Source organism: Erysipelothrix sp. strain 2 (EsS2-6-Brazil), assembly GCF_016617625.1.
GTDB classification, from domain to species: Bacteria; Bacillota_I; Bacilli_A; order Erysipelotrichales; family Erysipelotrichaceae; genus Erysipelothrix; species Erysipelothrix piscisicarius.
The window spans coordinates 1-57,671 of record NZ_SBAR01000008.1 but is presented as its reverse complement, the minus strand read 5'-3'; the positions used below and the strand labels follow the sequence as shown (position 1 = coordinate 57,671).

Annotated in this window: 56 protein-coding genes, 1 tRNA gene and 1 pseudogene (1 of these 58 running past the window's edge); 18 read left to right on the top strand and 40 right to left on the bottom strand. The window is 36.9% G+C overall.

Annotation, left to right across the window (positions count from 1 at the left end):
• The 4 genes in view from EPJ89_RS06000 to EPJ89_RS05985 are tightly spaced (at most 12 nt apart) and all read left to right on the top strand, a layout consistent with a single transcriptional unit that may run on beyond the window.
• On the top strand, nucleotides 1–931 hold the 3' portion of the coding sequence (locus EPJ89_RS06000; RefSeq protein WP_161637197.1) for a BglG family transcription antiterminator. The gene continues 995 nt to the left of window position 1, outside the view; 931 of the gene's 1,926 nt are visible here — the last part of the coding sequence; the start codon falls outside the window, past its left edge; it ends in the stop codon at nucleotides 929–931.
• 12 nt (nucleotides 932–943) lie between these two features.
• The gene (locus tag EPJ89_RS05995; protein ID WP_161637199.1) at nucleotides 944–1,228 is read left to right on the top strand and encodes a PTS sugar transporter subunit IIB; all 285 of its coding nucleotides are present in this window, start codon (nucleotides 944–946) and stop codon (nucleotides 1,226–1,228) included.
• An 11-nt stretch (nucleotides 1,229–1,239) separates the two neighbouring features.
• Nucleotides 1,240–1,692: a PTS sugar transporter subunit IIA gene (locus EPJ89_RS05990; RefSeq protein WP_202606003.1), complete on the top strand. Its 453-nt coding sequence runs from the start codon at nucleotides 1,240–1,242 to the stop codon at nucleotides 1,690–1,692.
• 2 nt (nucleotides 1,693–1,694) lie between these two features.
• Complete coding sequence (locus EPJ89_RS05985) at nucleotides 1,695–3,041, top strand: PTS galactitol transporter subunit IIC (protein ID WP_161637200.1); 1,347 nt, start codon at nucleotides 1,695–1,697, stop codon at nucleotides 3,039–3,041.
• Between the two features lie 65 nt (nucleotides 3,042–3,106).
• Here EPJ89_RS05985 and EPJ89_RS05980 read toward each other — a convergent pair whose 3' ends face one another.
• Nucleotides 3,107–3,826 (bottom strand): DUF695 domain-containing protein, encoded by a 720-nt coding sequence (locus tag EPJ89_RS05980; protein ID WP_161637202.1) that lies wholly within the window; start codon nucleotides 3,824–3,826, stop codon nucleotides 3,107–3,109.
• Between the two features lie 110 nt (nucleotides 3,827–3,936).
• Entirely contained in the window at nucleotides 3,937–4,839 is a 903-nt protein-coding gene (locus tag EPJ89_RS05975; protein WP_161637204.1) for a nucleotidyltransferase family protein, read from the bottom strand.
• Between the two features lie 183 nt (nucleotides 4,840–5,022).
• Here EPJ89_RS05975 and EPJ89_RS05970 point away from each other — a divergent pair.
• Nucleotides 5,023–5,096 (top strand) — tRNA-Thr (locus EPJ89_RS05970).
• A 61-nt stretch (nucleotides 5,097–5,157) separates the two neighbouring features.
• Here the strand turns inward: EPJ89_RS05970 and EPJ89_RS05965 are convergent.
• Nucleotides 5,158–5,727: a hypothetical protein gene (locus EPJ89_RS05965; protein ID WP_125163777.1), complete on the bottom strand. Its 570-nt coding sequence runs from the start codon at nucleotides 5,725–5,727 to the stop codon at nucleotides 5,158–5,160.
• Nucleotides 5,728–5,974: 247 nt separating this feature from the next.
• Entirely contained in the window at nucleotides 5,975–6,538 is a 564-nt protein-coding gene (locus EPJ89_RS05960) for an Imm64 family immunity protein (RefSeq protein WP_161637205.1), read from the bottom strand.
• Nucleotides 6,539–6,675: 137 nt separating this feature from the next.
• Here EPJ89_RS05960 and EPJ89_RS05955 point away from each other — a divergent pair, with 137 nt between their 5' ends.
• The 6 genes from EPJ89_RS05955 (at nucleotide 6,676) to EPJ89_RS05930 (ending at nucleotide 10,523) form a co-directional block, all read left to right on the top strand.
• Nucleotides 6,676–7,164 (top strand): GNAT family N-acetyltransferase, encoded by a 489-nt coding sequence (locus tag EPJ89_RS05955; RefSeq protein WP_161637207.1) that lies wholly within the window; start codon nucleotides 6,676–6,678, stop codon nucleotides 7,162–7,164.
• Nucleotides 7,165–7,256: 92 nt separating this feature from the next.
• The gene (locus EPJ89_RS05950; RefSeq protein WP_200542491.1) at nucleotides 7,257–7,877 is read left to right on the top strand and encodes a TetR/AcrR family transcriptional regulator; all 621 of its coding nucleotides are present in this window, start codon (nucleotides 7,257–7,259) and stop codon (nucleotides 7,875–7,877) included.
• Nucleotides 7,861–8,619 (top strand): phosphopantothenoylcysteine decarboxylase, encoded by a 759-nt coding sequence (locus tag EPJ89_RS05945; RefSeq protein WP_200549250.1) that lies wholly within the window; start codon nucleotides 7,861–7,863, stop codon nucleotides 8,617–8,619. Before EPJ89_RS05950 ends, EPJ89_RS05945 begins: the two co-directional genes overlap by 17 nt.
• The gene (locus EPJ89_RS05940) at nucleotides 8,616–9,164 is read left to right on the top strand and encodes a phosphopantothenoylcysteine decarboxylase (RefSeq protein WP_200549249.1); all 549 of its coding nucleotides are present in this window, start codon (nucleotides 8,616–8,618) and stop codon (nucleotides 9,162–9,164) included. Before EPJ89_RS05945 ends, EPJ89_RS05940 begins: the two co-directional genes overlap by 4 nt.
• Complete coding sequence (locus EPJ89_RS05935) at nucleotides 9,161–9,916, top strand: type III pantothenate kinase (RefSeq protein WP_200549248.1); 756 nt, start codon at nucleotides 9,161–9,163, stop codon at nucleotides 9,914–9,916. The genes EPJ89_RS05940 and EPJ89_RS05935 overlap by 4 nt, the downstream gene beginning before the upstream one ends.
• The gene (locus EPJ89_RS05930; RefSeq protein ID WP_161637214.1) at nucleotides 9,906–10,523 is read left to right on the top strand and encodes an ECF transporter S component; all 618 of its coding nucleotides are present in this window, start codon (nucleotides 9,906–9,908) and stop codon (nucleotides 10,521–10,523) included. Before EPJ89_RS05935 ends, EPJ89_RS05930 begins: the two co-directional genes overlap by 11 nt.
• Before the next feature lie 29 nt (nucleotides 10,524–10,552).
• Here EPJ89_RS05930 and EPJ89_RS05925 read toward each other — a convergent pair whose 3' ends face one another.
• The 16 genes from EPJ89_RS05925 to EPJ89_RS05850 all read right to left on the bottom strand — a co-directional run bounded on the left by EPJ89_RS05925 (nucleotide 10,553) and on the right by EPJ89_RS05850 (nucleotide 28,160).
• Nucleotides 10,553–11,128, bottom strand: a complete 576-nt coding sequence (locus EPJ89_RS05925) for a GNAT family N-acetyltransferase (protein WP_331836464.1) — start codon at nucleotides 11,126–11,128, stop codon at nucleotides 10,553–10,555.
• 280 nt (nucleotides 11,129–11,408) lie between these two features.
• Entirely contained in the window at nucleotides 11,409–11,972 is a 564-nt protein-coding gene (locus EPJ89_RS05920) for a Maf family protein (protein ID WP_125163786.1), read from the bottom strand.
• Nucleotides 11,973–12,001: 29 nt separating this feature from the next.
• Complete coding sequence (locus EPJ89_RS05915) at nucleotides 12,002–12,727, bottom strand: NYN domain-containing protein (protein WP_125163787.1); 726 nt, start codon at nucleotides 12,725–12,727, stop codon at nucleotides 12,002–12,004.
• Complete coding sequence (locus tag EPJ89_RS05910; RefSeq protein ID WP_200542493.1) at nucleotides 12,728–14,062, bottom strand: sensor histidine kinase; 1,335 nt, start codon at nucleotides 14,060–14,062, stop codon at nucleotides 12,728–12,730.
• On the bottom strand, nucleotides 14,059–14,715 hold the full coding sequence (locus EPJ89_RS05905; protein WP_003775921.1) for a response regulator transcription factor: 657 nt from the start codon (nucleotides 14,713–14,715) through the stop codon (nucleotides 14,059–14,061). Before EPJ89_RS05905 ends, EPJ89_RS05910 begins: the two co-directional genes overlap by 4 nt.
• 10 nt (nucleotides 14,716–14,725) lie before the next feature.
• Nucleotides 14,726–16,048: a phosphoglucosamine mutase gene (gene glmM / locus EPJ89_RS05900; RefSeq protein ID WP_161637222.1), complete on the bottom strand. Its 1,323-nt coding sequence runs from the start codon at nucleotides 16,046–16,048 to the stop codon at nucleotides 14,726–14,728.
• A 13-nt stretch (nucleotides 16,049–16,061) separates the two neighbouring features.
• Nucleotides 16,062–17,453 (bottom strand): CdaR family protein, encoded by a 1,392-nt coding sequence (locus EPJ89_RS05895; protein WP_161637224.1) that lies wholly within the window; start codon nucleotides 17,451–17,453, stop codon nucleotides 16,062–16,064.
• Nucleotides 17,434–18,594, bottom strand: a complete 1,161-nt coding sequence (gene cdaA, locus EPJ89_RS05890) for a diadenylate cyclase CdaA (protein ID WP_125163791.1) — start codon at nucleotides 18,592–18,594, stop codon at nucleotides 17,434–17,436. Before cdaA ends, EPJ89_RS05895 begins: the two co-directional genes overlap by 20 nt.
• Nucleotides 18,595–18,716: 122 nt before the next feature.
• Nucleotides 18,717–20,399 carry an ABC transporter ATP-binding protein gene (locus EPJ89_RS05885; RefSeq protein WP_161637226.1) on the bottom strand — a complete coding sequence of 561 codons (1,683 nt, stop codon included), beginning with the start codon at nucleotides 20,397–20,399 and terminating at the stop codon, nucleotides 18,717–18,719.
• The gene (locus EPJ89_RS05880; protein WP_161637228.1) at nucleotides 20,386–22,080 is read right to left on the bottom strand and encodes an ABC transporter ATP-binding protein; all 1,695 of its coding nucleotides are present in this window, start codon (nucleotides 22,078–22,080) and stop codon (nucleotides 20,386–20,388) included. The genes EPJ89_RS05885 and EPJ89_RS05880 overlap by 14 nt, the downstream gene beginning before the upstream one ends.
• A gap of 87 nt (nucleotides 22,081–22,167) precedes the next feature.
• Nucleotides 22,168–24,111 (bottom strand): DUF2207 domain-containing protein, encoded by a 1,944-nt coding sequence (locus tag EPJ89_RS05875; RefSeq protein ID WP_200549247.1) that lies wholly within the window; start codon nucleotides 24,109–24,111, stop codon nucleotides 22,168–22,170.
• Between the two features lie 42 nt (nucleotides 24,112–24,153).
• A complete protein-coding gene (locus EPJ89_RS05870) occupies nucleotides 24,154–24,708 on the bottom strand; it encodes a LemA family protein (protein WP_161637231.1) in 555 nt (184 codons plus the stop codon).
• Nucleotides 24,709–24,844: 136 nt separating this feature from the next.
• Nucleotides 24,845–25,285 carry an SsrA-binding protein SmpB gene (gene smpB / locus EPJ89_RS05865; protein ID WP_237558307.1) on the bottom strand — a complete coding sequence of 147 codons (441 nt, stop codon included), beginning with the start codon at nucleotides 25,283–25,285 and terminating at the stop codon, nucleotides 24,845–24,847.
• Complete coding sequence (gene rnr / locus EPJ89_RS05860; protein WP_200549243.1) at nucleotides 25,260–27,449, bottom strand: ribonuclease R; 2,190 nt, start codon at nucleotides 27,447–27,449, stop codon at nucleotides 25,260–25,262. Before rnr ends, smpB begins: the two co-directional genes overlap by 26 nt.
• A gap of 30 nt (nucleotides 27,450–27,479) precedes the next feature.
• Nucleotides 27,480–27,707: a preprotein translocase subunit SecG gene (secG, locus tag EPJ89_RS05855; RefSeq protein ID WP_125163795.1), complete on the bottom strand. Its 228-nt coding sequence runs from the start codon at nucleotides 27,705–27,707 to the stop codon at nucleotides 27,480–27,482.
• Between the two features lie 246 nt (nucleotides 27,708–27,953).
• Nucleotides 27,954–28,160: a helix-turn-helix domain-containing protein gene (locus EPJ89_RS05850; RefSeq protein WP_013852454.1), complete on the bottom strand. Its 207-nt coding sequence runs from the start codon at nucleotides 28,158–28,160 to the stop codon at nucleotides 27,954–27,956.
• Between the two features lie 299 nt (nucleotides 28,161–28,459).
• On the opposite strand from EPJ89_RS05850, the gene EPJ89_RS05845 reads away from it, so the two are divergent.
• Nucleotides 28,460–30,811 carry an anaerobic ribonucleoside triphosphate reductase gene (locus EPJ89_RS05845; RefSeq protein WP_161637237.1) on the top strand — a complete coding sequence of 784 codons (2,352 nt, stop codon included), beginning with the start codon at nucleotides 28,460–28,462 and terminating at the stop codon, nucleotides 30,809–30,811.
• The gene (nrdG, locus tag EPJ89_RS05840) at nucleotides 30,801–31,346 is read left to right on the top strand and encodes an anaerobic ribonucleoside-triphosphate reductase activating protein (protein ID WP_161637239.1); all 546 of its coding nucleotides are present in this window, start codon (nucleotides 30,801–30,803) and stop codon (nucleotides 31,344–31,346) included. Before EPJ89_RS05845 ends, nrdG begins: the two co-directional genes overlap by 11 nt.
• 196 nt (nucleotides 31,347–31,542) lie before the next feature.
• On the opposite strand, the gene EPJ89_RS05835 is transcribed toward nrdG, so the two are convergent.
• Nucleotides 31,543–32,274, bottom strand: a complete 732-nt coding sequence (locus tag EPJ89_RS05835) for a tyrosine-protein phosphatase (protein WP_125163798.1) — start codon at nucleotides 32,272–32,274, stop codon at nucleotides 31,543–31,545.
• Nucleotides 32,275–32,519: 245 nt separating this feature from the next.
• On the opposite strand from EPJ89_RS05835, the gene msrA reads away from it, so the two are divergent.
• Complete coding sequence (msrA, locus tag EPJ89_RS05830; RefSeq protein WP_161637241.1) at nucleotides 32,520–33,053, top strand: peptide-methionine (S)-S-oxide reductase MsrA; 534 nt, start codon at nucleotides 32,520–32,522, stop codon at nucleotides 33,051–33,053.
• 383 nt (nucleotides 33,054–33,436) lie between these two features.
• On the opposite strand, the gene EPJ89_RS05825 is transcribed toward msrA, so the two are convergent.
• Together EPJ89_RS05825 and EPJ89_RS08785 are read right to left on the bottom strand one after the other, a co-directional pair.
• A complete protein-coding gene (locus tag EPJ89_RS05825; protein WP_237558329.1) occupies nucleotides 33,437–34,705 on the bottom strand; it encodes a glucose-6-phosphate isomerase in 1,269 nt (422 codons plus the stop codon).
• 24 nt (nucleotides 34,706–34,729) lie between these two features.
• Nucleotides 34,730–35,053, bottom strand: a pseudogene (locus EPJ89_RS08785) (S1 RNA-binding domain-containing protein); the annotation flags it as partial.
• 93 nt (nucleotides 35,054–35,146) lie between these two features.
• Between EPJ89_RS08785 and EPJ89_RS05820 the strand changes: the two are divergent.
• Nucleotides 35,147–35,611 carry a divergent PAP2 family protein gene (locus EPJ89_RS05820; protein ID WP_125163801.1) on the top strand — a complete coding sequence of 155 codons (465 nt, stop codon included), beginning with the start codon at nucleotides 35,147–35,149 and terminating at the stop codon, nucleotides 35,609–35,611.
• Nucleotides 35,608–35,847: a NifU family protein gene (locus tag EPJ89_RS05815; RefSeq protein WP_161637566.1), complete on the top strand. Its 240-nt coding sequence runs from the start codon at nucleotides 35,608–35,610 to the stop codon at nucleotides 35,845–35,847. The genes EPJ89_RS05820 and EPJ89_RS05815 overlap by 4 nt, the downstream gene beginning before the upstream one ends.
• 63 nt (nucleotides 35,848–35,910) lie before the next feature.
• On the opposite strand, the gene EPJ89_RS05810 is transcribed toward EPJ89_RS05815, so the two are convergent.
• The 11 genes from EPJ89_RS05810 to EPJ89_RS05760 form a co-directional block, all read right to left on the bottom strand.
• Nucleotides 35,911–37,716, bottom strand: a complete 1,806-nt coding sequence (locus tag EPJ89_RS05810; protein WP_200549242.1) for an ABC transporter ATP-binding protein — start codon at nucleotides 37,714–37,716, stop codon at nucleotides 35,911–35,913.
• Nucleotides 37,703–39,868, bottom strand: coding sequence for an ABC transporter ATP-binding protein (locus EPJ89_RS05805; protein ID WP_200542498.1), 2,166 nt, complete (start codon nucleotides 39,866–39,868; stop codon nucleotides 37,703–37,705). Before EPJ89_RS05805 ends, EPJ89_RS05810 begins: the two co-directional genes overlap by 14 nt.
• A gap of 249 nt (nucleotides 39,869–40,117) precedes the next feature.
• The gene (locus tag EPJ89_RS05800; protein ID WP_200549240.1) at nucleotides 40,118–42,052 is read right to left on the bottom strand and encodes an N-acetylmuramoyl-L-alanine amidase family protein; all 1,935 of its coding nucleotides are present in this window, start codon (nucleotides 42,050–42,052) and stop codon (nucleotides 40,118–40,120) included.
• A 150-nt stretch (nucleotides 42,053–42,202) separates the two neighbouring features.
• Nucleotides 42,203–43,957 (bottom strand): NAD(+) synthase, encoded by a 1,755-nt coding sequence (gene nadE / locus EPJ89_RS05795; RefSeq protein ID WP_200549238.1) that lies wholly within the window; start codon nucleotides 43,955–43,957, stop codon nucleotides 42,203–42,205.
• Nucleotides 43,954–44,667: a TrmH family RNA methyltransferase gene (locus EPJ89_RS05790; RefSeq protein WP_161637571.1), complete on the bottom strand. Its 714-nt coding sequence runs from the start codon at nucleotides 44,665–44,667 to the stop codon at nucleotides 43,954–43,956. Before EPJ89_RS05790 ends, nadE begins: the two co-directional genes overlap by 4 nt.
• A gap of 143 nt (nucleotides 44,668–44,810) precedes the next feature.
• Entirely contained in the window at nucleotides 44,811–45,149 is a 339-nt protein-coding gene (locus tag EPJ89_RS05785; RefSeq protein ID WP_200542501.1) for a hypothetical protein, read from the bottom strand.
• Nucleotides 45,146–45,694 (bottom strand): hypothetical protein, encoded by a 549-nt coding sequence (locus tag EPJ89_RS05780; protein WP_125163810.1) that lies wholly within the window; start codon nucleotides 45,692–45,694, stop codon nucleotides 45,146–45,148. Before EPJ89_RS05780 ends, EPJ89_RS05785 begins: the two co-directional genes overlap by 4 nt.
• A gap of 9 nt (nucleotides 45,695–45,703) precedes the next feature.
• A complete protein-coding gene (queA, locus tag EPJ89_RS05775; protein ID WP_200542502.1) occupies nucleotides 45,704–46,735 on the bottom strand; it encodes a tRNA preQ1(34) S-adenosylmethionine ribosyltransferase-isomerase QueA in 1,032 nt (343 codons plus the stop codon).
• Between the two features lie 133 nt (nucleotides 46,736–46,868).
• Nucleotides 46,869–48,020 (bottom strand): tRNA guanosine(34) transglycosylase Tgt, encoded by a 1,152-nt coding sequence (gene tgt, locus EPJ89_RS05770; RefSeq protein ID WP_200542503.1) that lies wholly within the window; start codon nucleotides 48,018–48,020, stop codon nucleotides 46,869–46,871.
• 17 nt (nucleotides 48,021–48,037) lie between these two features.
• Nucleotides 48,038–49,849 (bottom strand): translational GTPase TypA, encoded by a 1,812-nt coding sequence (gene typA, locus EPJ89_RS05765; RefSeq protein ID WP_161637575.1) that lies wholly within the window; start codon nucleotides 49,847–49,849, stop codon nucleotides 48,038–48,040.
• Between the two features lie 152 nt (nucleotides 49,850–50,001).
• Nucleotides 50,002–50,943 carry an L-lactate dehydrogenase gene (locus tag EPJ89_RS05760; RefSeq protein WP_161637576.1) on the bottom strand — a complete coding sequence of 314 codons (942 nt, stop codon included), beginning with the start codon at nucleotides 50,941–50,943 and terminating at the stop codon, nucleotides 50,002–50,004.
• Between the two features lie 95 nt (nucleotides 50,944–51,038).
• On the opposite strand from EPJ89_RS05760, the gene EPJ89_RS05755 reads away from it, so the two are divergent.
• Nucleotides 51,039–52,271: a hydroxymethylglutaryl-CoA reductase, degradative gene (locus tag EPJ89_RS05755; RefSeq protein WP_200549236.1), complete on the top strand. Its 1,233-nt coding sequence runs from the start codon at nucleotides 51,039–51,041 to the stop codon at nucleotides 52,269–52,271.
• Nucleotides 52,272–52,299: 28 nt separating this feature from the next.
• Here EPJ89_RS05755 and EPJ89_RS05750 read toward each other — a convergent pair whose 3' ends face one another.
• The 5 genes from EPJ89_RS05750 to EPJ89_RS05730 all read right to left on the bottom strand — a co-directional run bounded on the left by EPJ89_RS05750 (nucleotide 52,300) and on the right by EPJ89_RS05730 (nucleotide 56,252).
• Complete coding sequence (locus tag EPJ89_RS05750) at nucleotides 52,300–52,911, bottom strand: flavin reductase family protein (RefSeq protein ID WP_200549234.1); 612 nt, start codon at nucleotides 52,909–52,911, stop codon at nucleotides 52,300–52,302.
• Nucleotides 52,901–53,494 (bottom strand): alpha/beta hydrolase, encoded by a 594-nt coding sequence (locus EPJ89_RS05745; RefSeq protein ID WP_200549232.1) that lies wholly within the window; start codon nucleotides 53,492–53,494, stop codon nucleotides 52,901–52,903. Before EPJ89_RS05745 ends, EPJ89_RS05750 begins: the two co-directional genes overlap by 11 nt.
• The gene (locus EPJ89_RS05740) at nucleotides 53,484–53,909 is read right to left on the bottom strand and encodes a MarR family winged helix-turn-helix transcriptional regulator (protein WP_200549230.1); all 426 of its coding nucleotides are present in this window, start codon (nucleotides 53,907–53,909) and stop codon (nucleotides 53,484–53,486) included. The genes EPJ89_RS05745 and EPJ89_RS05740 overlap by 11 nt, the downstream gene beginning before the upstream one ends.
• Nucleotides 53,909–54,895 carry a ring-cleaving dioxygenase gene (locus tag EPJ89_RS05735; protein WP_161637581.1) on the bottom strand — a complete coding sequence of 329 codons (987 nt, stop codon included), beginning with the start codon at nucleotides 54,893–54,895 and terminating at the stop codon, nucleotides 53,909–53,911. Before EPJ89_RS05735 ends, EPJ89_RS05740 begins: the two co-directional genes overlap by 1 nt.
• Before the next feature lie 97 nt (nucleotides 54,896–54,992).
• Nucleotides 54,993–56,252: an HdeD family acid-resistance protein gene (locus EPJ89_RS05730; RefSeq protein ID WP_200549228.1), complete on the bottom strand. Its 1,260-nt coding sequence runs from the start codon at nucleotides 56,250–56,252 to the stop codon at nucleotides 54,993–54,995.
• Between the two features lie 254 nt (nucleotides 56,253–56,506).
• On the opposite strand from EPJ89_RS05730, the gene mutY reads away from it, so the two are divergent.
• Complete coding sequence (gene mutY / locus EPJ89_RS05725; protein ID WP_125164895.1) at nucleotides 56,507–57,490, top strand: A/G-specific adenine glycosylase; 984 nt, start codon at nucleotides 56,507–56,509, stop codon at nucleotides 57,488–57,490.
• An 81-nt stretch (nucleotides 57,491–57,571) separates the two neighbouring features.
• On the opposite strand, the gene EPJ89_RS05720 is transcribed toward mutY, so the two are convergent.
• Nucleotides 57,572–57,671 (bottom strand): IS3 family transposase (locus EPJ89_RS05720; protein ID WP_200542536.1); only part of this gene is annotated, 100 nt, incomplete at its 5' end.

Below are 57,671 nucleotides of genomic sequence, written 5' to 3'. Positions count from 1 at the left end.
CCTCGAAAGTGCGCTCAAACGCATTGAACTTGGACTTTCAATCCGTAACGAATTATTGGATGATATCGAGAAGAATTATCCTTTTGAAATTCAAATTGCGAAAGTTCTTGCCTTTCATTTTTTAAAAACAAACGCAGTAGCCTTTAACTTAGATGAAATTGGGTTCCTCGCCCTTCATTTCTGTGGTGCTCGCGAACGCGCCCGGCACGACGAAAAAAGTGAAACAACACGCGCAATTGTTGTATGCACGACAGGAGTCGGGACTGCAATGCTTCTGAAAGCGAAATTAGAGTCTCAATTTAAAGAGGCACTTGAAATTAAAAAAGTAAGTGCTCTTTATCAACTTGATAAACACGATATGGATGATGTGGATTTGCTTATTTCTACGGTCCACATCGATCGTAATTTAGGGGTTCCTACAGTTGTTGTTTCCGCAATTGTTACCGACCAGGATATCGCACATATTAAGCGATATATCAAAGGCGAACCCACAAATACTCATTCTGTCGCAGATTTATTCGACGAGAAACTTTTTTTAGTTAATCCTGATGCGCAATCACCTCAAGAACTTCTTGAAATGATGAGCCAAAAAGCCCTCACCCTTGGCTATATCGATAAAGCGTGTCAAGAATCGATTCTAGAACGCGAAGCGCTTGGTTCTACTGAGGTCGGTAACCTCGTTTGTATCCCTCACAATATCGAAGGTTCTGTATACCGACCCTCCATTGTGGCATGTGTTCTCGATAAACCCATCCCGTGGAAATATGATCACGTTCAACTTATTCTCATGATTCTCATTGATCAAGACCATCGCACCCAATATTCCGACTTATTCGCAGAACTCTATACGGAAATCGACCATCAATACAAAGTGTCAAACATTATTAAAAATAAGAATATTTCTTATTTGAAATCACTCTTTACTGAGTAGGAAAGGTATTTTATGAAAACTATTATTGTAGCATGTGGCTCTGGTATCGCAACAAGTACTGTTGCCACATCAAAACTTAAAGCAGGACTCGAAGCAAAAGGGCTTCTTGACCACGTTAAATTTATTCAAACTTCACTTGCTGAATTGCCATCCATTGCATCGGATCAAGATGTAATCGTAACTACAGCTCAAGGTGGAGAAGGTTATGGAATTCCTGTTGTATCAGGGCTATCCCTTTTAACGGGAATGGGTGCTCAAGCAACCATTGATAACGTTATTGAAATTCTCGGCTTATAGAAAACGTGGTGATGACAGTGTTTAATGAAGATTTAGTATTTTTAGATTTAGACGTATCATCGCAAGATGAATTATTTGATGTGATGAATCAACATCTTCTCGATCTTGGATACGTTAATGAAGCTTATTTAGGTGCACTAAAGGAACGCGAAGCTACCTATCCAACAGGACTTGCAGCCCCTGTATGCAGCGTTGCAATCCCTCATGTCGATTCAACATACATTCATAAACCAGGGATTGCCTTTGTACGTGTATCTGAAGCAATCGCATATAAAGAAATGGTTACGGATAATGATCTCAATGTAAAACTGTTCTTTTTCTTACTTGTGAAAAACAAAGAAGAACAAGTGCAAATTTTAAGTAAACTTATGGGGACATTTTCCGATGACGATTTCTTAAATCAATTATTACAAGGAAAAACGAATCAGGAAATCTTAGATATTTTAACTAAAGGAGTAGCATAGTCATGTCAATTTTAAATTTTATTGTTGACCTTGGTCCTGCTGTAATGATGCCGATCATCTTTACCATCTTTGCGTTAGCGCTCGGGGTTAAGTTTAGTAAAGCATTTAAATCAGGATTAATGGTTGGTATTGGTTTTATTGGATTAAATATCGTTATTGAATTACTTACAAAGAATTTGGAACCTGCTGCAAAACAGATGGTTGCGAATTTTGGTCTAAACTTAACGGTTCTTGATGTTGGTTGGCCTGCAGCAAGTGCTATTGCATTCGGTTCTGCTGTTGGGGTATTAATTATCCCTGTTGGGATTTTGGTTAACATTCTTATGTTATCAACAAAAACAACAAAAACGGTTAACGTTGATATTTGGAACTTCTGGCATTTTGCCTTTACAGGTTCTCTTGTTTTTATGATTACCAATGATTTAATTGTGAGTCTATTAATGGCAGCCTTTAATATGGTGATTATCATGGTTATTGGAGACCGTACCGCACCACTTGTTGAAAAACAACTTGGGTTACCCGGTATTTCAATTCCACATGCATTTACCGCATCTTTTGCACCCATCGCTTATGTTTTAAATGCAATTATTGATAAAATTCCAGGTATTAATAAAATTAAACTTGATGAAAAAGCATTCCAGAAAAAATTTGGTATGTTTGGTGATCCTGCAATCCTTGGTACTGTTGTTGGGATTTTATTAGGTCTTGTTGCCGGTTATGATTTCAAAGGGATTACAAACCTTGCAATCGTGATGGCGGCTGTTTTAGTCTTAACACCAAAAATGTCCGCAATTCTTATGGAAGGTTTAATGCCCATTAGTGAAGCAGTTCAAGCTAAAATCCAAAAGAAATATGGAGAAAACTCAAACCTTCTTATTGGACTTGATTCAGCAGTCGGTGTTGGTAACCCTGTTACCCTTACCATTTCACTTGTAATGGTTCCCATTACAATTATTCTTGCCTTTATCATTCCAGGTAACCAATTCTTGCCGTTCGCAAGTCTTGCTGGTTTACCATTTATGTTTGTTTTAATTGCACCTCTTTGTGGTGGAGACTTCTTCCGTACACTGATCGTTGGAATCTTTACCGTATCGATTGGTCTTTTAATTGGTACAAATATTGCTCCAATCTTTACTGAAGCTGCAAAAGCAGCCAACTTTGCAATCCCAGGTGGTTCTGCATTGATTTCAAGTATTGATTATGGTAGTTCATGGTTACCATTTATGATGGTAAAACTTGTTGAGTATAAATGGATCGGTGTTGCAATTGCCGGTGCTATCTCAGCGGTTCTTATGGTTTGGAACCGTAAGTTAATTCTTAAAGAACAAGCAATTAAAGATCAAGCTTAGTCTCTTTTCGATTAAAAAAATAAAAAGGATTGAATTCGGTAATGGTGCCGATTTCAATCCTTTTTTTATTTGTGAACGTTGCAATACCAACCTTCGTATGATCCGTTATATTGATTCGTGAGGGATACGATGTGTTGTGAAATACCATTCATAGTGGGTAATGTTGGAACAATTGAAGCAATCATTCGGGTTTGAATCAAACCATCTTCCCTTGGCTCGATGGTTTGGGTATGTGCAAATTGTTCAAAGTGTTGACTGAATAGTTGTGCATCTTCTTGTCGTTCAAACACCGTTAACACTTCGACATCCCGTTCTACTTCAAATCGTTCTCCTTCGCGTTCAAGGTTCAAACAAAGATTTTGATTGTAGATCATCGCTAATTGATATTCGTTGGGGAATAGAACACTTTTGTAGATTTCAAAATCATCATGTTCACGAACAATGACACCCATGACTTCTTGGGGGAAGCGTTCTTTAAGGATGGATTCAAGACTTATACACGCTTTTGAAACAAAGAAATAGTCACAAACATCATTTCCAGTTATCGCTCCAATTAACTGAACATCCATAGGGCTTAAGAAATCTGTGACAGCAGTTTCAAATTCATTTAGGGTATCAAAAGCTAACTCCGTAGGAAATCCGTTGTCTCGCCCGTTATACGGCTTTCTAACAACATAGAGATGGGGATAATCCGGTTCAATAACAAGGGCATTAAGATCCACACGAACACTGTGTGGTTTTTCATCCATTGTGATTGGATAAAATTGAAAATTTGATTCATACATAACAATAACCTACCTTTATGTTTCTATAATACGACAGCTTTTCAATTAATGCCACCGTGTATCGATAAAGCCATAAAAAAAAGCTACGATAATTCGTAGCCTTTTGTAAATTATTTATCCCAAAGTTTTTCCGGGTATGTACCATCTTCTTGGAACTTCGCAAACTGCGCAAGAACCATTGGTTTATCTTCTTGATAGGTTACACCGAACCAACGATCGGGTGTATCTAAAATCTTAACCGATAATTTACCATCATGGATTAAAGATCCCACATCATTAGGGAGTAATGCTTCTGATTTCATAGGGTTTTTCGCAACATCTTCTTTTAAGAATGTTTCAAATTTTGTTTCCATTAGATCAAAGATTGCCGGTGTAAAGCCCCAGAAGTTCATTGAAACTTGTGTTCCATCAGGAATCAGGGTTTCATCAGGTCCACCAACAACCCCTTTATCTGTACGCTTAATGCCATCTGTTTCCACAATATCCGTTAAGAAACCTTCTACATTTTTACAGACCCCACGCGTTACTGTTCCATTATCAGTAATCGTATTGTCCACAATGTATCCCATCATTGCAGCTTGTTGATCTGTAACTTCTTCATTTAAGAATCGTGCCATTTCCACAAAAGCAGCTTTTCCGTAGTAGTCATCTGCATTAATAATCATAAAAGGTCCCGATACATGGTTCCGTGCAGCAAGCAGCGCATGTGTTGTTCCCCAAGGTTTTTCACGGCCTTCAACCCCTTCAAACCACTCAGGAACATCACTTGTGCTTTGGAAAGCATATTCCACATTAATAAATGGACGAATTTTCCCAACAAGTTCTGCTTCAAAAATTGCTTCATGCTCTTCACGAATAATTAATACAAGTTTATTAAATCCTGCTTGAATTGCATCATAGATTGAAAAATCAATGATTGCCTCTCCACTTTTTCCGAATTTGTCAATTTGTTTTAATCCACCGTAACGGCTTCCCATTCCAGCAGCTAATATTACTAAAGTTAAATCCTTCATACTTGCCTCCTATTTTTTAACATTGTACCACAGTTATAACGCTTTCATCAGTAAAAGTTACTTCTAAAAATTAGTAAAGCATTACTAAATAACGGGAATTCTTAACTAAAAAATATTTCCTTGAAGTTTATTTGAAATAGTATTTGATTTTTTGAATTACATTGAGTATTATAGTAATGCAATGCCGCCATAGTTCAATGGCAAAATAGAGCAATGGTAATGCTCAGTTCCGAGTTCGATTCTCGGTGGCGGCACCATTTTAATTAAAACAAAGCACTTATTGGCGATTCCGTCTCCAGTAAGTGCTTTTTATTCATTTTATGAGGATGGACGTTCAAGAATTGAGGCTGAATTAAGCTTTAGATACTCTCCATCCTTAACATATATCGTAACTGGATCCGTAAAATTATTATTTTCAAGTATATCATCCACATTGTGATTGGATGTTGTTGTGATTTCATAATAACCACTTAATTCAGTTTGTAGTTTATACGTTCCCGCTTCTAAATGCTCACCAATCTTATACATGCCATCGGCCTGTGGGTTAAGTTTCGGTGATGTGGCATAAGGATATAAACGTGCTTTTGATACTTCAATTGTTTCGTTTTCCTTTAACGTGATAATTGAGTTTCCTTTAAAATTATCATTACTCTTAATTTGAGTCGCATTTTGATTTCTTATTTCAAAATACCCTTCTTGATCTGTCAGAAGCATATATTCTCCTGGCTCGAGATCCGTTCCCACAATGTAGTTTCCACTCTCAAGCGGAAATTCTTGAGGGCTTGCACTCGCTTCAAATGTTACTAAGAAATATAGACATGCGCATGCAACGATTAATACAAAAACACTTAAAAAGATTCTTCTCTTAATTTTTTTAGTTTCTTCCATGGACATCGCCTCCCAAACAGTACTAAGCATACTTCTTTTACACCTTAAATACTGCCCTTTTCTTGTCCATCTTGAGATAAAAACCGTAAAACGGATGTGATTTGTAGCGGCTTAAATAAATTTCTTCCTTAAATGTGCTTGCTTTATTGGTTATTTTAGAAATCGATTTGGTTCAAGCGCATATCGCTTACATGAAAATCTAGTTATTTTATAAAAAAACCAGGTCTAAAGACCTGGTTTTGATTCTTTAATGGGATCCTCTCAATGTAAAACCATCAAGATACCATTGTGCATACACTGTATTGCGATCATTCATTTTGAAGAGCGCATAGGGTTGATGACCCACTTCTAAGAGGCGTTCTTTTGAATAGAGGTATTCCGCTTCATTATCACAGAATAAGTACTCATATTCGACATTGCGATCAATAATCTCAAAAATTTGTGTTATTAATTGTGTCGCAGATTCTAAATGCTCTACACTCTTTTCCGGTAGAATGTGTTCTTCCGCAATATCAAATTTCACGACCAATGCATCTGTTTCATTCGTGATGCTCATGCGCGCTTCCACATCTGTATCGCCAATTCTAAATTCAATATCAGCATAGGATGTTCGATAGGCAAGTTTTTCGATTGTGGAATAGATATTTCCATCCACAGTTTCGGTAATCCAATCGTGATAATCCCCTTCTTTCGGATGTGTTATTTCCATTTTAGTTTTATAACTATCCACAAGATCCATGATATTCTCAATTTGTCCAATTGTTTTATCTGAGGCTTCAAGTACAATACCAAGTCCTATAATTGTATTCATCGTATCCTCCTTTAAAGTAAAACAAATATACAATACCTAATCGTTTATGTAAAGACACACGCGCTTGGGAATTTTCCATAAACATTCACCAAGTTCGAAGGGGACACATGATAAACTGTCTTAAAGGAGGGGTAACTATGAATACAAAGAATCAACCAGCTTTTATACACTTATCAGAATCCTTACATCTTGTGAAATTTGATGTTTTGTCCGATGAAGCACGATCATGGATGGAAAACGAAGATTTGATGTTTGCGCTTCGCGGCGATCGTATGATTTTTTCGGATCAAGAAGTCGAATCGTATTATGCAAATCTTGCTGAGAATGGTGAGCTTTACTATATAGAAATTCTTCATGGGGATACCTTCCATCAATGTGGTAGTATCGCCCTTATTCGAAATCAAATTAAGATTATCATCGATCCAAAATATCAAAACCAACATATTGGAACTGCTGCGGTCGAAGGATTGTTATTTCGAGCAACCGTATTAGGTATCCCCGAAATCTTTGCACAGGTTAGAAACCACAATACGTTTTCTTTACGCTTATTTCAAAACCTTGGATTCAAAATTCTTGATGAAGCCGATCAAGTCATTACATTGTGTTGTGAGACGAAGCCATTTTGATGGCTTTTTTTATTTGCGCTTGACTTAATGACATCAGTGTCATAAAATAAGCTTAGAAAAATGACACTGGTGTCATTAAGTGAGGTGTTTCGATGACTCGTGTTTCAAATGAAGCAATGCGAAAGGCAAAATATGAACTGATTCTCGAGAAAGCACGCCTTGTGTTTTGCCGTAAAGGGTATGCTGGCGTTACGATGAAAGATATTATCGAAGAATGTGAGATTAGTCGTGGAGGAATTTATCTTTATTTTAGCTCTGTCGAAGAAATATTTAAAGATGTTGTCCTATCCCGAGAACGTCGTAAATTCGAAGGGATTCGCGACTCTGTTCATCAAAATGTTGATTTTTTGGAATTGTTGGACGCTTATTTTCTAACGCAGAAGAAACGTCTTCTCAATATGAGCGAGAGTTTATTACGAGCCATGTATGAATACAACTTTACGCATCGATCTGAAGCAGATTTTGCATTTCGTGAGGCTCAAGTGGATAGCATTCGTAACACACTTGAGGAGATGTTGTCTTTAGGGGTTAAACAAAATTATGTTGTAAGTCCCAATATCGACGCGCTCCGCGACCATATGATGTTTATGATTGAAGGGTTAAGTGTGTATTCCCTTTTAGGAGGGCTTACCGAAGCAAATGTTGATGAACAATTTAAACAACTTCGGGCCATGATTTTAGCAAAGGATGTCTCTTATGAAAACGAATTTTAATGTATGTATTACTTCTGGTGGAACTTCTGAACCCATCGATACGGTTCGTCGCATCACCAATACCTCAACGGGTCGTTTAGGAAGCAAAATTGCGGATGCATTCATCGAAGCAGGGGCAAATGTTTATTATGTCTATGCACGAGGCAGTGCCCTTCCTACCCTGTCGTGTCGACAATTTGAAGTGGATACGGTAGCCTCCGTTTCTAGAGTGCTTACACACCTCTTTGATACCGTTTCTTTTGATGTAATGATTCATGCTATGGCTATAAGTGATTATGAAGTGGATGCAATTACGTCTCTTGATCGCATGACATCCAATGTTTTTGAATTCTTGCAACAGAATCCACAACCAACAAAAGAAGATATTAGACAAGTTTTATTGGATTCAAAAGAACCCATGAGTGCGAAGATATCTTCTTCCAATAAAAACCTGGTACTGACCTTGAAACAAACACCGAAGGTCATAAATCAACTTAAACTAAAACAACCCGATGTTTTTTTGGTCGGCTTTAAATTATTATCCAATACAAACTTAGAATCCTTAAAAATCGCAGCCGAATCTCAAATAAACCAGGCTGGAAGCGACCTTGTTGTTGCGAATCGGTTAGAGGATATTCATCACAGCGAACACATAGCGTACTTTATTGATAAAACCGGCTTGATTCACCAAGCGCATACCAAGGAAGCCATTGCGTCTTCACTCGTAAAATTACTCTACACACAGAGTCAGGAGTCAATATGAAAACAATTATATTAGGTGTTAGTGGAAGTATTTCCGCGTATAAATCTGCAGATTTAGCCAACGAGCTGACAAAACGCGGATATACAGTCCACGTTATTATGACCCATTCTGCACAAGCTTTTATTACCCCTTTAACGTTCCAGTCACTCACTAAAAATCTTGTTCATTATGATGTATTAAGTGAGGGTGATCCAAATAAAATCATACATATTGACCTTGTAAAGTCTGCAGATCTTCTTTTAATTGCACCAGCTACCGCAAATATTATTGCGAAAATCGCTCATGGCATTGCCGATGATATGTTATCAACAACAACGCTAGCCGTGCATGGTATTCCGAAACTCATTGCACCCGCTATGAATACCTATATGTATGAAAACGAAGCAACACAAGATAACTTAGAACTTTTGGAAAAACGAGGTTGGGTTGAAATTGAGCCAAGAAGTTCAGTACTTGCATGTGGCGATCAAGGAAAAGGAGCGCTTGCCGAAATTGACACAATTCTCGATCATGTTGATGCTTTATTTCAAGGAGTTTCCGCATGATTTGTGTGATTAATATTGGGAATACTAATACCGCATTTGGATTTGGTGAACATGAATTATCGGATCAATTTACCATTCCGACTCATGCTTACCAAACCCAAAATGATTTCTTAAAGTATTTTGAAATGCAAAATAGACATCAAGAGATTCATGTTTGTATTATCGCATCCGTAAGACCTGATAAAACTCAATTAATTAAAAGTTCTATGGATTCCTATTTCAAACTGAATGCGAAAGTTTTAGAACACAGCGATGATTTTGGAATGGACTTCTCCCTTTATCCCGATGGAAAACTGGGTATGGACCGTATCCTCGCATTGTATGGTGCAAAAGAACTTTATGGCAACGACATTGCTGTTTTTGATTTAGGAACAGCCACGACCGTTAATGTGCTCTCTGAGAATCAATTTAAAGGTGGCGCTATTATGCCTGGGGTACGCCTGGGTTTAAGCGTTCTGGGTGAAAAAACTGGACTTCTTCCGACCATTAATCTTAATGATACACCTCATTACCTTGGTCTCAATACAGAACAGAATATATTATCAGGTGCATTATATGGTACTGCCTCCATATTAAAAAACTACCGTGCGCTTATATCTGAAGATTATCCAAGTACAACCTTTGTCGTGACCGGTGGCAATTCAAAGGCAATCTTACCGTTATGTAATGGATCTTGGCATTTCGAACCCGACTTACTACTACAAGGCCTCCTCTCATGGTGGATACAAAAAGGAAACAATTATGAAAGCTAAAAAGAAAACGCTCAATTATACACTCTTTACGCTTTTTGCCGCGATTATCATCCTACTATCAATGACACCCCTTGGGTTTATTCATCTCGGCTTTATAAAAGCAACAATTGTACATATCCCTGTCATTATCGGTTCAATTATCCTTGGGCCAACGGCGGGTGCAGGATTGGGTTTAATCTTTGGGATAAACTCAATGATCAACAACACCCTTAGTCCATCCATTCTATCATTCGCATTTTCACCACTTGTTCCTGTTATTGGTACAACATCGGGAAGTCCCTTAGCCCTTGTCATTGCACTTTTCCCTCGTATTTTAGTCGGTGTTATTCCTTACTATATTGTGGAAAGTCGTGTCATTAAAAACGATTCAGTACGTTTAGGTCTTGCTGGATTCCTTGGTTCCATGACCAATACAATATTCGTAATGGGGCTCATCTATCTTCTCTTTAAAGATGCCTACGGATCTGCGCGTGGTATTGAAGGTATTGCAGTTACAAAAGCAATCCTTAGTGTTATCATTATTAACGGGATTCCAGAAGCGTTTGTATCCACAATCATTACGATTCCTGTAGCGAAGGCACTCTATAAAATACGAAGAAATAAATAAAAAATCTCGATTTCGTCGAGATTTTTTATTTATTCTACATACAACTTGGTATACTTTTCTAACAATGCCTTGGGTAATGTAAAACCATACATTTCCTTAATTTTGAAGCCAACATCAACCGCATCCACATCTTTCGCAATGGGTAGATAAAGAAGATTATAGATAACACCATAAGCTTCCCATGTATACTCTGTTACGACCGAATCATTTTGTTCATAAAAATCAATACGCTTCGTTCGAATAATACGATCATCCTCTGTTTCCGCTTTATCCGGTCTTTCACTCTCAATGAGTAACCCGTCCACATCAAGTGTCTCCCGTATTTTCTGTAAGAACAACGTACCGATTCCTTGTCCTCGTCTTGCTTGGGTAACAGCATAATAATCTAAAAGTGCAACGCGTTCATCTTCATCCGTAATAAAGTTTGCATAAGCGAGTACACGTTCATCTTCAACCATGACTAAAACGGAGTAACGTCCGTCTTTAAACATCCGTTTAATACTGTGTAACGATCTCAATTCATCATCTGGGAAATCGTTGATCATAAAATTGTTGTAGATGGGAATGAACGCCTCATAATCCAATTCTTTTATTTCGTAATCCACATTAATACCTTCTACTTTCATTCTCTATGTATATCATGACATATTGAGCAAAATATGCAAATGCGTAAAAAAAAATAACGAATGAATCGCTATTTTTATTGTAAATAAAAGATGCCCCACGCACCTTCTATTCCTTCATTTGAAAGGCATGATAGTTTTGCTACCAATAGTTATTACTTCCTAACAATACCTTAGTTTATTGAAATTTAGGTTAAATATGGTATAAAAGTTATAATTTTTGATATAAAATGCATAAAAAAAAACGAATTTCTTCGTTTTTTTACCACTCGTTGTGGATTAACTCTTGATTTACTTGAGATATTGGAAGTCCCATTACCGAGTAGAAATCTCCAATAATTGACTTCACAAATACAGAACCAAACCCTTGTATACTGTAACTGCCAGCTTTATCTAAAGGTTCTTTAGTAGCAACATAAGCATCAATTTCTGCTTCTGTTAGTTCAAAGAATTCAACTTCAGTTTTTACTGAGAATACACGTTTGCATTCTGATGAAACAAGACATACACCTGTAATGACGTCATGTTTTGATCCGGATAATTTCATTAATGTATTTTTTGCGTCTTCTTCATTTTTGGGTTTTCCTAGGACTTCTCCATTGAACACAACTACGGTATCCGATCCTAAAACAACACAATCTTGATAGTTTTCAAACACACTTAATGCTTTCTCTTCAGATATTCTTTCAATTTGCTCCTCAACTGTAAGTGATAAATCAAGGGTCTCATCACTGGTTGGTGAAACAACATTAAAAGCCACCCCAAGTTTCGTTACTAATTCACGTCTTCTTGGTGATTGACTCGCTAAAACTAATTTCTTATGCATACAAATCCTCTTTTCACTTATATTATAAACTATTTGTTTCGGATGTACACATGTTTAACATTACTATTTGGAATCCTTCTTTCGTCGATGTCAAATTGTCCAAGTGCTTTGATGAGCGGGGTTAGTTGGTAATAACCATAATTCCGAGGATCAAAATCCGGTTGCTTTTTCATAATTAAATTCCCTAAATCCCCCATAAAAACAAAACCATTATCATCTGCGAGATCATTTACTGATGAAGCAATCAGTTGATGTAATTTATTTTTCTTATCAACTGAAAGTTTAGTTTTAGAATCAACACGCTCCGTTTCAACCAAGTCAATAATTTCTATATAAATGAATTTATCGCATGAAGCAATAAAAGCGCTTGGTGTCTTCTGTTCGCCAATACCGATAACATACTTGCCCGCTTCTCTTAAACGCACCGCTAAACGCGTAAAATCGCTATCAGAAGAGACAATGCAAAAGGATTCAACATTTCCTTCATACAAAATATCCATCGCGTCAATAATCATCGCGGAATCGGATGAATTTTTACCTGTTGTATAGGAGTATTGTTGGATTGGTGTAATTGCATGTTCCAATAAGTGGCTTTTCCAACCTGAAGCCGTTTGTTTCGTCCAGTCTCCGTATATTCTTTTAACGGTTGGCGTACCATAACGTGCAACTTCTCTTAATACACCGCCAATATTAGCATATGGAACGTTCTCTGCATCAATCAGTACAGCAATACGTGAATCAATTTTTTGTTTCATTTAAATTCCTGCCTTTCTAATTTCAAAAACTACGCCTTCATCGACGTTTGAAGCACTAACGACATAACCATAATTTGTCGCTACTTTATTTACAATAGAGAGCCCCAGTCCAAATTGACCTCCCTCTCCCTTTTCATAAGCATTAAAAATTTGTTCTGTTCGGTTTTCATTAATGGTCGAACCATCATTGTATACGGATAAATAATCATTCTTTAATGTAATCACAATTTTGGTTTCTGCGTAACGTAATGCATTATCAAGAAGATTTTCTACCACAACACGCCATGGTTCTTCCGTTCCAAAAAACACATTCTGTTCTTCTGCATTTAAAATTAAGTCAATTTCTGGTCTTATTTGACTTGAAGAAACGATTACAGATTCCATTGTTTCTCGCAGTTCAACATTACTATCCTGATCAATTTGTTCGTGGGTCATATAATCCATCCGATTCAACATTAATAGATTATAGACTTTTTTCTCTAACCGGTCAGCATGTTGAATAATAACATCCACTGATTTTTCAAGTGTTTCGTAAGGATACACGCCGTCTTTAATCGCTTCACTGTATGATTTAATTGTTGCTATCGGTGTTTTAAGATCGTGAGATATATTTTGAATCATCTCTTCTTTTACACGTTCTTGCCGCTTTAACTCTTCATTCATTTCGACGAGAACATCTGCCAATTCTCCGATTTCATCATGACGCTCAATATTCAATTCCGCATCCTCATTACGTTTGATTTTTTCGATGTACGCACGAATTTGATTTAAAGGATGGATAATATAACTTACCCATACAAGTAACAGTAAAAATACAACACCGATGATAATTAAAATCATATTAATTACGTTATTAAGTAATAACGATTTAAACTCATTTTGGTAATTTCGAGAAATTAGTGTCGCAATGCTAGCTTGTTTATCAGGGATGTTTGTAATTGTATAGAGGCTACTATCCTTAAAACGATAGTTGATGCTCTGTTCCAACTCAACTGCATCCATTTGAATTTTAACTTGTTTGAGTAAATCGACATTAATCAAACTTAAACCATTTGATTTGATACTGCCATCTTTGTTACGAATAACATGGATAATGTTTGGGTCATTAGCTCCATATAAATCGACATCATCTAAGCCCCGTTTATAGTTATAAATAACATTCTGTTGCGTTCGATGAATTAAGTCATACATTTGCTTATCCACAAACTTATCGATATTCAGTGATAACGCTCCAAAAAAGAATACTAAAAAGAAAGCAAACGTAAAAACAACAATTGCAATTAATTGCTGTGTTAACGATAGCTTTCTAATAAACTCACGAATATTTCTCATCATCCAAGACGATATCCAAATCCGTATATTGTTTGTATATTAAGACCAGGCATTTTTTTTCGAAGACGTCTTAAGGTATCATCAACAACTCGATCTGACCCAAAATAATTGGTTTCCCATACATGAACAAGAATTTGTTCACGTGTAAAGGCGACACCTCTATTTTTGACGAAAAGCATCAGGAGATCAAACTCTTTTGTTGTAAGTTCAAGTTCATAGCCATCTTTGCTCGCTTTACGTTGTTTCTCATCAATGACATAACCATCAACTTCGGTTTGAAGATCTTGATTATAAGAACGTTTAATAATGTTATTAACACGCAATACCAATTCCTTGGGCGAAAAAGGTTTTGTAATGTAGTCATCACTTCCCTTTTCCAAACCAATGATTCGATCAAACTCTTTATCTCGCGCAGACATAAAGATTACAGGTGTTGCAGGTGAGTGCATTTTTATCCGTTCAATCAAGTCAAAACCACTCTTATCATCAAGCATAATATCCAAAATCCAAAGATGAACATCATCATCTTGGACATGAGCATTTGCTTCATCATATGTATAATAAGAGCGGACTTCATAACCAGCGTTTTCTAAATAACTTTTGACAAGCTCATTTAAATCTTTTTCATCTTCTACAATACTGATCACATATTTCATATTATCACCCTTACTCAATGTTATTGATTACATTAATCATATCATTGACATAGTGTTCACACAAATCATCTGTTTGTGCTTCAACCATGACGCGGACAAGTGGCTCTGTACCTGAAGGTCTTAGAAGCAAACGACCTTCATCACCAAGTTCATGATGAATTCGTTGCTCTGCTTCTTTAACTGCTTCATGGTTCATAACTGCTTGTTTATCATTAACACGAACATTTTGAAGAAGTTGTGGGAATCGAATACATTCCGAACCGAGCTCTGCTAATGTTTTTCCAGCTTTTGATGCTACTTCCGCAATAACAAGTGCTGTAAGTACACCATCACCTGTTGTCGCATAGTCTTTTAAAATAATATGTCCCGACTGTTCTCCGCCAAGTTTAAAATCATTCTCATTCATCGATGCATAAACATGCTTATCACCAACGTCTGTAGTAATTACATTCAAACCCGATTTTTGACATGATTTTAAAAACCCTAAATTTGCCATAACAGTTGATACAATTGTGTTTTCTTTAAGTTGCTCTCTTGATTTAAAGAAACGACCAAGAATAAATAAGATTTCATCACCATCAACCATTTCACCTTTATGGTTAACTGCTAAACAGCGGTCTGCATCACCATCAAAAGCAAATCCCATATCTGCTCCTAACTCTACGACCTTTGCTTGCAATGATTCGGGATGTGTTGATCCACATTCCGTGTTGATATTAATCCCATCCGGATTATTATTCATCACAGTCACCTGAGCGCCTAAATCTTTAAACAGTCTTTCCGCAGAAGATACAGCCGATCCATTTGCGGTATCAAGAACAATTTTTAATCCATCAAATCGCACATCAATTAAAGATTCGAGATATTGAATGTATGTTTCTAATCCTTCCGGAAATTCCACTACACGTCCAATTTCATTGCTTTGGGCAACATCGATGGAAATTTCACCATCGATGTATGCCTCAATTTTTTCTTCTAATTCTGCCGATATTTTCATACCCGTCGAAGCAAAGCATTTTAAACCGTTATCGTAGTAAGGATTGTGACTCGCAGAAATCATTACACCTCCTGCGAAGCCTTCGTTTTTTACTGCATATGCTAGTGCCGGTGTAGCACAAACACCTAGTAGATATACATCAGCACCCATTGATGTCGCCCCTGCAGCAATTGCACTTGCGAACATTCCTGACGAAAGTCTTGTGTCTTGTCCAACTACAATTCTCTGGCCTTTAAACGAGTAACCCAAGTATTGTCCCACTTTAATTGCAATATCTAAACTCAGAGCATCATTCGCTTTACCGCGAAGTCCGTCTGTTCCGAAATACTTACCCATAAATACTTACCTCTTATTTTCTAAAACTAAATACTGCCGTTTCTTTTGTTGATTTAACTGAGTAGAGTGACGATGTTGGATCGTTATACTCAACATAAAGTTTCACTTCTTGATTATCACCTGGTTCAATGTCACGCATATCAATATATACTTTAACGTTCTCAGGTTTGAATTTCTCAATATTTTCTTTGGTTCCAAATACTTCTAGAGATGTTGTTGTCGCAGTCTTTTGATCACCCGAAGTACCTGGTGAGATTTTTAACTGGTTGACATTATGAACAAATAGAATTGGAATATCATCAAATTTCTTAGTTTCCCCTTCACCGAGTTTGATATCAAAGTTAACTTTTGAAACCGTACCATGACGGACTCCTGAAGGAAGACTAATATTATGAACGAGTTTCGTATCTTTTGTTAAACCGCTCGCTTGAATTGGAACTTTTATTTCTTCAATACTATCAAGTACCGATTGCTGTGCGTAAATTGTCATCGCTTCATTATCCATCGATAGCGATGCAATTGCCTTACCTTCCGGAATATCACCTTGGAAGACGGGTTTAATCGGAACTGTTTTATTCGGTGATGTTACATCTACCTTCGCTTTGACAGTCTTCGGTAGTACGTCAACAGTTGTTAAGCGTTCTCCTTGTTGATTGTATGCAACGATTTCTGCGTCTGTTGTGAACTGTTCAGTTTGTCCACTTACATCAATCAATGCTTTTACAAAAGCAACTTGAGCCATTGTTTCTTTCGAGGCTTTAATTGTAACATCTTGTGTTTCGAGCTCAGGAGTACCTAAGACATATTGGCTTCCGAGTTTATTTTGGTTTACAAATTCTGTACTTAAGGTCATACGTTTTGCCTCTTTGATTCGAATTGTAACATTCGCAGAGGCTGGTGTTATCGTTGTTCGAATTCGTGCAGACGTAATATTTGTTTTGTAATTTACTTGATGTGTACCTTCTGCAAGTCCACTTAAGTCAAGTTCAACCTTAAGATCGTTTTGTGGGTTTACCATTGATATATCACTATAATCCCCAAACACAATCACATCAACCTTTTCATCAAAGTCCACAACTTCATACATTTCAGAGTTATATTTTACAACAACTGGGACATCTGGAATTTGACGTGCTTGGTTCACAGGTGATGGTGTTGAAGCAGAAACATTGAATGCAAAATAAATAAGCAATGCGACTGCAAACGCAACAAGTTTAGCGTGTCGAGGGTTAAAGAGAATACGGTCAAACCATGCACTTAACCAACGTAAAACGCGTAAAAATGCATCGCCGACTGATTCCGTTAGATTCGTAATTTTTTCAGATCGTTCTGCGATAATCTGCGCAAGCTCAAGTTTATCCTCAGAATCAAATTTTTTATTCTTTTTATCTTTCTTCGGACTCATTTGGCTCACCTCCTTCATCGTTTAGTTTATCGGATGAATTCGTATCATCTACGGTCGTTACGGGATCCACATTTTCGGACGTTTTTGATTCATCTTCTTGAGGAGCACTGGTTTCGCTACCTATTACAGCTTTAGCGTCATCTCCAGTTTTATCTTTAGCATCGTTATCTTTAGGTTTCTTTTTGAAAATACCCATTAATTTTGAAAAGTCTCTCTTTTCAGCATTTGATTCTACAGATTCAGTTGATTTAAGGTTTAAATCTGAGCTATCAACTTTTTCAATCTTAATAGGATCAACATTTAATTTTGATAAGTTAAACTTACGCTGTTTACGATGAGCACCTAAGCTTTGACTTACTTCTTTTTCGCTATTTTGGATTAACAAATTGAGATACTCTCGAAGACTTGCTGCATCCATTTCGCGAAGTTTTCCACCCTCAGCAATTGAAATTGTCCCTGTCTCTTCAGAAACAATAATTGTTACGGAATCGGTAACTTCACTTAATCCAATTGCAGCACGATGGCGTGCACCATAGCGCGTTGGTAAATCTTGAGCGGTTGGTGGGAAATATGCAGATGCACATGCAATTCGATCCCCTTGAATAATTACAGCACCATCATGTAAAGGCGTCGACGTAACAAAAATTGAACATAAAAGTTCAGAAGTAACGGATGAATTAATTGGAGTTCCTGTTTTAATATAATCCGCTAATGAATGCCCTTGTTCTAGTGTGATAAGTGCACCTGTTTTGCGTTCCGCTAGCACTGTTGCAGCATCCACAAGTTCATCCACAAGTTTTTCCTTTTCATTACCTGATAAAGAATGGAGCGCAGAAAAAACAGATGTTTTCCCGAGTCGTTCCAACATTGCTCGAATTTCTGGTACAAAAATAATGACTACGACCAAGAATCCATATTGAATCAATAGATCGAGTAGCGCTTTTAATGTAGTGAGACTTAGTTTATGAGCAACAAAACGCATCGCAATGATTAATACGATACCTTTGAAAATTTGAACAGTTCGAGAGTTGTTTCTAACAATTCTCAGAATGTAATAAACCAAAACCCAAATAATTGAAAAGTCTACGATAGCCTTTAAACTATTGATAATTGATTGAAATGTTATTAAGGCGAATGGCATAAGAACCTCCTTATTCTCATTAATTATATCACGCTATCGGTGAATATTCATGACTGTCTATAAGAATATCATATTTTGTGTTTTTATTAAATATATTCATAAGATTGTCACATAACTTCACATCAGTACTGACTCGTGTAGAGTTCATAATAAAAGCCTCTAAGTTCCATCAGTTCCTCGTGTGTCCCTTGTTCGACAAGCCTTCCCGATTTCATAACAAGAATCATATCTGAGTCTGTTACCGTTGAAAGTCTATGTGCTACAAAAAATGTTGTGTGAGATTTCATAATCTGGGTGAAGACATTTTGAATATGTCGTTCCGTTACAACATCAACGCTACTTGTTGCCTCATCGAGTATAATGATTGGAACATCCATTAAAAGAGCACGCGCAATTGTAATAAGTTGCTTTTGACCTAAAGATATATTTTGTGACCCCAGTTTTATAGGGGAATCGTATCCACCATCAAGTGACATAATATAATCATGACATCCCGCTTGTTTTGCCGCACGAATAATTTCTTCCTCCGTCGCTTTTTCATTGCCATAAGAAATATTCTCACGGATTGTACCCTCAAACAGCCACGGATCTTGTAAGACAATTGACATCGTCTGACGAATACTTGATCGAGACACATCATTTACTTCTAATCCATCAATGAGTATTGAGCCGGAATCTGCATCATAGTATCGCATCAATAAATTTAGCAGTGTCGATTTCCCCGCACCGGTAGGACCGACAATCGCAACTTTACTTAAAGGATTTATTTGTAAATTAAGATTTTCTATAATGGTATGTTTTCCATCATATGAAAAATTAACATCTTCAAATGCAACTGTCTTTCCTTCTAATTTTGTTTCTTGAAGACAATCTACTTCGTTTGTTTCGTTAAAAACCTTTTGTTGCCGCTGATAACTTGCTTTCGCTGCAATAATTTGCGAAATAATTGCGCTGAATTCATTAAACGGTTTTGAGAACATCATCGAATAACTCAAAAAGCTTGTCATCAACCCTACTGTAAGGGTGTTATTTAATACGCCGAAAGCGCCCGTTAATCCTAATAAAACATAGGATAAGTTGTTCATTAATCGAGTTGTCGGGTTGGTTAATGCAGACATGAATTGTGCTTTTTCACCAACCTTGTTTAGTTCATTGTTAATATTTGAAAATTCTTGAATGGCTTGGTTCTTGTAATTACTTGTAAGCACAAGATGATAATTGTCTACAAATTCAGAGGTTTTACCGCTAAGTTTCCCGGAAAGCTCTTGTTGTTTTTGGAAGTAGCCAAACGATTTTCGAGAAATTAATTTCGAGGTAAAATAAACGATTGGCACCATCACAAATACCACCAGACTCATTACTAAGTTAATACGAATCATGTAATAAGCTGCAACCAAGACTACGAAGACACCACCTAAAAACTGTGTCAACAAAAGATACATTCCATCAATAATCAGTTCACTATCCATAACAAATAAATTTTGAAGATCTCCATGCGCATGTTGATCAATAAATGAAATTGGTAAGTGCGTAATTTTCTTCATGAGATCACTTCGCAAATTTGATACGAATCGAACTGAAAAACGATTCGCCATACGGTTTGTCGCCCAGCTCAAAATAAAGTGCATAAAATACGCCACCGCGGTGTAGCTTAACATTTTTGTGGCAAATTGGAGATCGACATTTTGATATCCCACCATGCCATCTATGGCTTTTCCTAGGAAATATGGAGTTATAACCAAGGCGAAGCTCGAAATGATGCTCGCTAGGACACATAACAAAAGAAGTTTTTTATTGTTTCTCATCATTTCCCTCCTCTTGCAATGCGTTGATGCGTCTGTATAAATCACAGCTCTCTAGAAGCGTTTGATGGTTTCCTTGTGCGATGATGACGCCGTTATCGATCACAATAATATTTTCAGCGTTCATAACCGAACTCGTCCGCTGACTAATGATGATTTTGGTACTTTCCCCATAATAACGTTCTAAATTTTCACGCAAACGCTTATCTGTGAGGTAGTCCAACGCACTGAATGAATCATCAAAAATTAGGAGGCCTGGATTTTTCGCAAGGGCTCTTGCGATACTTAGACGTTGACGTTGGCCACCGGATAAATTCGTTGCACCTTCCTGAATTTGAAAATCTAAACCTTTATCAATTAATTCTTTCCCTTCAGCATGATGAAGTGCACTCACGACATCTCGCTTCTGTTCCATTTCTATGTTCTCCTCCATTGTCAAACTTAGAAATGAAGCACTTTGAGAAACATAACCAATATGTTCTCGTAATGAATCTATAGAATAAACCTTAATATCTTGATTATTAATTTGAATGCTTCCCTCACTCACATCATATAAACGTGGCAAGAGTTTTACTAAACTGCTTTTACCACTCCCGGTGAGACCAATAATACCTAATGTTTCTTTGGGTCTGATTTTTAGATTGATATCTTTGAGTACATTTCTATTGGTATTCGGATATGCAAACGATACATTTTGAAATTCGATGTCCAAGGGACCAGCATATAGACCTTCTTTCCCTGATATATCCATACTGGACTCTAAGTGTAAAATCTCATCAACGCGCTTCTTAGAGGTATACCCTCTAGCAAAAATCATCACGAGGTTCATAAAAACGATGAGGGTCATAACAAGTTGAGTACAATAGTTAATAACGGCAACCATTTGGCCTTGTGTCATGAATCCTTCATTGATTTGGAGTGCTCCAGAATAAACTAATACCACAAGAACGAGATTCATCATAAACGAGGTAAGCGGGCTTGATAGGGTAGACACAAAACCAACTTTTAGTTGTTTCTGTTCTAAAGACTTATTACGACGTGAAAAATTATTAATTTCTCTCTCAGTCTGAGAAAAAGCACGAACAATTCTTACACCACTAAGATATTCTTTAACTTTTTGACCGACTTGATCAAGTTTAGACTGTGCATCAAGATGATAGACCATCGAAAAACGCATAAACAAACCCACAACGATAAGAAACAGAGGAAGCGTAAACAATAACTGCTTTCCAAGTATTGGGCTAAGATGGTAAAGCGCATAGAGGCTTCCTAACATAATCATGGGTGCTCGAACCGCAAGCCGAATGGTCTTAGCAATCATTTCCTGAATTTGATTCACATCCGTTGTAACACGCGTTGTGAGCATTGAACTGGAAAATAAATCTGTATCACCAAGTGATAATGAATTAATTTTTTCAAACAACGAAAGACGAATACGCCCTCCTACCTGCTGTGATATTTGTGATGCCAAATATTGGCAGACAATTGATGATAAATAACCCAAAATTGTAAACAGCAGCATGAAACCACTTATTTTATAAATATAGTTTAAATCATTGCCCACAATTCCGACATCAATTAACTTGACCATCAAAAGTGGCAAGAGCAGTTCAAAAACTGCCTCAATGAACTTAAAGATGATCGCGATAATTGTTTTAAATTTATAGCCTCTAAAAAAATCCATCATAACCCCCTATATACATTACTAATATTATACCTCATATTTTATTTTCCTGAGTATAAAGAAAAAAGCATCTCTTACGAGATGCTTTTACCAGCTTCCACCACCGGTACCGCCAAATCCTCCTCCGGAGAATCCGCCACCGCCGCCAGAGCCAAATGACCCGCCACCACCTGAAGAGGCAGTTGGTGCAGGTATTGAAACCATAGAAGCCTGTAATGTATTCATCGATCGACTCAAAGAATGCCACATATAGTATGTAGAGAAATTCGGTTGAGATGAAATATACCAGTCCGGTTGTTGGATTGCAATGGATTCAAATTTCTTAGACCAAACATCCGTTACACCCAGAACATAAGCATATGGAAGGATATCATAGAAGATTTCAGGAGTTTCTTCAGCCAATGCTTCAAGACGACTTTGCTCCGCAACCTCAATAAAGCGCTTGAGCCCTAGAATCTGTCCATACCATTCTGAACCGATTTTTGTTCTTCGGCCCATATTCGCAACACTTACAACACTTATTAAGAAAAAAACATACGCCAAGATCATTGGAAGCGGATTTTTAAAACCCCATCCGGTTGCGATGGTCAATGCGACGGTCGCAATTGCGCTTATGATAAAAAACAATAGGGACATACTCTTAGGTTTTCGAGTTCCCGCAACACCATCAAATGACGTAGCGTAATAACCAAAAATTCCGAGTACCATAAACAAACTATATCCCATTATCCCAAAGATATACGCATCATCCTCAATACCCATACGTGCATAACCTACTGATGCTAAAACGATTGCAATACCAATGGGTGCCACAAACATACCGATTGTTTTTAAAACAGTTGAAGATTTCGAAAAAATACGTTCTTCTTTATTCTGTCTGAATCTCAGTGACAAGGATGCCGTAGCATTACTAATTACGTTCCCAAATTTTGTATTGAGTTCTTTCGTTGTCACTTCTTCTCGATTTTTAAAGAGTGCATTAAATACACGCAATTCTTCACGATTGCGGACATCCGATAACTCAGCAATTTTTGTTAATTTTATATTCTTTCCTTTTTCATCCAATTCTTCAATTGTTAGATAGCCCTTAGATGCCCAGTAAATGATTAACGAGACAATATCATTGGCCTTCGAATAACCGCGATAAACGTATCCAGTTTCAGCACTCGAAAGTCCGTAAGGCGCACTAAATTCAACCGTATCCACAATTGGATATTCACGACCGTATTTGAAGAAAAGTATAGCCATGATTAGCGCTAACACGCCCGATATCCCAACAGTAATTGGGGTCTTATCGAAAATTGGAAAAACGAAATAGTTATGAGGTAAATCCAACCACACACTCAACGCCTCTTGATAAAGGGGTTGATTAAAGGATCCTGTGATTGTTGTTCCATCTACTTTGTATTCCACTGGTAGATTATGCGCTGTTGCATAAAACTTGGGTGTTGCATCAAAAGACTTTGGCATTTGGATTTTAAATGAAGTTTTCATCATTGGAAAATCCCAGTACTGTGTAATTAAGTTTTGATATAACAAATCACCTTGTTCTAATTCTAAGTCTCTTGTGTTAATCACATACGAAAATTCATAGCGTTGAGAACCTTGTAAAAATTTCCCGGGTGTCCCAATTTTTAACACTGCACCATCACTATTATGATCTATCTCCACATCACGATTTTTCACACGAATGTCAGAGGTCGGAAATACATAATCTTTAGGACCATTACCAAAATCATAATCGTTATAGCGGTCCGCTATTGTAACAAAAATCCCTTGTCTTGGTTCATGAAAATATGCATCCAATACAATATTAACGTTTATACGACCATCTTCTTTGACATCTAAAGCGATATCAAACGATTCTCCGACAACTGGAAAACCATAATCTTTATAATGATTCTGAATATCAGAAGAAGTAGGACTCGGTAAGCTCGCGACTTTACTCCTTGTTTCATTTGCTGATAAAGGAGTGATGAATAATGTTAGAGCGAGTACCATTGCAAATATTAACTGTTTTATACGCTTCATAAAAGAATCCTCCTTATAAAAAAAGGGAGTAACCTCCCTCAATTAGAACTGAACTTTAACGTTTTGACGTTCTGTCTCATTATCAACTTCATAAAGAGGTTTACGTGCAAATCCGAACATATTCGCAAAAATATTTGTAGGGAATGTTTCACGTTTTATATTATATTGACGTGTAACACCATTATAGTACTTACGGGATTGTGCAATTTCTGTTTCGATCGTTTTAAGTTGACCTTGCAAATCCATAAAGTTTGTATTTGCTTTAAGATCAGGGTAGCTTTCTGTAAGCGCAAATAGACGTCCCATCGTTTTACTTAAATCACCTTCAGCAGCTAACTGTTCTTCCATACCTTGAGCATTTACCGCTTTATTTCGTGCTGCAATGACATTTTCAAGTGTATCTTTTTCATGACCTGCATATCCCTTAACCGTTTCAACGAGGTTTGGAATTAAGTCATAACGTTTTTTCAAATATACATCCATTGTTGAGAAAGCTTCCTCAACCATATTTCGAAGTTTAACTAATCCGTTGTAAGCTGAAATCGCAAACAAAGCAATTACAACTACAATCGCTAAGATTATCATCCAAAGTTTCATATTCAACACCTCCATGTGTTATCTTGATAGTACAACTTAATCAGAAATAAGTCAATAAATCCTCTAGAGCATTCGTGCATTTCTAAATTTGTAACCAATCATTCCTCCCCTAAAAAAAAAGAAGCATAAATGCTTCTTATCGTTTCATCGCTTTCTCAATGTCTCGTTTAATACTTCGTTCTTTTTCAACTTGGCGTTTGTCAAAGAGATGCTTCCCTTTTGCTGTCGCAATTTCAAGTTTAGCACGACCTCGTGATAAATGGAGATCTAACGGAACAATTGTGTACCCTTGAAGTTGTTGAGCTTTAACAAGTTTTTCAATTTCATGTCGATGCAACAATAACTTACGCTCGCGGGTCTCATCATGATTAAATCGATTTCCTTGTTCAAACTGAGCGATATGCATTCCCTTAATATAGGCTTCACCGTTAACAATCGAGATAAAGGCATCTTTTAATTGAACCTTACCTTGTCGTACAGATTTAATTTCTGTACCTGTTAGAACAATACCCGCCTCATAACGATCTTCAATATAATATTCATGAAATGCTTTACGATTTTTTGCGACGACGGTCATTAATTCTTCGCCCCTTTCGCTTTTCTTTATATTTTGTTTCATTCGGACGTTCATTGCGCTTGAAACTGTCCTTGTTTGAGTTTGGTTTACGACGACTTATTTTCTTTTGACCGATGATCTCAAAATTAACAACATGTTCAAGCTCATCAACCGAAACAAGTTTTACTTTAAGTTTTTGACCAATTGAGTATGTTCTTCCAGTTCGCTCACCAATCATTTTTTGTGAAGGGCCATCAAAGGTATAAAAATCATCATTTAAATTTCTAACATGGATGAGTCCTTCGACTGTATTGGGGAGCTCCACAAAAATTCCAAAATTACTAATCCCGCTAATGAAACCAACATACTCTTCGCCAATTTTATTAGACATAAATTGAGCTTTTTTAATCTTCTCAACTTGACGTTCTGCATCTAAAATCGAGCGTTCTTTATTCGACACATGCAAACCAGCTTCAATCGTAAACTGCTCATCTTTTTCTAATTTAGAAAAATCATGTTTAACAGCATATTGTTTGATTCGTTGGTGTAGTAATAAATCAGCGTAACGTCGTATTGGAGATGTAAAGTGAGTATAGTCTTCTAGGGCGAGACCAAAATGGCCAAGCGGTTCTTGACTGTACTTCGCTTTGGTCATCGAGCGCAACATAAGACGTGATACAACAGGATATTCTGGTTTCCCTTCAAAATACTTCAATGCTTTTTGAATTTCTTTAGGTCTTATCTCTTCTAAATTCCCTTTAAGGCGATAACCGAGAATACGAAGTGTATGACTTAACTCTTGCATCTTTTCACGGTCAGGTGCTTCATGGACACGGTATAATACTGGAATCGATTGATAACGGCAGTGTTGTGCCACAACCTCATTCGCAATAACCATAAAGGATTCAATCATCTCTTCTGCTTCACCACGTTCTCTTAAGAAAATATCCAATACATTTCCTTCGTGATCAATAACAAACTGACTTTCGGCGCTATCAAAACCAATTTGACCTGCTTGATTACGCTTGTATTGAAGACGTCGTGCACAATCGAGCATCATACTTACCATATCTTGAACTTCACCAAGATCGGGTGATGTATTTACCTCTTTATAGCTCATACGACGTTTGGAACAAATAACAGACTCATAAATGTTATAGTCAATAATTTCCCCTGCATAACTGATATCCATCTGACATGTCATCGTCAATCGATCGACGTTAGGATGAAGCGAACAAATACCGTTAGAAAGTTCTTTTGGCAACATTGGGACCACACGATCAACCATATAGACTGAGGAACTACGTTCATAGGCACTTCGATCTAAAGCAGTTTGAGGTTGAACATAATGGCCAACATCCGCAATATGGACATAGAGACGGTATCCACCGTTTAATGCCTCCATATAGATCGCATCATCCAAATCTTTCGCATCTTCACCATCAATCGTAATAACATATTGATCACGATGGTCCATACGATGTTTCGTTTCATTTTGATCAATTTCAGTCGGAACATTCTTCACTTCATCTAAAACTTCTTGTTTAAACTCATTATCAATGCCATAAACAAAAAGAACACTTAGAACATCCATTCCTGGTTCATCCGCTTGACCTAACACAGAAATAATCGCTACATGAATGCGCTCACCAACTGAAGTGATACGGCCAATACAACGATCATTTTCCTTCAAATCATGATTCAATGGATCATACTCAACTTTAAATGTAATTTTGTTATCATAAGGAATAAAGAATAATTTTTTTCCATCTTTTTTCATCGTACCTAAAATTACATCACGGTTTCGTTTTAATGATTTAATCACAACCCCAAATCGTTTTTCATTGCTTTTAATTTCGAAGAGTACATCATCCATATCGAGCGCTCCATTAAAATCATCTTTCCCGATATAAAATGAATCACTTAGTGTTTCCGCAAACGCAAATGTTTCTCGGACAACACGAAAAGAACCAATACCATACTTCACATTATCAATATAGTAAAGATTTTCACCATCGATGACAATCTCTTTACCCAAAGACATTTCTTCAAGTACCTCATTAATTTCATCAACATTTAATTTTTTGTTTTCAACTACGCTCTCTATAAACGTACTTAACAACACTTGTTCTTTTAATGACTCCAACTGAGTCTTTACTGCTTCATAATTTTTATATTTACTCATAAAAATAAAAACCGCTTTAAGCGGTTTCTCCTATACTTGTGTTTTTAGGATAAACAAAACAAGAGCAAAGAATATAATTCCTGCACCCATTGTTAGATTAGAGATAACCTTCTCAGCACCACGTTCTTTTGTGTTCGAGAATAAGTCCAATCCTTTTCCGCCTGAGAAAGCGCCTGTAAATCCTTCTGATTTTCCACTTTGTAATAGAGATAAAACAATTATAACCGCAGATATGATTAGTAATAATACTTTTGCCATAATATCCAACCTTTTCTATCTTTTCTAGATTAATTTTAACAAATATTCATTCAAAATACAATTTATTCTTATATATACCAAAAACACCTTATGCTATTCCAACATATATGTCAATCATTCTAACCGCTACATAAATAATATTATCCATATTATTAAACTATCCTTATATATATAATAAAAACCAAGAGATCACCCTCTTGGTTTTAAATAAGTATCACGAATCGATAACCCCTCACCCATTCACCACTAGATATCATAAACAAACTCCAAGATATCGCGTGGTTGACACTTCAATTCTGTGCAGATGGCGTTCAAGGTTGAAAACCGAATCGCTTTGACACGAGAATTTTTTAATTTCGAAAGGTTCACTTCAGAAAGCCCTGTACGTTCCGACAACTCTTTTAGAGTCATTTTACGATCTGCCATGACCCGATCTAGTCTTACAATTATCACTTCGTCACCCCTATCTTTCTAATTTGATTATATCACACAATGATAATCATCATATATTTTCACGATTTTCATTTATACACTGTATAAGGCATTATAACCTAAAAAAACAAGAAAAAACATGAATGTTTCTTGAATTAATAACGATTATCATTAAATATTATACGCTTTTACTTGTGAAGTAGTGTACTAATCGATTGCGACCCCATTTCATCTTGGCAAGATTTCTATCTAAATGTATGATAGATATACAAGATAATCATGGATAAAAGTCCGTGATCAAAATACTGTAGGAGGTAAAAATGGAAGGATTAGAACACCTAGATAAAATCACGATACTAAAGCGTGATAATCAAAAAATGAAATTTAATGGCGAGAAAATTGCAATTGCAATCAAAAAAGGTTTTGATTCACTCGAATCAAATAAATATTCAAACGATGATGCAAACCACGTCTACATGGAGGTTTTAAAACAAATCGAAGAAATCGCAGTGCATGAAGACTATATTTCCATTGAACATATTCAAGACTTAATTGAACGTGAACTACTCCGTCAAAATTATACTGATGTTTACGAATCATTTTCCCAATACCGTAATCGTCGAAATGAATCACGAAAAATTTTCATCTCTAAACAGCATAAATTTTTGAAGGCAATTGAAAAATTAAACCAAAAAGAGGCCGTCGATGAAGATTCCAAGCGTGAGAATGCTAATGTTGATGGAAACAGTCCAATGGGGATGATGTTGCAGTTTGGCTCAACCGTTTCTAAAGAATTCGCAAAAGCTTATCAAATGAGTGAGGATTACTATGAAGCCCATGATGCTGGACAAATTCATATTCATGATATGGATTTCTTACCCATGGGAACAACAACCTGTAACCAAATTAATCTGGAACAACTCTTTGAGGATGGCTTTTCAACAGGACACGGACACTTACGCAAACCAAAGGATATCATTTCGTATGCCGCATTGGCCGCAATCGCAATTCAATCAAACCAAAATGACCAACATGGAGGACAAAGTATTCCTGCATTTGATTATTATATGGCTCCTGGTGTGCTTGCGACCTTTAAAAAACAATTCAAACAAAAGCTTTATGATTTTTTAGAAATAACAGAACACCTCGACGAAGTTGATTTTTCGAAAGTTATTAAGCATATTGACCAGCTGCCATCAATCACCGTTGACATCCAAGCGTTTGAACCCCTCATGAAAAAGAATGATGTCTTAATGAACTTGGTGGATAAGGCTTATGATAAGGCTCTAAGAACTACTGATCGTATTACATTCCAAGCAATGGAAGCATTTATCCACAACTTAAACACCATGCATTCTCGTGCAGGTGCTCAAGTTCCATTTAGTTCAATAAACTTTGGAACGGACATAACACCTGAAGGTAGAATGGTTATGGAAAACTACCTTAAAGCACTTGATAAGGGACTCGGTAAGGGGGAAACACCTATTTTCCCAATCTCCATCTTTAAAATTAAGGAAGGTGTCAACTACTATCCTGAAGATCCAAACTATGATTTGTTTAAACTTGCAATTAAAACATCCGCAAAGCGTCTTTTCCCAAATTTCTCATTTATTGACTCACCATTTAATAAACAATATTACAAAGATGGTCGTTATGAAACTGAAATCACGTATATGGGCTGTCGTACACGTGTAATGGGAGATGTTACAGATCCAGAACACGAAGAAGTAACCGGTCGTGGTAACCTAAGCTTCACATCTATTAATCTTGTGAGACTTGGAATCAAGCATGGAATTCTGAATCATGACGAGCCGGACTTTGATGGTTTCTATAAAGAACTTGAACACCTTATGGAACTTGTGAAAGATCAATTGCTTGAGCGTTTCGAAATTCAATGCAGTAAATCCGTATCGAATTTTAAATTTTTATTGGGTCAAGGGGTTTGGAAAAATTCAAAAGATCTTAAGCCTAAAGACAACCTACGTAAAGTATTAAAACACGGTTCACTTGCATTTGGATTTATCGGTCTTGCAGAATGTCTAAAAGCGTTAACGGGTGCACATCATGGTGAAAGTCCTGAGTCCCAACGTATTGGACTTGAAATCGTTGGATTTATGCGTGATTTAGCCGATAAATACACTGAAGAAGAACAACTTAACTTCTCACTCATTGCAACTCCAGCCGAAGGTTTATCAGGTCGATTTGTTGGTATTGATCGTTCAATTTTCGGATCAATTCCAGAAGTTACTGACCGTACATACTATACCAATTCATTCCATGTTCCTGTTTATTATGATATTTCTATCAAAGATAAATTGGCAATTGAAGCACCTTACCACGCACTCACAAATGGTGGTCATATCACTTATGTAGAGCTTGATGGGGACACGACCCAAAATCTTGAAGCATTTGAAGAAGTCGTGCGTATGATGCATGACAACGAAATTGGATATGGTGCAATCAACCATCCCGTTGATCGCGATCCAATCTGCGGTTATACAGGAATCATTAACGAAGAATGTCCAAGTTGTGGACGACTTGAAAACGACGGTGATTATGGATTTGAACGCATCCGTCGGATTACCGGGTATCTTGTTGGGACTCTAGATCGCTTTAATGATGCAAAACGTTCTGAAGAACACGACCGAGTTAAACATCGCTATGAAAATTAGATTGGCTTCATTTATTTCAGACTCCATTGTGGACGGTGAAGGGATACGCTCTGTAGTTTTTACACAGGGCTGTCCTCACAACTGTCCTGGATGCCATAATCAAAGGTCCATTCCTTTCGATGGTGGTGAGCTTATTGAAGTTGACGAAGTGATTCAACAAATTCTTCGAGCTGATTTAAAACGAGTGACCTTTTCTGGTGGTGAACCCTTTGTCCAGGCTGAACAACTTTATTTCATTGCGAAAAGACTAAAAGAAGAAGGCTACAACTTATGGTCATACAGCGGTTACACCTTTGAAGCACTCTTACGTCATCGAGATCCTTTTGTACAAAAATTTCTTTCACAATTAGACATTCTCATTGACGGACGCTTTTTAATAAAAAAGAAAAACCTCGCTGCGCTGTTCAGAGGTTCTACAAACCAACGAATTATTGATGTTCAAGCATCACTCCAAAAAGGTGAGGCCATCATCGCCGAAAAATACCGTGATGAATTCTCAGAAAAAACTGAACGGGTAAACGATATCTTTATATAAAGAAAGCACCTTAGCGAACTAAGGTGCTTCTTTTATATTAAGGGGAAAGAATTCTGTATGAATATTATTATTGTTGTTATTCATAAGGGGATATGAATATTTTGGAGAAGAGGTTCATACAGGTAAGATTTCTTCTTACACCTAGAGTATACAAAATAATTGTGTTATTGATACTCTAAAACTATGTTAGATTATGTTATCGCTCAGTGTAACGATCGCGCATCGCTGCAAGTTTATCAGCATCCAATCCATACTCTTCTTCGAAATAGGATTCGTATGATCCATATTTTTCAAGGATAGCTGAAAGTGCACTCTTTAAATAGCCCGGCTTAATAATGAGTCCTGGAACTTTATATAGTAATGTTTCCACAGTACGTCCTTCTTTAAGACGACGCACTTCGTTTTCAAAGATTGCGTCATAAGCTTCCATAGAAAGCATGTAATCATAAATAATTGCATCTTCATGCATACCGAGCGCTAATTGGATTAATGCAGTTGCGACACCGGTGCGATCTTTTCCAGCAGTACAATTATGTAAGTAAGGAACAGCATTGTCTTCCTGTAACACTTTAAAAACATTTTGATATGCAGGATTTGAAAAAGGTAATTTTTCGTAAAACTCAATCATACTTTCGGAAGATAAAACAGTATACGGAACACTTGGATCTTCTTCAAACCCTCCAAGATGTAATGATGCGGAAATATCATGAACATTCTTTGCAAGTCCTTCTTTACGTTCATCCTTATCCAACTCTGTTGGTTCTCTAAAATCATGTAAATTTTGAATGTTTAATGTTTTAACGTAAGCACGATCCGCTTCTGTCAAATCACGATATGAACCAGAACGATAGAAAATACCCGTCTTAATTTTTCGGCCATCTTTTGTCGGGTAACCACCAAAATCTCTAAAATTTATTAATTCACTCATAGTAATTCCTCCATTTAAGCATTGTATCATAAATCACGTTTTAACGTAAAATTAACAATTCCTTCATCATATTATAACGATTATACACTATATTACTAAATAGAGCACACGCTCATAGAATACAATCGACTCCATGATCGTATTCTATCCCAGCATAGACCACTGGGTTTAAGGCACTTCAAAGTGCCTTTTGCTTTAGAAATACACTGGAGTTATGGTATCTTTTAACCATAGGAGGTACTACAATGAGAAATCCATATACACGAGAATTACGAACAATATTTGTAGCCGGTGGCTGTTTCTGGGGAGTTCAAGAATATTATAAGCGGTTAAAAGGAATTGAGAATACTGCTGTGGGTTATGCAAACAGTAATCAAGAAGACATTTCATATCGTGATGTTTGTTCAGGTAACACAGGGGCCGTAGAAGCTGTAATGATTCAATACAATCATGCAGTCATCTCTCTTGATGCAATCGTCGATCACCTTTTTCGAATTATCGATCCTACCAGCCTCAACAAACAAGGTAATGATATCGGGACACAATACCGTACTGGAATCTATTTTGAACACGAGAGTGATCACGAACATCTTGAATCCCTATTAATTGCATATCAAGAGCAATATTCAAAACCACTTGCAGTTGAAGTGCTTCCACTTTTAAACTTCACAAGGGCTGAAGAAGAGCATCAAGATTATCTAGAAATGAATCCTGGTGGATATTGTCACATTGACTTTTCACGTGCTAAGAAAACTGAGTTAAAAGAACAACAAAATTGATAACGTGTTTTAGATTGAATTTGTGGAAGTTTATTATTATTTTCACATATTTGTGCTGTTCGTGTTTAACACGATACAAATAGAGGCTGATTGTGTCTGAATTCATGTTTTTGTTGATTCACATAATAAATCCTACTATATAATATTCTTGTGAATTAGATTTTGATTTAATTCAGTATGATATCATCTTTGGTAGGATGATTGATTCTAATACTCAAATCGTTTAATCTCATCTAAGTTATCGATTAAACACAACTTCCTTTTTCAACAAAAGGTTTAATTAAGGCAATTGTGCCTGTCCTTAATTAGAAAATTCCCTTCAACTTCAATTCGAATGGAATCATAAATAAATAATAAAAAACCACCAGATTGGTGGTTTTTTATTATTTACCTAAAAGCTTAAACATGTTTTTCTTATAAACTTCAACACCGGGTTGATCAAATGGATTCACATCCAACATATACACCGACATTGCAAGTGCTTTAAAGAAGAAGTACATCGCATAACCTAAGTTCTCTTCATTGGCTTCATCAAGATGAATAAGAACATTGGGCACACCACCTGTTACTTCATGTGCCTCTAAAGTTCCTTCGAATGCTTTCTCATTAATCCAGTGCAAACTCTTACCAGCCAAATAATTCATTTGGTCTAAGTCATCTTCTTCAGTCGGAACGACCATATCAGCAATAGGTTTATCCACAAGAACAACAGTCTCGAATAAAACTTTATTCCCGTCTTGAACAAATTGCCCCATTGAATGAAGGTCGGTTGAGAAGTTTACACTTGCAGGTAACAAGCCTTTTCCGTCTTTTCCTTCTGATTCTCCAAAAAGTTGTTTCCACCACTCCGCAAGAAACACAAGGTGTGATTCATAACTAACAAACATTTCCACTGATTTCCCTTGCTTCTCAAGCATACGACGTACAACAGCGTATACATATGCAGGGTTGGCAGATAAATCAGGATTATTTAACTCAAATGTTGCTTTCTTAACACCAGCCATAAACTTATCAATATCTAAGCCAGCTGCTGCCATTGGTAATAATCCCACAGGTGTAATAACTGAGAAACGACCCCCAATATCATCTGGGATTACAAACGATTCATATCCCTTGGCATCTGCTTGGGGTTTTAAAAGTCCTCGTTCTTTGTCCGTTGTTGCATAGATACGTTTAGAAGCATCTGCGCCATATTTCTCTTCCATAAATTGACGAATCATTCTAAATGCTAATGCTGTTTCGGTTGTAGTACCGGATTTGGAAATTACATTACATGCAACTTCTTTATCTTTAATATAGTCTAAAATACGAACTACAGAAGTTGATGAGAATGTATTCCCAACATAAATAATCTCTAAATCATTTTTTGGGAAAGGCCCTTGAATCATTTCAATCGCCGCACGACTTCCCAAATAAGAACCGCCAATTCCACAAACAAGTAAAACGTCAGCTTGATCTTGAATGCGTTTTGCACATTCTTTAATACGTGCAAACTCTTCAACATCATAGCGTTCTGCCCAATCAAGCCAACCCAGGTAATCATTACCTTTACCGCTTCGTGAATGAATCATTTCATGAATACGACTCACATCGTCTTGATAACTTAATACATCTTCTTCTAATAAAGCATGTTTTAAATCTACTCTAATCATTGGATTCTCCTTTTCCGATAACCACTGAGGCATCATATCCGCAAGCGTTTCAAAGCCAATGGAATCACTTGGGACTAAAGGTCTCTTGTGATCTTTTGACTGACGATCTTTACGTGAAGAGTAATTCAATGCTTTCAACGAGAGTCGTAATTGATGTGGTCCTTCACTCACATCAATTATTTTCGCAATGATACGTTCACCTTGGCTCACAAATTGGCGAATATCACGCACAAAATCATCTGAAATTTCAGATATGTGAATTAATCCAGTTGTATTTTCATCGATTGAGACAAAGGCTCCATAAGGCTGAATTCCTGTAATGGTCCCCTCAACAATCTGTCCGTTCATATACATTCTTTTCATAAATCTCTACCTCAATAACATTGTTATTATAACACAGTATCTAATGTATGATATAATAACTTCCGAAGAGGTGACCACATGAGCGATAATTTTTACCCCATTGTTTCTGCACTTGTTGCAAATATTTTAGCTCAAGTTCTAAAACCATTTTTCCACTATTTAAAAACAGGCGAAAAGAACTTAAGTATGATTTTTGAAAGTGGTGGCTTTCCAAGTTCCCATACCGCTCTTGTTATTGGTTTAACACTTGCACTTGGATACCAATCTGGCTTTTCTTCGCAATATTTCTTTATTTCACTTGTCTTTTCATTAACAGTGATTTATGATGCTGCGAATGTACGCTATTACGCCGGACAAAACATTAAAATTACCAAACAATTAATTCAGGATATTGAAGTCTTAACACAAACAACATTAGAGAATCCAATTTATAGACAAAAAATAAAAGAAGTCCTCGGCCATAAATGGGTTGAGGTCGTTGGTGGCTTTTTACTAGGCTTTATTACTGCTTCACTACTCTACTTTATGAGGATACCATCATGACCCTAGAAGAACGCATTATTGAATCTCTCGATAAAATACGTCCCTACATCCAACGTGATGGCGGTGACATGGAGTTTGTCAGTGTTGATGAGCACGGTGTTGTTACCGTTAAACTCCTCGGTGCTTGTATCGGCTGTGGATTAATCGATTATACTTTAAAAGGCGGTGTTGAAGCCTTACTCATGGATGAAATTCCTGAAGTTACCGGCGTTATTGCCCAAGATTATTTTGAATGAGAACTAACGTTCTCATTTTTTTTTGCATTCGCATCTCCAATAAAAAAGACTAGGGAAAATTCCCTAGTCTTCTTCTGAAAATTGACTGTTGTAAAGTGTTGCATAGAATCCATTTTGAGCAAGTAACTCATCATGACTTCCCTTTTCAACAATATCCCCTTTATCCATAACAAGGATTAAATCAGCGTTTCGAATTGTTGATAGACGGTGCGCAATAATAAAACTTGTGCGTCCTTCCATTAAAACATCCAATGCTTTTTGAATCAGAACCTCTGTACGTGTATCTACGGAACTGGTAGCCTCATCAAGGATGAGGATTTTTGGATCCGCAAGAATCGCACGTGCAATCGTTAAGAGTTGTTTTTGTCCTTGAGAGATATTGGTCGTTTCTTCATTAAGAACAGTTTGATAGCCCTCTGGTAGTGTACGCACAAAGTAATCAACCTGAGCCTTCATAGCTGCCTCGTGGACTTCTTCATCCGTTGCATCCAATTTACCATAGCGAATATTTTCATTTATGGTATCGCTATACAACCAAGTATCTTGAAGAACCATCCCAATTAAATTACGAAGATCCTCACGTTTAAGATCACGAATATCATGATCATCAACCTTAATCGATCCGGAAGTTACGTCATAGAATCTCATCAAAAGTTTAACAATCGTTGTCTTTCCAGCGCCCGTTGGACCTACAATCGCAATCTTTTGACCTGGCTTAACGTCGGCACTGAAATTATTAATAATCGTTACATCTGGATCATATCCAAAATTAACATTTTCAAAGGAAACATGACCTTCTACCATACTTACATCAATAACGGTATCTGCATCTTCAACTTCTTCAGGTTCTTCTAAATAGTTAAAGACACGTTCCGCAGCAGCAAGAGATTGTTGGAACGTAGAAGATAAGTTACCCAATTGCGCAATCGGGTTCATAAAACTTCTCATATATTGAATGAAAGACTGAATATCCCCTACACTAATAATTCCGCCGGAAGCAAAATAACCCCCAAGAATACTTACCACAACATAACCGAAGTTCCCAACAAAGTTCATAATTGGGTGAATCATCCCGGAAAAGAAACTACTCTTCCAAGCTGCATCGTAAAGATTATTATTGTGATCATCAAATTCTGCAATTGACCGTGCTTCACCATTGTATGCTTTCACAACAACATGGCTTCCATACATTTCTTCAATATGACCATTAAGGGATCCTAGATATTTTTGTTGATTTCTAAAGAACACTTGTGATTTCGACATAATGAAGAAGATAAGTCCAAAGGAGAGTGGTAAGACCAATAATGCCGCTAAGGTCATTTGCCAGTTAATCGAGAACATCATGTAGAGAATCCCTACAATCGTCGTGATGGATGTAATAACTTGAGTAATACTGCTTGTTAAGTTCTGATCGATGACATCGATGTCATTGGTAACAAGGGAGAGCACTTCCCCTGTTGTCGTTCCATCAAAATATTTTAACGGTAGTTTCTCGATTTTTTCATGCATACGTTTACGAAGGTTGTATGTTAAGTCACGTGATACACGTGCCATAATCCACCCTTGAATATAACTAAAGAGTAAACTTGCAAGATAGATACCAAGTAGCCATAACACGATTCCTTTGATTTTATCAAAATCAACCGAGCCAACTCCCTGTACTTTCGCCATTAATCCCTCAAATAAAACGGTCGTTGCTTGACCCATTACTTTTGGACCCACAATCGCGAAGATTGTGGATAACAACGCAAAGATAATCACAACAATCATTTTTACACTGTATGGTTTAATGAGTGCAATCATTTTTTTAAGAACTGCTTTAGAATTTTCTGGTTTCGAAGGTTTTACTGAAGCTTTATTTTGATTCATAGTTTAATTCCTCCTCCGATAATTGTGATGATGCGATTTCATAGTAAGTTGGACAGGTTTTCAATAACTCGTTATGAGTCCCCTTACCAACAATTCGTCCCTCATCTAAAACGATTATTTGGTCTGCATCCATAATTGTGTTGACACGTTGGGCAACAATAAGCAGGGTCGCATGATTTAAGTTTTCATGAATTGATTTACGTAGAAGTTGATCTGTTTTAAAGTCTAAAGCTGAGAAGCTGTCATCAAAAATAAAGATTGATGCATCTTTTACAAGTGCTCTCGCAATACTTAGACGTTGTTTTTGACCACCTGATACGTTTGTACCACCTTGGGCAATTTCATAATCAAGTCCATCTTTTTTATCAAGGATGAAATTTGCTTGCGCAATTTCAAGTGCCTTCGTTACTTCTTCATCTGTTGCATCTTCTTTACCGTAGACAAGATTTGATTTTGCGGTCCCTGTAAGAAGCACACCTTTTTGAGGTACATATCCGATTTCTTCACGTAAATCATGGGTTGATACATCTTTAACATCGACTCCATTCACCTTAACGGTACCCGAAGTGACATCATAGAATCGTGGTACTAGGTTAATTAAGGTAGATTTACCGGATCCGGTTGAACCGATAAATGCAGTTGTCTCTCCTGGTTTTGCCACGAAGTTTATATCATGAAGTACATATTCATCCGCATCACCATATTTAAAGTCTACATTCTCAAATTCAACGAGTCCACGTTCTGAAGCGTTAAATGTTTTTGCTTCAATTGGCTCATGAATTGTATTTTCTGTATTAAGCAATTCATTAATACGATTCAATGATACAACAGCACGTGGTACAAAAATAAACATCATTGCGATCATTAAGAATGACATAATAATTTGCATTGAATATTGCATGAACGCCATCATATCCCCAATTTGAAGGATTCCTTCAGAGATTTGATGTGAACCAAACCAAATGATGGCAAGCATTGTCGCATTCATAAGGAAGTTCATCAGCGGCATCATCAATGACATCACACGGTTGATGAAGAGCGCAAGATCTGCACGTTCCGAGTTTGCTTTATCAAAGCGTTTATTTTCAAAATCTTTGTTTCCAAATGCACGAATAACCATAACACCACTTAGATTTTCTCTAAAAACTAAGTTCAATCGATCAACAAATTTTTGCATAACCTTAAACTTAGGTACCGCCACAAAGTAAATAACAACTAAAAATGCGAGGAGGGCAGCACATGTTACGACGATAATCCATGTCATCGATGTATCTCGTTGAGAAATCATAATAATTCCACCAATTGCCATAATTGGCGCATAGAAGAACATCCGAATTCCCATTGTTATCATCTGTTGAACTTGTGTTACATCATTGACAGTTCGAACGACCATCGATGATGATGAAAACTTATCAAACTCTTCCGAAGAAAAGCTTTGAACTTTTTCAAAAATTTCTTTACGGAGATTTTTAGAAAAACCAGATCCGATTTTAGCAGATACGAATGCTACCGCAATGGTTGCAATCATACCAATAATCGTAATTCCGATCATTCCGCCACCTTTTTTTAAGATATATTGATTTTGCATTGTTGGAATGTCTTTTCCGAGTTCTTCATAGAACATTTTCGCGAAAACGACACCCGTTTGTTCTTTCAAACTGTCTTCCATCCCGGCAGCCTTTTCATATGCTAATGCTTTGGTTGCAGGATCCATGTATTGGAACATTGGTGTTAAAGCATACATTTGTTTGATGTCAAAATCATCTGTGATTTGACCACTCAATGCAGGCATTTCTGAGCCTGAACCTTCACCAAGATTCATTAAGGTCCAAACACTCTCACCTACAAGAATATCTGTTGCTTCGCGATCAATATTTTGTTTAATAACATATCGATCACCACTCATCTCATATGATGATGAGAATGCTTTACCTTGTTCTTGTGGCAATATCGCTACAATTAAGTCATGACCATCTTTGCTTATTTCATCGGGACTTGCATGTTCAACACCATTTTGTTGAATACCAACATTAACGATATGAGACATGTAATTTGGTAACTTCAAATCCGCGAAAGCTTGGACAAACAAGAACGCAATTGAAATGAGTATTGCACCTAAGAATGGTTTTAAATTTTTTAGGACTCGTTTCATATACTAACCTCTTTCTTATCTATGCATATCTTAGCACATCAAAGTTTAGGTTATTTTATTAAACCCTCACATTAAAGATGTTTCAAAAATATTACATATTGTAGTTCACTATCGATATAATGAACAATGTTCATTTATTAGTATATTCCTATTTTTTTTATTGTGCAATACATTTACTTAAAAAATGTATAAATATTTATACAAATCCGACTTTCATAAATTGATAAAAAAAATAGACGGCTTTACCGTCTATTTTAAACTTCCATCACTTTTAAATGTATACTTTTTCCCATTAATGGTCTTTGAACCTGTAACCATCATTCCTGAGTTATCAAGGTAGTACCACTTGTTTGAGTCTTTCTTCCAACCTGTTGCCATTGCACCGGATTTCTCAAGGTAGTACCATTTGTTTGAAACTTTCTTCCAACCTGTTGCCATTGCGCCGGATTTCTCAAGGTAGTACCATTTGTTTGAGACTTTCTTCCAACCTGTTGCCATTGCACCAGATTTCTCAAGGTAGTACCATTTGTTTGAGACTTTCTTCCAACCTGTTGCCATTGCGCCGGATTTTTCAAGGTAGTACCATTTGTTTGAGACTTTCTTCCAACCTGTTGCCATTGCACCAGATTTCTCAAGGTAGTACCACTTGTTTGAGACTTTCTTCCAACCCGTTACCATTGCACCAGATTCATCAAGATAGTACCATTTATTCGAGACTTTCTTCCAACCTTTCGCAACCGCTCCGGATTTCTCAACATAGTACCACTTATCGTCTTTCTTATTCCAGCCTTCTTTTAGCGTTTGATTTTTTTCTGGTTTTGCTTCATCCACCGGTTTTTTCTGATCTATTGGTTTCTTCTGATCTATTGGTTTCTTCTGATCTATTGGTTTCTTCTGATCACCCGGTTTCTTTTGATCACCCGGTTTTTCTACTTTAATAGGACTTTCAGGTTCAACCTTGCCATCTCCCTTTCCTTTTTGGAAAGATTTAGCGATTGAATCAAGTTCTAACTGAATGCCTTTAATTTCCACCATCGTTCGAGCATTTTGAATCATATTTAAAAAGGCGTCTCGATTCACAAGTTTTACTTCTTTATTCTTTACTTTTTCTCCTTGTACGAATTGAGAATCAAAGATATTAGATTCTAAGTAATCGCGAAGATTTTCTTTTTCTGCCTCAACTACGGTTTGATACGTTCTATAAAATCTCTGAAACACATCTTGTTTTCGAATATCACCTCCCCTTTGAATATACAACTCAAGAAGTTCGTGGAATTTTTTATATTTTTCTTTCGAATCTTGAGTTGTTTTTAGAGATTCAACTAATTCATTAGCTTGTTCAAAATCTGGATAAACATCGCGTAGCATTTGAATTTGTCGATTTCTTCTCAATGTAGAGAGTTCTAAGAGTAATGGATTTACTTCTTTTTCCATAAGATTTTCAAGGCGTTTGTAATCAATAAACTCGCTCACACCTTGTGCTAGCACACGGCTCACTTCCACAATTTTATCTTGAATGTTTGAAGCTTGGTATTCTAAGAATGACTCGTGGGTCTCTGGAAGGAGACTCACTTCAAAAGAAAGGTCATGAATCGTTCTCAATCGACTTCTTAACGGGACGATGAGCGCTTCAAGTGGTGCTCTTCCTTCAACCTTATTCTCGTACTTAACAAGTGTACGGTGTGATGTTTTATGGTTCACGAGCAAATCAATATAAGCTTCATCCAATTCCGGAAATGTTAATTTCCCAGAATCTTCAAGATACTTTGCCTCTTGCGTAAACTTATAGTAGCTCAACTCTGCAGCAATACGCTGAATTTCTTGTTTGAGTGCTAAATGGATTCCGTACAATCCATTTTCTTCAGATTCAATCTCTTCAATCAATGAATTAATGTCATTGTTGATTGACTCGACATCACGATGATATTGTGCCTCATTGATTAAAAAGGGCTTTATTTTTTGAATCACTAATTTTTTAGTTTGTTCTTTATATGCTTCGATCATTTCTTGAATCATATCATCATGAATTCCAGGTATGATTGGAAGTGTTCCGATTTGTGTTCCTGCTATAGGCTCAACTAAAAAATTGGGCGCATCTGCAAACGCTGTTTGTAATGGCATTGCGGTTAAAAGTAAGCATGACATAAGGCTTACTTTCGGAAATAGGTGTTTTTTCTTTTTCATAATTTATCCCCCTCTTGATTTCCACTTGAAGAATAATATATGATGGCATAATTTGTAAATACATTCTGAAATATACTCTTTTCAGTAGTAAATTTAGTACTATAAACAATACTTTTTGAAAGAAAAACCACCCTTTCGGATGGTTTTTAATTAGAGATTATAGATTATATTCATTAATTTCAATTCAGTCTCTGTAAGATGTAACGCGTATTGACTCTCACGATACGGTGTCCCAAATGCACAATCTGATACCATTACAATCGGCGGCATTTGTACACGTTTATAGACTGCAGTATTCATCGTCTTAAGAACCCATTTTAAATCATCGATAAACATTTTACCATTTTCTAAACCGTATGATGTTAAATACTTCCCGAGTTCCGACTTATAAATCGATTGATCGAGATATGATTTAAGTATGGCTTCCAACTGTCCATGCATGAGGGCATTGACCAACGCATCATGGTATCCCCATTTCATGGGATCAAATTGATCTTGCGCAAGTTCCGCACTCGGTGCAAACTCCCAATCGACACGATCTTCCATTTCGGTAGGAATCAGATTTTGAGGAACAATTTCTGTACCTGCAATACGATTTAAAGTACGACCAATCATACCGACTTCCATTTTTGTGAGATCACCTAAAATGGCGAGTGCACCGATTGCATCTCCATAAAGGGTTGCATATCCAAGTGCCACTTCAATCTTATTACCATTATTCATCACAACACCATTTTCAAGACTTGAGATGGTCATGAGCGTATGGCCTCTAAGTCGTGCTTGAACATTTTCAAATGCGAGTCCTTGTACATCTTTGTAGCCACCAAACGCCATACTCTCAACCGTTGCATCGGTCATTGCAGCAATTGGGATTTCCAAGAACTTAAATCCTAAAACGTTACTGAGATGATATGCATTATTTTTGGTTATGTCGCGATTGAACTGGCTAGGCATTGTTACCCCCACCACACGATCTTTCCCTAATGCCTTAACAAGTAACGCAATGGACACACTACTATCCAATCCTCCCGAAACACCAACAATCCACTTTGGTCCATAAGGTAGTGCTTCTTCATCAAAGTAACGAATTGCTGAAATCAATGCATGATACATCTTATCGTCATCGTCGGGTGTATTTGATGCTTGAGAATTTAAATCGAATATATCAAGTGTCTGTTTAAAATTAGCATCCAAATATGTCACCGATTCAGGAGATACAATCATACTTCCACCATCAAACAGTACAACATTCTTGCCGTTATTTTGCATCCCTGTCGCATTCACATAAATAAAAGGTATGTCCAAATTCTGTCTTTTAATTTCTGCTAAGCGCATGGATTCCTTATTTTTGTGCCATGGTGAACATGAGATGTTAATCATGAGATCGGGACTGTGTTGCATCATTAACGCGGTAGGTTTTAAATCACTTGCATCATCCCACAAATCTTCACAGATTTGGATACTAATACGATCACCCTTAAAAATGAACGGTTCAAAGTTGTGATTTCCAGGATCAAAATATCTTTTATCGTCAAAAACACCATAGTTAGGTAGAAGGTGCTTTGTATATACACCTTCGGATTCATGGTTTGCACGTTTAACCCATTCGCCTTGATATGCGAAAAAAGCCGCATTATAGAGTTTATCTTCTTTTTGGTAAAGATTTCCCCAAACAATCCCTATCTCTTGTGATAAGCAGCGTATACGGTCGTTATAGACCATCATCTCATCGATACTTGCTTGATTATTCATGCGATCGCCAATGAGATAACCGCCTACCGCTAATTCTGGGAACACAACCAGGTCTGCTTTACCAATCGATTCTTCTACAATTGCTTGAATTGCTTCAAAATTTTCCTGTGGTTGATTTGCTTTTACTCTTAATTGTGCAATAGCAATTTTCATTTTCTCGCCTCCAATTGTCGATAGCGTTCATAAGCAAACACACTGCATGCACCAACACTGCTTAATGAAACGCGCGCATCGTAATCAATACGTACATGAACATCACTAATTTCTAACACACTCTTCGAAAGACCCCTTAAAGCACCACCTAAACAGATGCATACACGATCTGGTAAATTATAGTTTAAAAGTGACTCGCTCTCATCTCCGCGATATGCTGCTGCCATTACTACATTCTTAGCTTGGATCGATTTCAAGTCAGAACTTAAATCATCACTTTGAAGCCACCATAACGATTCACTTGCGCCCGCACTGGCACGAATTAGCTTTGCTTCATGTTCATAAAAATCATAATTTGGAGTAATAATACCGTCAAATCCAAGGGATGCGACGGTTCTACAAATTTCTCCAAGGTTAAATGGATCAGTAACGCCTTCAATACACATTAATGAAAGGGTCTGTTTCGGTAGATGACTTAGGGAATCACTGCTTCGCTTCCCACATGAGACAAGATAGCCACCATGCGTTTTATTCGACGCAAGCAAATCCATCTCATCACGAGATAATCGTTTAATTATAATCCCCTCAGCGATACGCTCAACATATCGTGATTCCTTGTCATTGTGTTTATCCAAGATTGCTACATATTCAATCTCACGTTTTCGCTCTTTAAGTATTGCCTTAACACTAATTTTTCCTGATACAATCATAATTTCTCCTTGACGCGTCATAACCACTTGACTACGACTACTACCTTAATTATACAACAATCCCAATTAGATATACGAATACTTATCCCTGTTGGATAAAAAAAACAACAAAGATTGCTTTCTTTATTGTTTCTTGACGTATATTAAACTTGAAAAAAAGCCCATCCACAGTAAATGAGGAGTATATCTAAAAAGGTTCCAGTTATACCAATTGCGTTGAGCAATGTCGAAAATTCTGGAATTGATAAAACATTCAAGCGATATCCAAAAACACAAATAATCACAAAGGATAGTACTACTTTTCCCACCCATCGATTATTCTTCTTTTGAAGCGGTGCTAAGAAATAACCAATCACAAGCATCAACACCATCCAAATTGTCGTTGCAATGCTCTCTAATGAGGATGGTAAAACAGAAATAAGAAATTTATAAACAATAGCACTGGCAAGAATCACCAATAAAGCAGACCATGTTCGTTTCATTCCACAACCCCCTCACATTTAAGTCTCAAATACATCCCAATCAGTAAACCAAATGACGGAACCGCTGCGGAAATAATCCATAAAATGGACGACCAATGAATGCGCATTAACTTCTCAGAGAATGTCCCCATTAATGGATTTACAAAACTATAAATCATCCATATGACACGACTTGATTCAAAAAACGATAGAATATAGAGCACGATAAAGGTTATAAAGAGGATCATAAATAAAACGATTAATGCAAAGTCAACACTCTTTAAAATTCGACTCTTATTTTTAATTGCAATGACAATTAGGTATCCAGGAATTGCATATGCCAGAAGTCCATAGATCGATACAATAATAATTTGAAAAATCATCGGAAGATTTGCCAAAAGTTTTGAGAGTGGATGAAGCGAATTATAGGCAAAAAGATGTATTGTGCCTAAAAGAACATGAATCATTAGAATAATTCCTAAAAACTTATAGTCCCCTTGCTTAAAAAATAATTTAAGTCGCGTAAAACCACTTGGCTTAGCATCCGTTGTTTGTGTTTGTTCCATAAATATCTCCTACTTCGTATTACGTGCTTTTAAAAACATACTATCTCCAAATGAGAAGAATCGGTATTTTGAATCAACTGCATGTTTATAGGCATGATCGATTGCTTCTTTACCCATAAATGCACTTACTAACATAATTAATGTTGATTTTGGTAAGTGAAAATTAGTAATGATTGCATCCACTGCTTTCCATTCATAACCAGGATAAATAAAGATTTCACTATTACCTTGGCATTCTTTGAACGTGCCGTACTTTGACATCACAGTTTCCAATGTTCGAACTGAAGTTGTACCCACTGCAATTATTCGGCGGCCATCTTGTCTCGCATCATTTAAAATCTCTGCTGTTTCTTGAGACATCGTATAGGCTTCACTATGCATTTTATGTTCAAGAACATTATCGACTTTAACCGGTCTAAACGTACCCAGTCCAACATGAAGTGTTACAGGGGCAATTGTAATTCCCTTAGCTTCAATTGCTTCAAGCAACTCCGGTGTAAAATGAAGCCCCGCAGTGGGTGCTGCCGCACTCCCTTGAACGCGAGAATATACCGTTTGATAACGCTCTTTATCTTCCAATCGTTCGTGAATATATGGTGGAAGTGGCATTTGTCCAAGTTCATCTAAGATTTCTAAGAATATTCCGTCAAAGACCAGATCAAAATTTCTTAAACCTTCTTCTCCAACATGTGTACAAACTGCTTTTAATTTTCCATTACCAAAACTTAATTCGGTACCCAACTTAACAACCTTTGCATTTCCGACAAGACACTCCGCCGTCTTTCCCTCAAATTTTAAAATTAAAAGTTCAACATGTGCACCTGTTTCAGGCTTTTCACCAAACAGACGTGCTGCAATAACGCGTGTATCGTTGAGGACTAAAACATCCCCTTCATTTAAATAATCAATAATATTATAGAAATGTTTATCTTCCAAGTTCATACCATCAACAACAAGCAGTCGCGATTCACTTCGCTTTTCAGCAGGAGTTTGCGCAATCAGTTCCTCTGGCAAATCAAAATCAAAATCATTTACATTCATAGTTTACTCCTTGGTTTGTATCGTATTACATCTTCACTATTTTACCATAAAGACCGTGCTCTGACACGATTTTGTGCAATTCACAAAATTGCATAAAAAAACTTGATTCGAATGAACCAAGTTTTTAGTTTGATTACCATCCTGGATGGTCATCGCCTGTAATTCCATAACTTTCATAAACTTGATCACGAAGTTCAAGCAATCGATCTTCTTTAATGGCTTCACGGATATCTTCCATGAGTTTTAATAAGAATCGCAAATTATGAATGGATAAGAGTCGCATACCAAAACCTTCATTACAACGAATTAAATGTCGTAAATAGGATTTCGTATAATTTTGACAGCATTCGCAATCACAGTTTTCATCAAGTGGCGAAAAATCATACTCCCACTTTTTATTTTTAATATTAACACGACCGGTTGAGGTCATTGCAGTACCATGTCGAGCAATTCGTGTAGGCAATACGCAGTCAAACATATCAACACCGCGCAATACACCTTCAAATATCGCATCAACACTTCCGACACCCATTAAATAACGGGGTTTATCTTCCGGTAAGAAATCAATGGTGTGGTCAATCATTTGCCACATAACATCTTTGGGTTCACCAACACTTGTTCCCCCAATTGAATAACCTGGGAAATCCATTGCAACTAATTCTTTGGCACAATGTTCACGAAGGTCTGCATACTTACCACCTTGAACAATACCAAATAACGCTTGCGTCTCGGGATTTTGATGTGCTGCTTTACCACGAGCAGCCCAACGAATTGTGCGCTCAACCGAATTTTTCATATACTCATAGGTTGCAGGATAGGGAGGACATTCATCAAAACTCATCATAATGTCTGGCCCTAATGCATTTTGAACCTGAATTGCTTTTTCTGGTGTTAAGAACAGTTTTTCACCACTAAGATGGCTTCTAAACTCAACACCCTCTTCAGAAATTGTACGAATCTTACCCAGTGAAAACACTTGGAATCCGCCACTATCTGTTAGAATGGGTCCATTATAATTCATAAATTTATGAAGTCCACCTGCTTGGCGAACTACTTCTTCACCCGGTCTTAGCCAGAGATGGTATGTGTTGCTTAGAATCACTTGAGATCCTATATTTCGTAAATCTTCTGGTGAGAGAAATTTCACACTTGCAAGGGTCCCTACTGGCATAAACATTGGTGTTTCTACTGTTCCATGGTGCGTCTCAATAGTTGTAAGACGCGCCTTGGATTCATTTGATTTTTTAATTAAAGTCAACTTCAATGGTTTATTACCTAAACTCATATTATCGATCTCCTTGATTAATCAATATCTGAACGTCCTGCTCGTTTACGATCGATTGCTTTTAAATAACGTTTGCGTAATCGTAGGAAGTTCGGTGTTACTTCAACAAGTTCATCATCACGAATGAACTCGAGAGCATATTCAAGTGTCAATGGAATCGGTGGTGTTAGCTTCATCGCTTCATCACGTCCTGAACTACGAACAGCTGTTGCTTTTTTATTTTTTGTTGGATTCACATCCATATCAGTATCACGAGCTGCAATACCTAAAATCATTCCTTCATAAACATCTGTTTGTGCGCCAATAAAGAATTGACCACGTTCTTGAAGGTTGAAGATTGAGTATGTCATTGATTTACCTGTTTCAGTTGAAACCATTGAACCATTTGAACGTTGTGAAATTGCACCCTTCATAGGTTCATATCCATGGAATTGACGAATCATCGTTCCTTCACCATGAGTCATATTAATAAAGTCACCACGGAAACCAATCAGACCACGTGTTGGAACATTCCAGAATTGTTTTACCATTCCACGATCTTCTTCCATATTTGTGAGTTCACCTTGTCGTAAACTAATTTGGCTGATCATTGTTCCTGAATATTTTTCTGGCACTTCAACAATAACTTCTTCAATCGGTTCACATTTACGTCCATCAATTTCTTGTGTAATAACACGAGGTTTACTGATTGCAAGCTCATAGCCTTCACGACGCATGTTTTCAATTAAGATTGATAAGTGAAGTTCTCCACGACCTGAAACTTTAAATGAGTCTGCGGATTCCGTTGCTTCAACACGTAACCCCACATTCACTTCAAGTTCTTTTTCAAGACGTTCTTTAATATTACGTGATGTAACATATTTACCATCTTTTCCTGCAAATGGCGAAGCATTAACCATGAAGTTCATGGATAGTGTTGGTTCTTCAATAACAATTGGAGGCAATGGTTCAACATGATTGACATCACATAACGTATTACCAATTGAAATATCATCAATACCTGAAACAAGTACAATATCTCCAGCATAAGCTACATCTGTTTCGACACGTTTTAACCCATCATATGTAAAGATTTTAGAAATATTCTGACGTTTCGTACTTCCATCATTGTCCGCTACAACGACTGCTTGTCCACGTTTAACTTGACCCTTCGTAATACGGCCAATTCCTAAACGTCCAACATACTCATCGTATGCAAGTGAAGAAATTTGGAATTGTAATGGATCGTTGTCATAATCTGGGTAAAGTGGTGTGTGTTCCACAATTGTATCAAACAACGGTTTAATGTTTGTTCCTTCTTCTTCAAGTGTCTTCTGAACAATATATTTTTTCGCAATACCATAAAGAATTGGGAATTCTAATTGTTCATCCGTAGCATCGAGGTCCATAAAGAGTTCATAAACTTCCTCGATTACTTCTTCAACACGACGATCTGGCTTATCAATTTTATTAATTAATAAGATTGGTTTTAGACCGGCTTCAAGTGATTTTTTAAGTACAAAGCGTGTTTGTGGCATAGGGCCTTCTGCACTATCCACAAGGAGAATAACTGTATCTACGGTTTTAATGATACGCTCGACTTCACTTGAGAAGTCGGCGTGACCTGGTGTATCAACAATATTAATTTTGATGTCACCATAATTTACACTACAGTTTTTGGAATAGATTGTGATACCACGTTCACGTTCGATATCATCGCTGTCCATAACTTGATCTAGAACAACTTGATTTTCATGGAAAACACCAGCTGATTTAAGCATTGCATCAACTAATGTAGATTTTCCCGCATCAACGTGCGCGATAACTGCTATATTTATAATTTTTTTCATATACATCGTCTCTTTTCCTATAACTGTATCATTATACATGAATTGAACATGAAATGACAGAAAATGCACTCTTCATGCTCATTTTTTGCGTATAAGTTCACTTAAACGCTTACATAAAAACACCATGTTAACGATAAACATGGTGTTCATTATTATAAATTAGATTGTGAAACAATCTCTCTTAACATCTCTGCAGATTCTTGGAGTGCTTCAACCTCATTGGAACTGTACGGAACTTCAATAACATGCTTAACACCCGTTCGTCCAACAACTGTTGGGACAGAAATATAAACATCTTCAATACCATATGCCCCGTTTTGAAGGCTTGAAACGGTTAAAATCGAATTCTCATCACGTAAAATCGCATTCACAATACGCGTTATCGCAAGTGCTACGGCATAGTTTGTATAACCTTTACGATCAATAATTTCATAAGCAGCAGTCTTCACATCGTGTGTAACTTTTTGACGTGTTTCTTCCGTAAACTCAATCCCCACATTCTCACAGTATTGATCAATGGTTAGCCCCGCTACAGTCGTTAAGGACCACGTAGCAATTTCACTATCACCGTGTTCTCCAATAATATTTGCGTGAATATTTCGTGCATCCACTTCAAATTTATTCGCTAACATCGATTGGAAACGTGCTGTATCTAAAACCGTTCCCGAACCAATTACGCGCTCTGCTGGAAAACCAGAAAGTTTATAAGTAATATGTGTCAAAATATCGACCGGGTTTGAAACCACAAGTAAAATTGCGTCTGGATTATACTTCACGATATTTGGAACTAATTCTTCATAAATTTTAATGTTACGATTCACAAGATCAATCCGTGTTTCTCCTGGTTTTTGTGCCAGTCCAGCTGTAATAATTACAATATCGGAGCCCTGAGTCTCTGGATAATCCCCAGCAATTATTTTAACTGGAGAAACAAACACACGACCTTGGTCTAAGTCCATTGCCTCACCTTGAGCTTTTTCTTTGTTAATATCAACGATTACGATTTCAGATGCAATATTGCTGTTCATTAACGCAAAAGCTGTTGTCGAACCTACAAAACCTGCACCAATAATAGAAACTTTATTTGTTTTCATCATATCACTCCTTTTTTATATAATACCACACCTCTCAATTCTACTTGGCATATATAATCAAATTCGGTATGATATTTATAAAAGGAGTGCTCATTATGTACAATAAATTTTATAAAAGGACGATAACAGAACGCCGTAATGTTTTAGAAAATCAAAACCGTTATGACGATGATCTCGATATTCCACTCAGTTCGGAAATTTATGATCATATGATTGAAAATGCAATCACAACTTATGAAATTCCAATGGGTTGTGCTCCAAATTTTTTGATAAATAATCAAGACTATGTGATTCCTATGGTGACCGAAGAACCCTCTGTAATTGCAGCTGCAAGTAATGCCGCCAAAATTATGCAATGTAATGGTGGCATTCATGCTCGTATTTATAAACGCAATATGATCGGACAAATTGCATTCGCAAATCCTCAAAGGCAAACAGAAATGATACAATATTTGGAAGATAATCGTGATCGATTATTTACAATTGCTCGTGATGCTTATCCTTCAATTGTGCAGCGAGGCGGTGGTTTGCGTCACATTCATACCGCGTATATAAATAAACCCAATAAGACACCTTTTTTGATTGTTTATTGTACCATTGACACGCAAGAAGCAATGGGCGCAAACATGATGAACACAATCTTAGAGGCAATCGGTAATCATCTTGAGTCTGTTTTTGATGAACATCCGTTGATGTCCATCCTTTCAAACCTTGCAACGGAATGTCTGGCCGAGGCCCGTGTCGTTATTGATCCAAAAACGCTTCGTTATCCAGACGATATTGCACTTCGCATTCAACAAGCAAGTCATCTTGCTGAAGTTGATCCTTACCGGGCTACAACACACAACAAAGGCATTATGAATGGTATTGATGCCGTTGTAGTCGCAACCGGAAATGATTGGCGTGCCATTGAAGCATCGGTTCATAGTTATGCATCAATGAGTGGAAGTTATCAACCCCTTGCAACATGGAATATAAATTCGGACAATATGATTGAAGGCATTATTAAACTTCCGCTTCCAATTGGTACCGTTGGAGGTTCTATTGCAATTCACCCCAAAGCTCAATTAAGCCGGAAAATTTTAGGATATAAAAATGCAGAAGAACTGATGATGATTCTTGCCTCTGTCGGTTTAGCACAAAACTTTGCTGCGCTTTATGCCCTTACAACCGTAGGAATTCAAAGTGGACATATGAAACTTCAAGCGAAATCGCTCGCTTTAGCTGTTGGTTGTCCATCCGAAGATGTTGAACGTCTTGTATCGAAATTACTTCAAGAACCGAAATTAAATCAGGACGTTGCGAAAAAATTACTGCAAGAACTTTAAGAAAAGAAGCTCAATTGTGAGCTTCTTTTTAAATAGGACGTTTTAAGGTAAAAACTGGCTTCATTGCTGCGAATTGATTTCCCGCTAGACGAGCAATCGGACCAAGTTTATTTACATCAAGATACCCTTGCTTCCGATCAAAAATTGAATCATCAAAATCTAAATGGATTATTTTAAGTAAAAACAGATCTGTACATACACCCCTTGCATCTTTTATTTCTTGATGACTAAATAATTCTGTTTCAAGTTTAATTTTTGTATCTTTAAGACTTGGAGTCTCAATCATCACACTTGATTGTGTTTCGAGATTAAGCTTTGTTACTTCACTTTCACCATAAGATAGAATCATCGAACTCTCATTCATTGCTTCCACATTCTCGTAATTTGCGATATGAACCACGCACTCGCGTGTTTGTAAGAGATTCTTACTGGTATCTTTAAGCTCTCCGTTATTCCGATTAATTGCAACGGAAACAATTGGAACTTCGGTTGAAACAAGACTAAAAAAACTGAATGGTGCAAGGTTGATTGAAGCATCGGTGTTTCGGGTTGTAATCCATGCAATAGGACGTGGAACGACACTGCCTGTTAAAAATTTATAACGCTCTTTCGCACTTAAATCTTGTGTTTTAAATTTCATAAAAATCTCGGGCTTGTTTAATTTCTTCTGGAACTAATTGATGGCCATGGTGCGTGTGAAAGTGTGTTGTGAAAATGTTAGATGCGTTCAGTTTTTCAATCATCAATTCAATATCTTGAACATCAGTATACGGATCCCCTTCACCACTGGTTATCAATACTCGGGTTGGTAAATTTTGTGGAAATGGAATCGTGGGTTGTACATGCATTGGATGAAATAACAGTGCATTTTTAAAGAGCGTAAAATTCATTTTTAGTAAGTTTAACGTAATATTCGCACCATTTGAATATCCTACAACGGAAACGCACTCTAATGATCGATCATAATTTTTAAGTAATTTTAGAATCTCATTTCTTAAATTCGTTGTTTCATGTTCCAAACTTTCGAGATCGAATGTTTTCATATCGATACGTCTGAAATATCGATTCATTCCATCTTCCACAATATTCCCTCGAATGCCGATATATGTAGCTTCTGGATCGATATAACGTGCAATCTGAAACATATCCTCTTCCGTTCCACCCGTTCCATGTAAACCTATAATCGTCCGCTCTGAAGTTCCTGGTATCATCTTATGAATCATACAATCCCTCTTTCCCTATTTTTTTAAGAAGTGTTTGTAATGTCGCCTCTTCCTCGGGCGAAAGTCTGTCGAAACATTTTCGCATTTCCTGTTCATGCGTTCGATAGATAATTTCGATTTCTGAAAGTCCCTTATTGCTTAACATAACATAGTTTATTCTTCGATCACGTTCGTCTTTCAAGCGCATAACGAGACCTTTCTTTTCTAATTGATCCACAACATATGTCATACTACTGCCTGGCACAAGTACGGTATCACAAAGAGCCTGAGTCGTGAGCTTTCCTTTATGATAGAGTGCTTCTAGAGCTTGAAACTCGTTCACATTAATATCAAAATCCTTAATACTCTCCTTAACGTGATCTAAGATATTCTGATGTGTTCGGAAAAGTATGGTAAGTGTTTTAAGCGATGACATTAAAACACCTCTTTCTTGAATTCACGCGTACTGCGTACAGTATCAAAATTTTTAATTTGTGATTCAATATAGTCACGTTTTGGACGAAGACGTGGTGGTAATGTTAACATCTCTCCCAGAACTTCATACGATTCTTCGTCATCAATAAACCCTGGACCATCTGTTGCGAGCTCGAAAAGGATATTTGGAAGAATGCGGATATATAGTGAACCAAAATAAAATCGCTCAACATAACCCGAGCTTGGAATCCCCATTTCCGATAACTCACGATACCATTTCATCAAATCTTCTTTCTCATCAACTCTAAAAGCAACATGATGCACCCCACCATAACCTTGAACGGCATTTCCTTGCGTTAAATTCTCGCGGACGATAATTGATCCACCATTGCCGCCATCGCCCATCTCATAAAGCGTTAAGGTATCCTCGGTCTTCATCTTTCGCATCCCAAATACTGTTGAAAGAACTTGATGCGTTAATTCAAGATTAGAAACATCCATAAACATCGGTCCAAGCCCTGTAATTGCATAAGCATCAGGAACTGGTCCTTTATACCATGGCTCTCCGGAAGGAATTCCTATATTTGTTTCATCTGAAACTAAAGCATAGCGTTGACCATCAAAATCTTCGAACGTGATTGCTTTTTTACCAAAGAACATTTGGTCTGATTCAAATGGAATTTCATAGTTGGTAAAGCGTTTCTCCCAGTAAGAAAGCGCATCATCCGACGCAACTCTAAAACTCGTTCTTGATAACTCATTCGTTCCCCGTTGGGATTTAGAAATATTTGGAAAATCAAAAAAAGTCATATTTGTCCCGGGATTGCCTCGGTCGTCTGCAAAATATAAATGATAGGTATGAATGTCATCTTGATTAATATTTTTCTTAACAAGTCGCATTCCTAATATATATGTATAAAATTTATAAATCTCTTCAGCACTGCTTGTAATTGCAGTAACATGGTGTAATCCTTTTAACTGTTTCATAACTACCTCCTGGTTGTAGTACCATATTATTTCGAATTCGAAATAATATCAATGATAATGCCCAGGTAATAATAAAAAATGAACCCCTAAGGGTTCATTAAACTTCTTTTTTGCGATATATTTCTCTCTTCACGACGATCGATCCTGGCTTATTGAGTAGATTATCAAGATAATCATAATAAGCACCCGGTGTAATAACACCACTCATTTGAAAAAGTTTCATACCCGTCGATTGAATAACATAATCCGCAATTAAGACACAGTTTGTGGTAAAAACATTATAGGTCTTAAATTCACCTTCTTTAAACTTATAATAATCAACAGAAGCTCCCGCATCAATCAAATTCGTAAGATGATGTTCTTTTTTAGTATCCAAATTATAGGGCCACTTAAAATAGTATGCAGACTTAAACAACTCATCCAAACGCTTTTCAACGAATTCACGTTGTTCCGTTGACAACTCACAAATAAATCGAAAAACAGTTGTATCGTCATCCACCGCATACTGAACATAATCAACTTCGCTACCCACAATCATAACACCATCGCCATATGCCATAGACTTAGCACGATTAAATGGATCATGTGCACCATAAGAATAAATAACACCGTTATATCCAATATCTAAATGACCCATACGATTATAACCATGATCTTTCGCATAGATATAGATCGAGATATAGTTTCCTTCTGTCTTCACAACCTTATCGATAACGGCATCGGGATTGCTTTGAACTAACTTACGGGTCTCTTTTACAAGAAAATATGGATTCATTGCGGCTAGAAAAACCGGTGCCGATAAACGAACACTTGTTTGATGGCGCCATAAAACGCGAGCCGAAGATAGAATCGATACGATACCAAAAAAGATTACATAAGCACCAATTTGAATATTCATTAAAAATCGATTTGAGACGCCTCGTGTCAATAACACAATCCCCATAACCAAAGACACAATCGACGCAAAGAGCTTGAAGAGTTTATTTTTTTGCTTTTCATGAATTGCGACATAAAACTCAAGACCATGAACCACCGCATTAAACAGAGCCCAAATACCAAAAAACAATGCCATAATTTCGATATAAAGGGCTTCTTTATATATAATTAAACCAAGAAAAACACCCGAACCGAGCGCAATAAGTGCATCTGATATACTGCGATTCTTTACAGATCGATATAAGAATAGTACAAATGTTGCAGCTAACATGGCCACAAACATCCAATAGATTAATGACCATAAAATTTTATCTCTAAATATAAATAAAACACCAACTATGACTGTAAAAACACCTAATAGAAGTTGGAAGATCAACGTTATCTTATCTTTTTTAGAAAGCGATTTAGTATAAGTTTCCATAATTGTCCTCTTCACATTTTTTCCCACGTTTATTATACCATTTATTCTTGATTTCCGCCCTGATTCCGTATATCATATAAGTAACAACTTGGAAAATAATGTAAGTTGTTACCGCAATTCATTGTCTCTCTTGAAATTTACTTCATGATTTCCTTCTTAACCACTTATGAAGTAAATGATAATGAAACGCACTATCTCTCTAAGAAAAGAGCACCGAGCTCTTTTCTTTTTATGTTATCGTGTATACTATCATTATGAACTTTACAGAACGACTCATGGGCTGGTATCACGAACATAAACGTGAATTACCATTTAGATCTCAAAAAGATCCTTATAAAATATGGGTAAGCGAAATCATGGCCCAACAAACACAAATCGCTACCATGATCCCCTACTACGATCGCTGGATTCAACGATATCCGAATGTGGAAAGCCTCGCTAAGGCTGAGATTGATGAAGTCTTAAAAATGTGGGAAGGCCTTGGTTATTATCGACGTGCACGAAATCTCCATGCAGGAGCGCAATTCGTTATGGAACATTACCAAGGTAAACTTCCAGCTGATAAGAAAGAACTCATGAAAATTCCCGGAATCGGTGATTATACCTCTAGTGCCATCGCCTCAATTGCTTTCAGTCTTCCTGAAATTGCAATCGATGGAAACGTAAAGCGTGTAATGGCACGATATCTTAACTATACCGAAAATGTCAATACACGGGCGTGTCATAAGTATTTTGAAGCCTTTCTGAAGGAAGAGTTACTCCTAAACGGGGCTGACCCCAGCGATTTCACGCAAGCCCTTATGGAACTTGGAGCACTTGTTTGTACCCCAAGTAATACGACATGCGAAGGCTGTCCATTTAAAGAAATGTGTGCTTGTTATCGTGGAGAATGTGTGGGTACAATACCCTTCATCCCAAAAGCGAAACCCGTTCCAATTTATGAAAAATCCGTTATTATTTTTACCAAGGATGATAAAATTTTAATTTCTGATGATCATGAAGATGGGCTTATGGAAGGACTGTTACGATTACCTCAAATTGATGGGGTAATGGATTTGAATCCTGTGCTCACTTTGAAGCATAAGTTTTCCCATTTACAGTGGAATATTTCTGTTTTTATCGTTGAGAATATCCAAGACGTAAATCAAAATTGGTACTTTGTTCCACTCGAAGAATTAAAGAATCTAGCAATTATTACAGCTCATAAAAAAATACTCAAAAAACTAAACTTATTATAAAGAAAAGAACACTCATCGATGTGGAGTAGTAAACTAAAAGTAGACAAGTAAAAATGAACTGCCCCCAATATCTTGGACGGTTTAATTAAGAGTTAAACTAAAGGATTGATTTCTGTACTGTGCAGGAGTCAGTCCTTTTAGTTTGCTCTTAATTCTTTTGTTATTATAATAGTCGATATAT

Bases quoted from the DNA above. Each gene is read 5' to 3' on its own strand.
- EPJ89_RS05995 (WP_161637199.1), top strand. From the start codon at position 944: ATGAAAACTATTATTGTAGCATGTGGCTCTGGTATCGCAACAAGTACT.
- EPJ89_RS05990 (WP_202606003.1), top strand. From the start codon at position 1,240: ATGACAGTGTTTAATGAAGATTTAGTATTTTTAGATTTAGACGTATCA.
- EPJ89_RS05985 (WP_161637200.1), top strand. From the start codon at position 1,695: ATGTCAATTTTAAATTTTATTGTTGACCTTGGTCCTGCTGTAATGATG.
- EPJ89_RS05980 (WP_161637202.1), bottom strand. From the start codon at position 3,826: ATGTATGAATCAAATTTTCAATTTTATCCAATCACAATGGATGAAAAA.
- EPJ89_RS05975 (WP_161637204.1), bottom strand. From the start codon at position 4,839: ATGAAGGATTTAACTTTAGTAATATTAGCTGCTGGAATGGGAAGCCGT.
- EPJ89_RS05965 (WP_125163777.1), bottom strand. From the start codon at position 5,727: ATGGAAGAAACTAAAAAAATTAAGAGAAGAATCTTTTTAAGTGTTTTT.
- EPJ89_RS05960 (WP_161637205.1), bottom strand. From the start codon at position 6,538: ATGAATACAATTATAGGACTTGGTATTGTACTTGAAGCCTCAGATAAA.
- EPJ89_RS05955 (WP_161637207.1), top strand. From the start codon at position 6,676: ATGAATACAAAGAATCAACCAGCTTTTATACACTTATCAGAATCCTTA.
- EPJ89_RS05950 (WP_200542491.1), top strand. From the start codon at position 7,257: ATGACTCGTGTTTCAAATGAAGCAATGCGAAAGGCAAAATATGAACTG.
- EPJ89_RS05945 (WP_200549250.1), top strand. From the start codon at position 7,861: ATGAAAACGAATTTTAATGTATGTATTACTTCTGGTGGAACTTCTGAA.
- EPJ89_RS05940 (WP_200549249.1), top strand. From the start codon at position 8,616: ATGAAAACAATTATATTAGGTGTTAGTGGAAGTATTTCCGCGTATAAA.
- EPJ89_RS05935 (WP_200549248.1), top strand. From the start codon at position 9,161: ATGATTTGTGTGATTAATATTGGGAATACTAATACCGCATTTGGATTT.
- EPJ89_RS05930 (WP_161637214.1), top strand. From the start codon at position 9,906: ATGAAAGCTAAAAAGAAAACGCTCAATTATACACTCTTTACGCTTTTT.
- EPJ89_RS05920 (WP_125163786.1), bottom strand. From the start codon at position 11,972: ATGCATAAGAAATTAGTTTTAGCGAGTCAATCACCAAGAAGACGTGAA.
- EPJ89_RS05915 (WP_125163787.1), bottom strand. From the start codon at position 12,727: ATGAAACAAAAAATTGATTCACGTATTGCTGTACTGATTGATGCAGAG.
- EPJ89_RS05910 (WP_200542493.1), bottom strand. From the start codon at position 14,062: ATGATGAGAAATATTCGTGAGTTTATTAGAAAGCTATCGTTAACACAG.
- EPJ89_RS05905 (WP_003775921.1), bottom strand. From the start codon at position 14,715: ATGAAATATGTGATCAGTATTGTAGAAGATGAAAAAGATTTAAATGAG.
- glmM (WP_161637222.1), bottom strand. From the start codon at position 16,048: ATGGGTAAGTATTTCGGAACAGACGGACTTCGCGGTAAAGCGAATGAT.
- EPJ89_RS05895 (WP_161637224.1), bottom strand. From the start codon at position 17,453: ATGAGTCCGAAGAAAGATAAAAAGAATAAAAAATTTGATTCTGAGGAT.
- cdaA (WP_125163791.1), bottom strand. From the start codon at position 18,594: ATGCCATTCGCCTTAATAACATTTCAATCAATTATCAATAGTTTAAAG.
- EPJ89_RS05885 (WP_161637226.1), bottom strand. From the start codon at position 20,399: ATGAGAAACAATAAAAAACTTCTTTTGTTATGTGTCCTAGCGAGCATC.
- EPJ89_RS05880 (WP_161637228.1), bottom strand. From the start codon at position 22,080: ATGGATTTTTTTAGAGGCTATAAATTTAAAACAATTATCGCGATCATC.
- EPJ89_RS05875 (WP_200549247.1), bottom strand. From the start codon at position 24,111: ATGAAGCGTATAAAACAGTTAATATTTGCAATGGTACTCGCTCTAACA.
- EPJ89_RS05870 (WP_161637231.1), bottom strand. From the start codon at position 24,708: ATGAAACTTTGGATGATAATCTTAGCGATTGTAGTTGTAATTGCTTTG.
- smpB (WP_237558307.1), bottom strand. From the start codon at position 25,285: ATGACCGTCGTCGCAAAAAATCGTAAAGCATTTCATGAATATTATATT.
- rnr (WP_200549243.1), bottom strand. From the start codon at position 27,449: ATGAGTAAATATAAAAATTATGAAGCAGTAAAGACTCAGTTGGAGTCA.
- secG (WP_125163795.1), bottom strand. From the start codon at position 27,707: ATGGCAAAAGTATTATTACTAATCATATCTGCGGTTATAATTGTTTTA.
- EPJ89_RS05845 (WP_161637237.1), top strand. From the start codon at position 28,460: ATGGAAGGATTAGAACACCTAGATAAAATCACGATACTAAAGCGTGAT.
- nrdG (WP_161637239.1), top strand. From the start codon at position 30,801: ATGAAAATTAGATTGGCTTCATTTATTTCAGACTCCATTGTGGACGGT.
- EPJ89_RS05835 (WP_125163798.1), bottom strand. From the start codon at position 32,274: ATGAGTGAATTAATAAATTTTAGAGATTTTGGTGGTTACCCGACAAAA.
- msrA (WP_161637241.1), top strand. From the start codon at position 32,520: ATGAGAAATCCATATACACGAGAATTACGAACAATATTTGTAGCCGGT.
- EPJ89_RS05825 (WP_237558329.1), bottom strand. From the start codon at position 34,705: ATGATTAGAGTAGATTTAAAACATGCTTTATTAGAAGAAGATGTATTA.
- EPJ89_RS05820 (WP_125163801.1), top strand. From the start codon at position 35,147: ATGAGCGATAATTTTTACCCCATTGTTTCTGCACTTGTTGCAAATATT.
- EPJ89_RS05815 (WP_161637566.1), top strand. From the start codon at position 35,608: ATGACCCTAGAAGAACGCATTATTGAATCTCTCGATAAAATACGTCCC.
- EPJ89_RS05810 (WP_200549242.1), bottom strand. From the start codon at position 37,716: ATGAATCAAAATAAAGCTTCAGTAAAACCTTCGAAACCAGAAAATTCT.
- EPJ89_RS05805 (WP_200542498.1), bottom strand. From the start codon at position 39,868: ATGAAACGAGTCCTAAAAAATTTAAAACCATTCTTAGGTGCAATACTC.
- EPJ89_RS05800 (WP_200549240.1), bottom strand. From the start codon at position 42,052: ATGAAAAAGAAAAAACACCTATTTCCGAAAGTAAGCCTTATGTCATGC.
- nadE (WP_200549238.1), bottom strand. From the start codon at position 43,957: ATGAAAATTGCTATTGCACAATTAAGAGTAAAAGCAAATCAACCACAG.
- EPJ89_RS05790 (WP_161637571.1), bottom strand. From the start codon at position 44,667: ATGATTGTATCAGGAAAAATTAGTGTTAAGGCAATACTTAAAGAGCGA.
- EPJ89_RS05785 (WP_200542501.1), bottom strand. From the start codon at position 45,149: ATGAAACGAACATGGTCTGCTTTATTGGTGATTCTTGCCAGTGCTATT.
- EPJ89_RS05780 (WP_125163810.1), bottom strand. From the start codon at position 45,694: ATGGAACAAACACAAACAACGGATGCTAAGCCAAGTGGTTTTACGCGA.
- queA (WP_200542502.1), bottom strand. From the start codon at position 46,735: ATGAATGTAAATGATTTTGATTTTGATTTGCCAGAGGAACTGATTGCG.
- tgt (WP_200542503.1), bottom strand. From the start codon at position 48,020: ATGAGTTTAGGTAATAAACCATTGAAGTTGACTTTAATTAAAAAATCA.
- typA (WP_161637575.1), bottom strand. From the start codon at position 49,849: ATGAAAAAAATTATAAATATAGCAGTTATCGCGCACGTTGATGCGGGA.
- EPJ89_RS05760 (WP_161637576.1), bottom strand. From the start codon at position 50,943: ATGAAAACAAATAAAGTTTCTATTATTGGTGCAGGTTTTGTAGGTTCG.
- EPJ89_RS05755 (WP_200549236.1), top strand. From the start codon at position 51,039: ATGTACAATAAATTTTATAAAAGGACGATAACAGAACGCCGTAATGTT.
- EPJ89_RS05750 (WP_200549234.1), bottom strand. From the start codon at position 52,911: ATGAAATTTAAAACACAAGATTTAAGTGCGAAAGAGCGTTATAAATTT.
- EPJ89_RS05745 (WP_200549232.1), bottom strand. From the start codon at position 53,494: ATGATTCATAAGATGATACCAGGAACTTCAGAGCGGACGATTATAGGT.
- EPJ89_RS05740 (WP_200549230.1), bottom strand. From the start codon at position 53,909: ATGTCATCGCTTAAAACACTTACCATACTTTTCCGAACACATCAGAAT.
- EPJ89_RS05735 (WP_161637581.1), bottom strand. From the start codon at position 54,895: ATGAAACAGTTAAAAGGATTACACCATGTTACTGCAATTACAAGCAGT.
- EPJ89_RS05730 (WP_200549228.1), bottom strand. From the start codon at position 56,252: ATGGAAACTTATACTAAATCGCTTTCTAAAAAAGATAAGATAACGTTG.
- mutY (WP_125164895.1), top strand. From the start codon at position 56,507: ATGAACTTTACAGAACGACTCATGGGCTGGTATCACGAACATAAACGT.